Below are 54506 nucleotides of genomic sequence, written 5' to 3'. Positions count from 1 at the left end.
TTCCACTTCACGTCGCTGGTCGCGATCGTCGCCTTCATGGTGTGGGGGTATTCGGCGACGCTGTCGGTGCTCTACGCCATGATACTGGCGGTGCTGCTCTCCTTCATCCGGCCGGAGCAGGCGCTGTGGCCGAAACGGCTGGTCGAGGCTCTGGCCGGCGGCGCGATCCAGGCGGTGGGCATCGCGGCCACCTGTGCGTCGGCCGGCATCATCGTGGGCGTCATCACGCTGACCGGGCTCGGGCTGAAGTTCAGCGACATCGCGATCCAGGCGGCGGGCGGGTCCGTGGTTGTGACCGCGCTCTACACCGCGCTGATCGTCTGGATCGTCGGCCTCGCGGTGCCGGTCACCGCGTCCTACATCATCTGCGCCGTGGTGGCCGCGCCGGCGCTGATGAAGCTCGGCGTGCCGGACTATGCGGCGCATATGTTCGTCTTCTACTACGCGGTGCTGTCGGAGGTGTCCCCGCCCACCGCGCTGTCTCCCTTCGCCGCCGCCGCGATCACCGGCGCGGGGCCCTACCGCACGACGCTGCAGGCCTGGAAATACACCCTGCCCGCCTTCCTGCTGCCCTTCGTCTTTGTCACCGACCCCGAGGGCGTGGGCCTGCTGCTGAATTTCCGCGACGGCATGACCTGGCTCGATGTGTTGTGGCAGTTCGTGCTCGCGGCGGCGGGGCTTGCGGCACTCGCGGCTGCGGCGCAGGGCTACGGGCTGCGCATGATGGCCGCGTGGGAACGCCTGGGCTTCGTGCTGGCCGGGCTGCTGATGATCTTCCCCGCGTTGCTGCAGCATGCGGCGGGGGACCTGGTGCCCTATCCGCACCTGATCGGGATGGCGCTGGCGACCGTGCTGCTGGTGCTGCAGCAGCGGGGCGGTCAGGCGCGCGCGTAGTTCAGCGCGACCACGCCGTTCGGATAGGGCCGCGCCTCGCGCAGCGTGAGTGCGCGGGGCGCCCCGTCCGTGGCGAACAGCCTCAGGCCGGCGCCGAGCAGCAGCGGCATGACGAAGATCTCGATGCTGTCGACCAGCCCGCGCGCCAGGCAGGCCTGCGCCAGCGCCGCGCCGCCGAGCAGCCAGATGTCGCCCGTCGTCTCCCGGCGCAGGCGCGCGATGACACCGGCGAGATCGCCCTGCGCGGCTTCGACGCCATCGGGCGCATCGGCATCAAGCGCGCGATGCGTCATCACCACCACGCGCTTGCCGGCATAGGGCCATTCCCCGAAGCCACGCGCCTGGTCGTAGGTGGTGCGCCCCGTCAGCACCGTGCCGACCTCCGCGAGGAAGGCGTCCATGCCGTAGTCCTCGGCTTCGAAGGGCGCGAGCCAGCCGACCCCACCCTGCGAATCCGCGAGGCAGCCATCGAGCGAGACGGCGGCGTAGAGCCTGACCCGCGCGGTCATGCGCGCCGCCGCCACTGCGCCCGCGCCACGCGCACCCGGCGGACCAGCGCGCCGCCACGCCACGCCAGCCGCGCGCGCAGCGCCTCGACCGCGCCATGCACCGCCGCGATCGCGCGCCGCACCGCCTGCCAGGCCGGCAGCGCATCCAGGACCGCATGCGCACCCGCCACCAGCGCGACGACCCAGTTCCGCGTCCGGGCGAAGGCCGGGATCGTCATCAGCTTCGGTTCCGCCACCACATAGAGCCGCGCCGAGAAGGCGACACCCACGGTCTTGGCCAGCAGCAGCGTGCCGGCGCCGAGCAGCCAATGCCCCGTGCCGAACAGCCACAGCGCCGCGATCTTGACCGGCACCAGGGCCACGATCGGGATGCCGAACAACAGCAGGACGATCCGCGCATCCATCCGCAGGATCAGGCGTTCCAGCACCGAAAACACCGGAATGCGCGCGATCAGCCCGCCCACCGCGCGCGCCCAGCGCCACAGCGTCTCCTCCAGCAGCACCCAGAGGAAGGCGAGCAGCAGCACGGGCGACTTCAGTGCGCCGCGGATCGGGTGACGCCGGTCCATCGCCGGAGCCTATCACGCCGGCACGGGCATTTCCTCCGGCAGCGCGCAGATGCCGCGCGCGCGCAACCAGGCGGAGAAGCCGGGGTCGGCCGTGACCACAGCGAAGGGGATCGCCAGCACCAGCGAGAGCAGCACCGGCGCAGCCAGCAGCAGCGCCAGCGGCGAGGCCGCCGCGAAGATCGCTCCGAACACCACCCCCGCCAGCGTCGGCGCCCAGAACTGCCGCGCCGCATCGCCCCAGGACACGCCGCGATCGGCGCGGTTCTGCGCCGTCCACCCCACCCGCATGCCGAAGGGAAGCGCCAGGAGGAACAGGGACTGCGCCATGAGACGCGCCGGTTCCATCAGCGTGGTGAAGGCGATCTCGGCGGCGGCACTGCGCGCCACCGCGCCACGCCCGCCATGGCGCGCGGCGAGCGCCGGGTTCAGCAGCAGCTCGGCGTATCCCGCGAGCTTGGCGGCGTAGTGGCAGGCCCAGGTCGCGGCCAGCAGCAGCACCAGCAGGCCGGTGGGCGTGGACGCCCCGGCGCCGGTGAGCGCATTCAGCCCGGCCAGTAGCAGGATCGCACACCACAGCGGCGCGCCCAGGAACAGCAGGATCGCCTGCACCAGCTGCCAGCGCGCCATCAGCGTCTGGCCGGGCAGGCGCAGCAGGGCCAAATACTGCATGTTGCCGCCGGCCCAGCGCAGGTCGCGGGTGACGAAATCGCCGAAGGTGGGCGGGTTGCCCTCCGCGCTGCCGGTGTCGTCGGGCAGCACGCGCACCTTCCAGCCGGCAGCATGCAGGCGCGTCGCCTCCACCTGGTCGTGGCTGAGGATGCGCGAGCCGTCCGGCAGAGGGCCGAGCCGGCAGAGCTCGCGGAACGGCGCGATCCGGATCAGCGCGTTGTGGCCCCAGTACGGCCCCTCGTCGCCCTGCCACCAGGCCTGGCCAGTCGCCCAGGCGCGCATGCCATGGCGCATGCCGAACTGGAACACGCGCGGGAAGGCAGCGGTGGCGGGGCGTCCATGGATCAGCTGCTGCAGGATCGCGAGACGATCATCGGCCTCCATGCACGCGACCAGGCGCAGCACGGCGGCGGGCGTCATCTCGGAATCGGCGTCGAGGCACAGGAAATACGCGAGGCCGTCCGCGTGATTGTCCAGGAAGTCCATCACGTTGCCCGCCTTGAAGCCCTCATTCGCCGTACGACGGCGGTAATGGGCGTTGGGGCGCGTCCGCGCGAAGGCGAGGAAGGCGGCTTCCTCGGCGATGGCGGCCTCGCCCGCGGGCGTGTCGGACAACACCCAGAGGTCGAAGCATGCGGCCGGCAGCCCGTCGATCAGCCGGCCAAGCGGCGGCAGGACGGCGGACATGTCCTCGTTGCGGACACAGATGGCGATCGCGGTGCGCCCGCGCGGGGGGCCGGGGCGCGCGGCGCGCAGCGCGGGCAGCACCGCGGCCGGCGGGTCGCGTGCACCCAGCAGGATCACGAGGCCGACCAGCGCATTCGCGGCCGACAGCGCACTCCAGGGCACTGTGCCGAGGTAGCAGGCCAGGATCATCACCTCCCACACCGTCCATCCGCCCGGCGCCAGCACGGCGATGGCAAGGGCGACCAGCCCGGCCGTGATGGCGAGGACCAGCAGCAGGAAGACGGCGCGGCGCAGCAGCGGGGATTCGGTCGGCACGGGAGCCATGTATGCCGCGACCGTGGCGGGATTGCGAAGCGGCTGTCGCCGCGGCAGCCCAGGCCCCTTGCGGGCAGCGCGCTACAGCGCCACCCCTGCGCGCGCCAGCGCGAAGGCGCCGAGCGTCAGCCCGACCCAGCCAGCGGCACCGGCCGCAAGCCACGCCCGCGGCGCCGCCGCGCCCGCCCGCAGCAGCCCCCAGGCCAGCAGCGGCAGCGCCTGCATGGCATGGACGGCGAGGAAATGCGCCACGCGCAGATCGCCACCGCTGCGTGACCAGAAGAAGGGCGGCCAGGCGCCGGCGTCGCTCGCCTCACCCCCCACATACGGCCCGGTCCCACCACCGATCGCGAGGCCGGTGAAGATGCCGAGCAGCCCCGCGCCGACGAAGCCCGCGGCAATCCCGAGCCGCATGACCCGATGCCTCGTCGGATCGCCGCGCCAGGCCACCAGCGCGCCGAAGGCCGCGGCGCAGAGGCAGAGCAGCACGGCCGCAAGACCCATCACGCCGTAGACGGCGGCCCCCAGCGCATCCATGGCGAAGTGGGATGGCAGGCCGACCGCCGCGCGCAGCGCGATCCAACCGACCTCGAAGCCACCGCAGACGATGGTGCCGGCCACGATCACCCGCGCGGCACGCCCCGCCCGCCAGGCGCGACCGAGCGCCGTCCAGGCCCAGGCCATGGTCCAGCACCACACCGCCAGCGACGCCGCGAACTTCGCCGGCTTTACCCAGACGCTGACGCCGCGAATCTCGCGCGCATCGAACGGCATGGCGACCAGGCACAGCACCAGGATCGCCGCCATCGCGAGGCCGGTGCGCGCCAGCGCCGGCTGCCGGAGATGCAGCGCCGCGAAACCCGCGGTCACGACACCACTGCGCCACGGCGGGCCGCGCGCAACGCAAAGAACGCCAGCAGCCCGACCGGCCCGGCCAGGAAGGTCAGCGGCAGCGCCGGGTAGACCTGCCACCAGGCCAGCGCCTCCTGCGTCGCGCGCCGGCACATCCAGGCGCCGATGAACAGATCGAAGGCCAGGTAGTGCACCCAGCCCGCCAGCAGCAGCCCGTCGCGGGCGAACAGGGCACGGACGCCCGCCAGCGTCGAGAAGCCGCCCTCCGCACCCGGCGCATGGGTCGCCAGCAGCACGGCGTACAGCAGCGCGAGTGCCACCGGGATGCCGACCCCCGCGACATGCCAATGCGCCCAACGTCGACGTGGTGCGGCCACCAGCACCAGCCAGCCGGCGAGCGCCAGGGTGTTGGCGGCGGAAAAGAGGGCCTCGGCAGGCATGGGGGCACCTTGATCTGACCGATGGTCAGTTACGGCACGTCTGACCGTTGTCAAGTTTCGCGCCGCGGCGCAGGGTCCGGCCATGCCTGTCGCCCGCAAGCCCGCCGGCCGCCATCACCACGGCACGCTGCGTCGCGCCCTTCTCGATGCCGTCGCCGAGATCCTGCGCGAAGCCGGGCCGGACGCGCTGAGCCTGCGCGCTGCGGCACGCCGCGCGGGTGTCTCGCATTCCGCCGCGGCACCGCATTTCGGCGACCTGGCGGGGCTGCTTACCGCCTTTGCCGCCGAAGGCAGCGAACGCCTGGCCGCCAGCATGCGCCGCTGCATGGCCGAGGATCCGGCCCATCCCCTGCTCGCCGCGGGGCGCGGCTACGTCGGCTTCGCCGCGGCCCACCCGCAGCATTTCCGCCTGATGTTTGGCACCGCCGTGCTGCGGCACGACGACCCCGCCCTGTCCGCCGCGCGCACAGCATCCTTCGCCCCGCTGATCGAGACGATGCGCGCGCTGCACCCCGGCGCCGACGACGCCGCGTTGCGCGACCGGCTCGGCCTGGCCTGGGCGGCGGTGCATGGCTTCGCCGCGCTGCGCGCGGAAGGTGCCGGGGCAAAGCTGTGGCCCGAACCGGACGCCCTGGCGGCAGCCGAGGGCATGCTCCGCCTGCTAGTCGCGGCCTGCGGCGAAACCCCGCCGGCGGTCAGTCGATCTGCGCCCCCGACGCCCGCACCACCGGCGCCCAGGTCGCGACCTCGGCGCGCATGAAGGCATCGTAGGCGGCGGGGCCGAGCGGCCAGGGCTCGGCGCCGTAGTCGCGGATGCGCTGCGCGATCGCCGGATCCTCGAGCGCCGCCACGATCTCGCTGCCCAGCCGGTCGCGCACCGCGGCCGGGACGGCAGCCGGCATCGCGATCCCGTACCAGGACGCGACATCGAAATCGGGCACGCCCTGTTCCTGCAGCGTCGGCACCTCGGGCATGGTGCTGGCCCGCCGCGCGGTCGAAACCCCCAGCGCACGCAGCATCCCCGCCAGCACCTGCTGGCGCGACGCGGGCGCATTGTCGATCGCGAACAGCACCTCCCCGTTCAGCACCGCCGCCATGGACGGCGCGGTGCCGCGATAGGGCACATGCGTGACCTCCACGCCGGTGCGCATCCCGAACAGCAGCCCCGAGAGATGCGACGACGTACCCGACCCGGCCGAGGAGAAATTCGCCCGAGCAGGATTCGCCCGGCAGAAGGCGATCAACTCCGCCACCGTCTTCACCGGCCCGTCGCCCTTCACGATCAGAACGTTCGGCATCGCCGCGATCCGCGCCACCCCCGGCAGGTCCCGCAGCGGGTCGAAGGACAGCCGCCGGTACAGCGTCGGCCCGATCCCGTGCGAGGCGATATGGTTCACGTAGTAGGTGTAGCCATCCGGCGCGGCGCGCGCCGTGACCTCCGCCCCCACCATCCCGCCCGCACCAGGCCGCGGATCGATCACCATCGGCTGCCCCAGCCGCTCGCGCAGCCGGTTCTCCATCATGCGCAGGAAGATGTCGGAGACACCGCCCGCCGCCCCCCCGATCACGAAGCGAATGGGCTTGTCCGGCCAAGAACCCTGCGCCCGGAGACCAGGCGCAGCAAGAACCGCACCAACAACACCGAGACCGGCGCGACGGGTGAACATGACGCATCCTCCTGCACCCACTCATGACGGTGAGCTTCACGACCAGCCTAGCATCGCGGCGCGTGCGGCGGGCAAGCGGGTGGGCGCTGGCGTGGGGGAAGGGCGCTGCCGGGAGGGCTCTGCCCTCCCGGACCCTCCCGCCCGCGCTCACCCCGCCGGCAGCCGCACCACGAAGCGGGCGCCGGTGATGGTGCCCGGGGTGTCGCGGCGGTTCTCGGCGGTGATGGTGCCGCGCAGGCCTTCGACGATCTGTTTGCTGATCGACAGGCCGAGGCCGGAGTGTTGGCCGAAGCGTTCGCCGCGCGGGCGTTCGGAGTAGAAGCGTTCGAAGATGCTCTCCAGCTTCTGTTCCGGGATGCCGGGGCCTTCGTCCTCGATCGCGACCTCGGCCATGGCGCCGACCAGGCGGGCGCGGACCCATACACGGCCGTTGGGCGGGCTGAAGGACAGTGCGTTGCCGAGCAGGTTGCGGAAGACCTGCACGATGCGGCCCTCGACGCCGCGCACCACCATGGGGCCTGGCGGGGCTTCGAGCATGACGTGCGGGTCGTCTTCCTTGCGGGTGGCTTCGTGCAGGTCGGACAGCGCCAGCAGGATGGGGGCGATGTCGACAGGCGCCGAGATCGTGCGCGAGAGTTCCGCATCGACGCGCGAGCTGTCGGAGATGTCGCCGATCAGCCGGTCCATGCGCACGGCATCCTCGGCGATGATCGCCAGCAGACGGTTCCGGCTTTCGGGGTTTTCCACGCGGCGCAGCGTCTCCAGCGCCGAGCGCACGCTCGTCAGCGGATTGCGCAATTCGTGCGCGACATCGGCGGCGAAGCGCTCGTTCGCATCGATGCGCGCCCATAGCGCGCGGGCGGAATTCTGCAGGTCGCGCGCCAGCACACCGATCTCGTCGTTGCGGGCCAGCAGCGGGTCCGGGACCGATTGCTCACGGCCCTCGCCTTCGCGGATGCGCTGCGTGGCGCGCGCGAGGTCGAGCATCGGGGTCGCGATGGTGCGCGCCAGGTAGAAGGACAGCATGACGGTGAGCACCAGTGCCGTGCCGAACAGCAGCAGCACGGAGGCACGGATCTGGAACAGGCGTTCATCCACCTCGCGCGCTTCGCGGGTGAGGAGCACGATGCCGACCGGCTGACCGCCGCGGCGCGCGGGTTCCGCCACGCTGACCAGCAAGCGGCCATCGCCGGTGCGGCGGATATACGGGCGCACGCCGCCTTCAAGCGCCAGGCGCAGTTCCTCGCGCCGATCGGGGCCGAGGTCGGGCTGCCAGTCGAAATCCGGTGCCTCGGGGCCGACATCGACGGCGACGCCGCCGCGGCCCACGCCGCTGCGCAGCCCGGCGGGCAGCACGCCGACCAGGCGGTCGTACACACCGGCGACGGTCGAGGTCAGCGCGCCGCGCGGTTCGGGCGGTGGTAGCGGTTCGGTCACCACCGCGCCACCCGGGCCTTCGCGCACGCGGCTGTCGGCCACCATCAGGCCGGTATTGTCGAACAGCCGCGCCTGGGTGTTGGGCGAGGGTTCGACCAGGCGGCGCAGCAGCGGTCGCGCGGCGTCGGGCACCAGCACGGCGCGGTCGCCTTCGATGCGCACCGCAGCCTCGGCGATGCCGCCGGCGTAGATGCGCGCCTGGGTGCGCAGGCCCTCGACCTCGGCGGCGAGCAGCCCGTTCTGGTACTGGTCGAGATAGAGCAGCGACGCCGCGAGCAGCGCGGGCGGCACCGCATTGACCAGCAGGATGCGGCGTAGCAGCGGCGAGAAGCGGCGCTGGCCGCGCGGCGCGGCGGCAGTGCTGGTGCGCGGTGCGCCGGCGTCGGTGCGCGTGCTGCCGTCAGGCATGGTGCGCCGTCCGCGCCGCAAGCGCGCCAGCCGTCACGCGCCGATCTCGCGCCGGTCTGGCCATCAGGCTTCCTTGTAGCGGTAGCCGATGCCGTAGAGCGTCTCGATCTGGTCGAATTCGCCATCCACCTGGCGGAACTTCTTGCGGATGCGCTTCACGTGGCTGTCGATGGTGCGGTCGTCGACGTAGATGTTCTCGCCATAGGCGGCATCGATCAGCTGGTCGCGGTTCTTGACCATGCCGGGGCGCACCGCCAGCGCCTTGACCAGCAGGAATTCGGTGACGGTCAGCTGCACCTGGCCACCCTTCCAGACGCAGGTGTGCTTGGTCTCGTCCAGCACCAGGTCGCCGCGGGCGATGACACCGCCCGGCGGTGCGCCGGAACCCTCGGCGCGCGAGGCCTCGTTGCGGCGCAGCAGGGCGCGGATGCGTTCCAGCAGCAGCCGCTGGCTGAACGGCTTGGTGATGTAGTCGTCGGCGCCGAGGCGCAGGCCCATCAGCTCGTCGACTTCCTCATCCTTGGACGTGAGGAACACCACCGGCATGTTCGACCGCTGGCGCAGGCGCTGCAGCAGCTCCATCCCGTCCATCCGCGGCATCTTGATGTCGAGCACTGCGAGGTCCGCGGGCTTGGCCATGAGGCCCTGCAGCGCGCTCTCGCCATCGGTGAAGGTGCGCACGGTGTAGCCTTCCTGCTCCAGCGTCATCTGCACGCTGGTGAGGATGTTGCGGTCGTCGTCCACGAGGGCGATGGTCTGCGGCATGGGTCCTGTTCCGGGGCGTGTGCCGCCCGCCGAAGGTTGCGCGGCGCGGGCTGCGGCGCCAGTTTCGCGGGCGATTGTGGCACGAGACGGGCCGGAGGGGCGACATGGCGTCGGAGCAGGGAATTCGCGAGGCCCAGGTGCTGATCCGCGGCGCCGCCTCCGCCACGCTGGCCAGCAGCGCCGGCGGGCAGCCCTTCGCGTCGCTGGTCACGCCGGCACCGGCGCCGGACCTCTCGGCCCTGCTGTGGCTGTCCACCCTGTCGGAACACACGCGCCACCTGGCGGCGGAGCCGCGCTGCGCGCTGCTGTACACCGGCTTGGCGGAGGGGCCGAACCCGCAGACCGCTCCGCGCGTGACCGTCACGGGCCTCGCTGAGCCCGTGCCGGAGACTGAGGTCGCGCCGCTCAAGGCGCGCTGGCTGGCGCGGCACCCCTATGCCGCGCTCTATGCCGACTTCGCGGATTTCGGGCTGTGGCGCGTGCGCATCGGCGGCGCGCTGCATGTCGGTGGCTTCGCGCGCGCGGAACGCATCAAGGCCAGCGAATTGGCCCCCGACGCGGCCGCCCTGGCGGCGGTCGCCGCGGCCGAGGCCGAGATCATCCAGCACGTGAATGATGATCATTCCGATGCCGTGGCGGCGATTGCCGAGGGGCTGCTGGGCGCCGGCCCCGGTCCGTGGCGCCTGGTTGCGGTGGATGTCGATGGCTGCGACCTGTCCGATGGTAACCGGACGGTTCGCCTTGCGTTCTTAGCGCAGGTAAGCGATGCGGATGGCGTACGCGCGGCGTTGATCCGCGCGGCACGCGAGGGACGGGCGCGTTCCGGACAGGCAGGCTGAGGCGCGGCAGGGTTCGCCGCAATTCCGCCGCGGCGGTCTCGGACATGCGGCGGTCACCGCACTGCAACGCGACGTCCAGGAGAGTTGTTCAACAATGTCTTCCCCCGAGTCTGCGCTCGCCGGCACCGGTGTGCTCGCGCGCGGCGATGTCCACGCGAACCTTGCCGCCCCTGCCTTGGTGCAGCAGGCGCTGCGCCGCGGTGAGGGCCGGCTGTCCGCCGATGGCGCCTTCATCGCCGTGACCGGCGCGCATACCGGCCGGTCGGTCCAGGACAAGTTCGTGGTGGACGAGCCCGAGACACGCGATGCGGTGTGGTGGGGCAAGATCAATCAGCCCTTGCCGGCCGAGAAGTTCACGGCCCTGGCGGCCAAGGTGCGCGCCTATCTGTCGCAGAAGCCCGAGCTTTTCACCCAGGACCTGCATGCCGGCGCCGACCCGGCGCACCGCATTCGCGTGCGGCTGGTGACGCCCAGCGCCTGGCACGCGCTGTTCGCGCGCAACATTTTCATCCGCCCGGCGAAGGATGCGCTGGCCGGCTTCGCGCCCGACTGGACCATCATTCACGCCCCGGACTTCGAGGCCGACCCCGCCACCGATGGCTGCCGGAGCACGACGGTGATTGCGCTGTCGCTGGCCACGCGCACGATCCTGATCGCAGGCACGTCGTATGCCGGCGAGATCAAGAAAAGCATCTTCACCGTGATGAACTGGCTGCTGCCCGAACGCGGCGTGCTGCCGATGCATTGCTCGGCGAATGTCGGTGCCAAGGGCGATGTCGCGCTGTTCTTCGGCCTGTCGGGCACTGGTAAGACCACGCTTTCGTCCGACCCTGAGCGCGCGCTGATCGGCGATGACGAACACGGCTGGTCCGACGCCGGCGTCTTCAACTTCGAAGGCGGCTGCTACGCCAAGGTCATCCGCCTGTCGCGCGAGGCCGAGCCGCAGATCTGGGACGCCTCCCACCGCTTCGGCGCCGTGCTCGAGAACGTGGTGGCGGATGAAGATGGGCGCCTGGATCTCGACGACGGCACGCTGACCGAGAACACCCGGTCCTGCTACCCGATCGACTACATCCCGAACGTGGTGTCGTCGGGCACCGCCGGCCTGCCGAAGAACGTGGTGATGCTGACCGCCGATGCCTTCGGCGTGCTGCCGCCGATCAGCAAGCTCTCGGCCGCGCAGGCGATGTACCATTTCTTGTCCGGCTACACCGCGCGCGTCGCGGGCACCGAGAAGGGCATGGGCAAGGAACCGCAGGCGACCTTCTCCACCTGCTTCGGCGCGCCCTTCCTGCCGCGGCATCCGGAAGTGTACGGGCGCATGCTGTCGGACCTGATCTCGAAGCACGGTGCGGATTGCTGGCTGGTCAACACCGGCTGGACGGGCGGCGCCTATGGCACCGGCAAGCGCATGTCGATCCAGGTGACGCGGGCGCTGCTGCGCGCCGCGCTGGATGGTTCACTGGCGCAGGCGGAATTCACGCCCGACCCGTTCTTCGGGCTGATGATGCCCAAGGCCGTGCCGGGCATCCCGTCCAACGTGCTGAACCCGCGCGAGGGCTGGGCGGACAAGGCGGCCTACGACCGCACGGCGCAGAACCTGGTCGGGCTGTTCGAGAAGAACTTCCAGGGCTTCTCCGGCGGCGTCAGCGAGGATGTGCTGGCCGCGGCCATCCGCGCGGCAGCCTAGCCGCGCAGGAAGTCCAGCAGCAGCGCCACGGTCTCGGCCGGGCGTTCCTGCTGGACCCAGTGGCCGGCCCCCGGCACCAGGTGGGTGCCGCGCCAGTCGGCGGTGGCCTCGGCTTCCATCTTCGCCAGCGCGCCGGGCGCCTGCTGCACGCCCCAGTCGCGCGCGCCACCGATGAAGGTGGCCGGCACGTCGATCCGCTTGCCGGCAAAGGCCTCCATCTCGGCATTCGTGCCGGTGAAGCGCGTGCGGTACCAGTTCAGCCCGCCTTGGAAGCCGGTGCGCCCGTATTCCATTGCGTAGACCGCGAGCTCCGCCTCGGTCAGCCATTCGCAGGCGGCGACTTGCTCCGCGGATGGCATCTCGTGCGCGACGGTCTGCGGCATCGTCTCCTGCGCATCCATCACGTAGTAGGTCGGCAGCTTCGCCAGTTCGCTCGCCGTCCAGCCCGCCAGCGGATGCACGTCGTTGCCGGCCCAGTCGCCCGACTTGTGGTGGTAGTAGGCACGGATGAAGTCTGGCAGGCCCTGCGGCGAGGCCATGAGGTCGCCATTGGCCGGGCGCGTCGCGTAGTACCAGTGGTAGTGCTTGCGCGGCCGCGGAAGCGCGGCGAGGTCGGCCGCGATGTCCCGCGCCGGCGCGCGCAGCGCGGTCCCGAGCGCGGGCGGCCCGGCGAAGGGCGCGCTCATCAGCGCGACGCGGCGGAACACGTCCGGGCGCACCAGCGCGCAATGCGCCGCGACCGGCGACCCGAAGTCATGCCCGATCACCGCATGCACCTTTGCAATGCCCAGCGCCTTCAGCAACGACAGCTGGTCGCGGATCAGCGTGAACAGCGAGAAGTCCCGCAGGTCGGTGTCGTAGGCATCCGACCAGCCCGTGGTGCGGCCATAGCCGCGCTGGTCAGGCGCGATCACGTGGTAGCCGGCCTCGGCCAGCGGCAGCATCACGCGCCGCCAGGAATAGGCGAGCTCGGGAAAGCCGTGCAGCAGCAGCAGGACCGGCCGCCCGGCCTCGCCGGCCTCCAGCATGTGCATCGTCAGGCCGTTGATGCCCTCGATCCGACGGGCGCGAATGCCCGCGGGCAGGGTGGCGTGCGAAAGCGGGTCCATGGCGTTCCTCCGGGTCGTGCCGGCAGGCACGCGGTGCAGTTGGCGCCATCCGGCACCCGAATGGCACCCGGATCAAGCCACCGGCCGATCGGGCCAATAGGGCGCCGCGCCGCCCTGACCCCGATCCGCGATTCCGCCCGCCCCGAACGTGGTCTATAGGCCGTGCATGGCCCGTGGCCCTTCCCATCGCGTCGTCCTGAACCTCGCGCTCGACAGCCTGCTGGCACTGGCCGCCCTGCCGGCCGCGGTCTGGGCGGCGGCGCCCGGCGCCTGGCCGCCCGCGGCATGGTGGGCAGGGGCGCTGCCGGGGGCGGTGCTGGCGCTGGCTCTGGCCGGTGCGCCGCTGCGCCTGCCGCTGCAATACTGGCGCTTCGCCGGGCTACGGGACCTGTTGGCGGTGGCCGGCGCGGCCGTGCTGGCTGCGGCGCTGTTCGCCGCCGGGCTGCACCTGGTGGGCGCCTGGCGGCCGCCCAACCCGGCCTTCCCGGTGCTGCACGCCGCGGCGCTGGCCGTGCTGCTGGTGGGCGGGCGGGTCGCCGCACTGCTGCAGGCCGCGCGCCATGCCAGCGACGCCGCACCGGATGCGCAGAACGTGCTGCTGGTTGGCGCGGCAGAAGGCACCGACGTGTTCATGCGCGCCCTGGCGCATGACCGGCGCGCGCCCTATCGCGTGACGGGCATCCTGTCGCTGCGGGCGCGCCAGGCCGGGCGGCGGATGCAAGGCACGCCCATCCTCGGCACGGTCGAGGACACCGAGGCCGTGCTGGATTCACTGCGCGCCGAGGGGCGCCTGCCATCGGTCATCGTTCTCGCCTCGGGCCTGTCCGGGCCGGCGCTGGAGGGCGTGCTGGACGCCGCCGACCGCCATGGCGTGCCGGTGCGCCGCGCCCCCGCGCCGACCACGCTTGCACCCGCCGGCGAGGATTCGCAGCGCGTCGAATTGCGCCCGGTGTCGATCGAGGACCTGCTCGACCGCCCGCAGGTGCCGCTCGACCGCGAGGGCATGGCGCGGCTGGTGCAGGGCCGCCGCGTGCTGGTCACCGGTGCCGGCGGGACCATCGGCGGCGAATTGGCGCGGCAGGTCGCCGCCCTTGGCCCGGCCAGCCTGACCCTGCTCGATCACGGCGAATACGTGCTCTATGAGATCGACCTGGAACTGCGGGAAAAGCACCCCGAGGTCGCCCGCCGCGCCGTGCTGGCCGATGTCCGCGACGAGGCCCGCATCCGCCGCCTGTTCGAGGAGATCCGCCCCGAACTCGTGTTCCATGCCGCAGCGCTCAAGCACGTCCCGATGGTCGAGAACGACCCGCTGGAAGGGCTGCTGACCAATGCGCTCGGCACGCGCATCGTGGCGGATGCGGCGCGCGCGGTGGGCACCACGGCGATGGTCTTCATCTCGACCGACAAGGCGGTGAACCCGACCAGTGTGATGGGCGCGTCGAAGCGGCTGGCAGAGATGTACTGCCAGGCGCTTGATGTCGAAGCCAGGGCCGCGCGTGGCGGCATGCGCTGCATCACCGTGCGGTTCGGCAACGTGCTCGGGTCCACCGGCTCCGTCGTGCCGCTGTTCCGCCGGCAACTCGAACGCGGCGGGCCGCTCACGGTCACGCACCCCGACATGCGTCGCTACTTCATGACCGTGCGCGAGGCAGTCGGCCTGGTGCTGCAGGCCAGCGTGGTCGGCACCACCGACCCCGACAACATGCCCCCCGAATTGGCCGAGGGCGCCATCTTCGTGCTCGACATGGGGGAGGCGGTGAAGATCGTCGACCTGGCGCGCCGCATGATCCGCCTTGCGGGGCTGCGCCCGGACGATGATGTCGAAATCCGGTTCACCGGCCTGCGCCCCGGCGAGCGCCTGTTCGAGGAATTGTTCCACGGCCAGGAACCCCCGCGCCCCACGGCCTTCCCCGGCCTGATGGTGGCAACCCCGCGCACCGCCGACCCTGCCCTGGTCGGCCGTGCCATCGGGGAGATTGCCGCAGCGGGCCGCGCCGGCAATCCGCGCGCGGCGCTCCAGCAGCTCTCGCGCCTTGTGCCGGAATTCGCGCATGCCCCGGATGGGACGGCGGCGGCCGGCCCCACCGGGACCCGCGAGCGCCTTCAGTAGCCGTAGGGGTCGCGCTGGCGATAGCCGCGGCGCCGGTCGTCGCGCCGTGGCTGCTGCGACTGGTCGTAGACATACCCGCCCACGCCGCCGAGCCCGGCGCCGATCAGCGCCCCCAGCCCGGCATTGCCGCTGAACGACCCGACCACGCCGCCAAGCGCGCCCCCGCCCAGCGCGCCGATCCCGATATTTTGCTGCGTGGGCGTCAGCCCACCCTCGGCGCAGCCCGCGAGCGCGAGCCCGCCGGCCAGGACCAGCATGTGGCGATATCGGCGCATGGCTCGTTTCTCCCTCGGGTTCAGCGCGGGCACGGGTAGGTCGCGCGGGCCCAGCGCAGCAGGCCCTGGAGCGCGGGTTCGTCCGCATGTTGCGGGTTGGCGCGCGCCCAGGCGGCATAAGCGACACCGGACTGGGCGATGGTCGGCCCCGGCGTCGGCAGGCAGAAGAAGGGCGGCGCCCCGCGCGGGTGCAGCAGCGCGTGGTACTGACCGAAACTGGTCAGGAAGCCCTGGCAATAGGCGATGGCTTCGAGCCGCGGCACGCCGCCCCAGGCCGGATCGCAGACGGCGCCCAGCGCGCCGGCGGTCTGCGCGTCGCCGATCGGCGCCACGTTCTGCGCGGCGGCAGGCTGCCAGGCCAGGGCGGCGCAGGTGAACAGGGCAGCGGCGATGCGGGTCATGTCCGGCGTCTCCTCGCGGCGGGCCGATCGTGCCCGTGCGGGGTCAACGCGGCCGGAGCGCGAAAGTTCCCTGCGCCCCGCCCGTTGCACGCCGACAAGAAGGGTGATTTCGCGCGACGCGACCGGGGGGATTAGACCGTGCGGCAGATGCGCCACCGTCGTCCGCCCGATTCCAGCCCGCAGCAATCTGCCCTATGGGACGCACCGCGCGTGCCCGCGACACCACGAAGGCTCAGCCCCGCATGACCGACCGACCCATCGCCCTGTTCGACGTGAAGGCGCAGCAGGCGCTGATCCGCCCCGAGCTCGACCGCCGGATCGCCGCCGTGCTGGACAGCGGCCGCTTCATCAACGGCCCCGAGGTGGCGGAACTGGAAGCGACGCTCGCGCGCTTCGCGGGGGTGGCGCATGCGGTCGGCGTGTCCTCCGGCACCGATGCGCTGCAGATCGCGATGATGGCGGAAGGGGTCGGCCCCGGCGACGCGGTCTTCTTGCCGGCCTTCACCTATACCGCCACCGCCGAGGTGCCCCTGGTGCTGGGCGCCACGCCGGTCTTCGTGGATGTCGAGGCCGAGACCTTCAACATCGACATCGCCGACCTCGCACGCCGCATCGCGCTGGTGAAGCGCGAGGGCCGGCTGCGCCCGCGCGCGGTGGTGGGCGTGGACCTGTTCGGCCTGCCGGCCGACTGGCGCGCGATCGAGGCGATCTGCGCGGCCGAGCAGATGTTCGCGCTGGACGACGCCGCACAGGCCTTCGGCGCATCGCTGCACGGCCAGCGCCTGGGCCGCTGGGGCCATGCCGCGGCGCTGTCCTTCTATCCGACCAAGACGCTGGGTGCTTATGGCGATGCTGGCGCGCTGCTGACCGACGATGCCGACCGCGCCGAGCAGTACCGGATGCTGCGCACCCATGGAGAAGGCAAGACGCGCTACGAGGTCGAGCGCACCGGCATGAATGGCCGGCTCGACACGCTCCAGGCCACCATCCTCTGCGCCAAGATGACGCTGCTGGAGGATGAACTGGCGCAGCGCCGGCGCCTCGGCGCGGCCTATGACGATGCGCTCGCCGGCAGTGTCGGCATCCAGGTGGCGCGCGAGGGCGCCGAGAACGCCTATGGCCTCTATACCATCCGCCTGCCGGATGCGGCGGCGCGCGCGCGGGTGCAGGCGGCGCTGGGCGCGGCGCAGGTCGGCAGCGGCATCTATTATCCGAAGCCGCTGCACCACCAGCCGGCCTATGCCGCGGCCCATGCCGGGTCGATCGGCGGCAACGGCCCGCCGCCACTGCCAGTGAGCGAGGCGCTCAGCCAGCAGGTGCTGTCCCTGCCGATGCATCCCTACATGACCGAGGATGATGCGCGCCGCGCGGCGGGCGTGGTTCTCACCAACCTGTAATCGCTGCACGGAACAGTTGAATTCCGGCGCGGCAGCGCGCCAGCATGAGGCCCCGCAGCAACGGAGCCCTCGATGCGTCGCAGGACCCTTCTGGCCGCCGCCGGAGTCGCGGCAGGCCTGCGTTCCGCCCGGGCGGAGGATGCGGTCGACGTCTCGCTCGTGCTGGCGGTGGACGTCTCGCGGTCGATCGACGAGGACGAAGCCCGGCTGCAGCGCGAGGGCTATCGCGTCGCGGTGTCTGACCCCGTGGTGGTGGCCGCGGTCCGCGGCGGCATGATCGGCGCGGTCGGCATCGCCTATGTCGAATGGGCCGGCATCGAATACCAGCGCACCGTCATCCCCTGGCGGCGCATCGCGGCCCAGGCCGATGCCGATGCCTGGGCGGAGGAACTGGCCGCGGCGCCGCGCGCCTCGCTGTCCTGGACGTCCATTTCCGGCGCCATCCGCCATTCCCGCCAGGTCATGGCGGAGTGCCCCTGGGAAGCGACGCGCAAAGTGATCGACGTCTCGGGCGACGGGGTGAACAATTCCGGCCCGCCGGCCGACCAGCAGCGCGACGCCGCGCTGGCCGAAGGCATCACCATCAACGGCCTGCCCATCATCAACGACCGGCCCACCTTCGGCCGCCTGCCCCCGGTGCCGCTCGATGACTACTACCGCGAGAACGTGATCGGCGGGCCCGGCCACTTCATGATCGTGGCGGAGGACTTCGAAAGCTTCGGCATGGCGGTGAAGCGCAAGCTGATCCGCGAGATCGCCGGGCTGCCCGGGCCTATTCGCGCCTGACGGCGCCGTCCTGTACCAGCCGCAGGCAGCCCTGCACCACCGGCGCGCAGGCGGCATTCTGCGACAGCGGCAAGTCCGACGCCGCGGCATAGCCCACGCGCGTGACGCGCTGGTCGACCAGCTGGAAGGTGACGCGGCAGGTCGACCCGGCCGAGACACTGAGCGACCCGCCGATCACCGGCACCGGCGCGGAGACGCCCGAAGCGGGCGGCGACCGGTCATACGTCCAGAAATCCCCGCCCGCCGATTGCGCGGTCAGGTTCGGTACGCCGGCGCACAGGCGCAAATCGTCGGCGCGCAGGCCGACCAGTTGCTCGCGACCGTCCTCCGCACGCTGCGAATCGCGCGCGGAACAGCCCAGCAGCGCCAAGAGGACAAGGACGGGGGCTGCCCTCACGACCCGTCCGCATCCTCGAGCGACAGGCCAAGTTCCGCGAGACCTTCCTCGAGCATGTCGCCCAGCATGTCGATGCCGAGCAGGTATTCGGCCGGGTCGCGGATGTTGCGTTCCTTCGCCAGCGTGCGCGCTTCCTCGAAATCTGGCCCGGCATAGTCGCCACGGCCGACCCAGGCGAGGGCGATCAGCGAGGCCTGCTCGTCCTCGTTCAACTCGGCGATGAACGCGCGCAGCGCGTCCTCGTCCATGTTCTCGTCATCCTCGGCCTCGAGGCCCTCCTCGTCCTCCTCGTCGCGCGCGACGGCGCCGCTTTCCTCGCCTTCCTGCACGGCGCGGGCGGCATCGACGATCGCGGCCACGGATTCGAGGCTGATGCCGAGGTCGAATTCCTCGTCGTCGTCGCGTTCGGCCATGGTCATCGCTCCAGCATCTGAACGGGCGCAATCAAGCATGGGCGGCCGGGGGCCTGCCACCCCCGGCCCCGGTCAGGCGGCCCAGTCCGGCGCGAAGTCCGGATTCACCAGGCGGCGATCCTTGGGCAAGGCTGCTATGGCGGCGAGGTCGGCGGCATCGAGCCGCAGCGCGGCGGCGGCCAGGTTGTCGCGCTGGCCCTCGGGCCGGCCCGATTTCGGGATCGCGACCAGATTCTCCTGCGCCAGCAGCCAGGCCAGCGCGACCTGCACGGGTGTGGCGCCATGCTTCGCGGCGATGCCCTGCAGCACCGGGTCGTCGTTGACCCGCGCCTTCGCGATCGGCGAATAGGCGGTCAGTGCCAGGCCATGCTGCCGGCACAGCGCCGCCAGCTGTTCCTGCCACAGGTAGACATGGCATTCGACCTGAAGGGCCGCGATCGGGGCGATGCCCAGATCGAGCGCGCGCTTGAGCAGCCCCGGCGGGAAATTCGAGACCCCCACGGCGCGCGCCAGCCCATCCGCCTGCAGCATGGCCAGCGCGCCGAGCGACGCCGCAAGGTCCATGCCCTTGGACGGCCAATGGATCAGCACCAGGTCGGCATAGGGCGTGCCCAGCCGCTTCAGCGACGCCTCGGCCGAGGCGCGCAGCGCGTCCGGCGCGAGCTCCGTCCACCAGACCTTGGTGGTCAGGAAGATTTCGCTGCGCGGCAGGCCGCAGGCGGCGATGCCCGCGCCCACCGCGTCCTCGTTGCCGTACATCGCCGCCGTGTCGATGTGGCGGTAGCTGAGCCCGATAGCGGATTCGACCGCGCGCTGCGCCTCGGCCCCGCGCAGCGCCCAGGTACCCAGGCCAATGCGCGGGATGCGCAGGCGGGGGGTGGTCAGGATCGGTGCGGTCATCGTTTCGTCAAATCCACCACGCCGGCGAAGCCGGCTTCCGTTCCGAAGGCGAGCAGCCCGCCCACATCGTCCCAGGCCAGCGCCGAGACCGCCGAACCGCGCGGCGCCGCCACCGGCACCACGCGGCCCGAGGCGACATCGGCGATCAGCACCAGCCCGTCGCCGAAACCGGCCGCCACCACCTCCTGCGTGGGATGGCACGCGACCACGGTGCAGAGCACGCCATCGCCGCCGGCGAGTTCGGTCGGCGCCTTGCCCATCGGTCCGCCGCCGAAGAAGGGCCACAGCACCACGCAATCCGCCCCCGCCGTGGCCAACCAGCGCCCCTTCGCAGTGAAGCCGAAGGACTTGGTCTTGGACGGGTAGCCCGCCATGCGCATGTGCTGTCCGTCCGCGAGCCGCCAGCCATGCAGCGTGTTCTCCTGCATGGACGTCACCACATGCGTCCCGTCCGGGCTGACCAGCACGCCGGTGTGGCTGCCCTTCCATTCAAGCAGCCGCGGCTTGTCCTCCTTCGCCGCGACGAACCACAGCGACGCTCCGTTGTAGTGCGAGGCCGCGACGCGCTTGCCCTTGGCGTCGAAGGCGATGCCGGTGACGGTGGACGGGTGCGCGAGCGACTTCAACGCCGCGCCCTTGCCATCGAGCAGGTGAACCGCCTTGCCCACCGCGGCGGCGCGCAGGCCCGATTCGTGCGCGGCCACGTGATCAACCCACTTGCTGCCATAGCTCGCGATCTGCGTCGCGGTACCGTCCGGCGCGGTGCGCATCAGCCGGCCGTCGTCGCCGCCGGTGATGACGCCGTCCTTCGCATCGGGCGCGATCGACAGGCAGGCACCGTCATGTGCGGCGACGCTGCGCCAGCCATCGTCCAGGCGCACCGTGCCGTCGCCCAGCGCGAAGGCGGCGCGCCCGTCGCGGCCGAAGGCGGCGCCCACCACCCAGGCGCCGAGATCCTGCGCACGGCCGCGGGAGTCGAGCAGGAAATCGGCCGTGGTGCTGCTCATGCCATGCTCCTCGTCATGCGCCCTGTATGGCGCGATGGGGCCGCGAGGGCCATGGGCGCGCGTGCCACATCACGCCTCCCCGCCAGGCACCGCGACGGCGTCGCGATACGCGGCCTGCGCATCGGTCAGCCCGGCATGCACGTCGTCCGCCGCCAGGGTCAGGCATTCGCGCGAGAACAACGTGCGGAGCTGTGCCTCGTTCCATTCGCGCGGATGGCCGCGCTTGGCCAGCGCATGCACCAGCGCGCGCCCCACGCGCATCACGGTGAAGCGTTCCGCGACCATCAGCGCCGCCGGGGCGACCGGTTCGCCGTCCTGCGCACCTGCCAGCATCCGCGCCAGCGTCGTCACCGCCGGGTAGGCCAGGTTCACATGCAGCTGATGGCTTTCCGGGTAGTAGCAGGCGGCACGGTGCGTCAGCCCGCCATCGGCGATCTCGGCCGGCTCGCGCAGCAGGAAGATCTCGGGCGCCGTCTCGAACAGCAGCTGGGGCGGCGCGGCAGGGTCGTCCTCGGTCTTCGCCGGGGGCGGTGCGGCGTCGGGCGCGGCCGCAGCGGTCTCGGCGGCCGGCTTCGGCGCGGCGGGGTCCGCCGCGGACGCGACGATGCGCGCGCGGCGCTGGCGGGTCACGCCAAGCTGGCGCAGCAGCTCCTCCATGGCGAAACGCGCATCGACCACCAGGCTGGCGGAGGGCGAGTTCCGGTCCAGGATGTCCTTTAGCCAGGACGGCAGGTGCTCGGCGGCCAGGGCGGCGAAGTCAAGCAGCCGGAGCTGGCGCTGCAGGTCCGCGCGATAGCGCAGGAACTCGCGATAGCCCTCGAGCTGCACCGGATGGTTCGCCGGCAGCTCGATGACCACCGAGACGTGCCGCGCACCGGTCGGGATGCCGAAGCTCGGCGCCTCGCGCCGCCAGAAAGCCCCGCGCAGCAGGTTGTAGATCTCGCCGCGGAAGACGATGGCGGCCATCCCCTCGGTGGACCGGGCCGCGCCCTGCCGCCCCGGATTCTGTCCCGCGCCCTCGGTCGCGTGCGGATCGTAGGCATAGTGGATCGCGATGCCGCCGGGCACCGCGACGCGTTCGTGGTGCTCCAGGGCCGCGAGGCGCCGTTCGGTGCCGCGCAGGGTCCGTGCGGCGGCCTGGCCCGGGCGAGCGCCCGGCAGCAGCGTCACCTGGATGCCGGCCGGAAAGCGGAAGAACCGGCTGGCAATGGTGTCAGCCAGCCAATTCGGCGCACTGCGGGGCTGCCCGCCATAGGGGTCGGCGACCGTGTCCTGGTCGGGGCGGTTGCCGAGCAGCACCACCTCGGTCCAGTCCTGGCCGGTCTCGCGGCCCTCGGCGCGAGCTGCGGCGGTCGCCTCGATGATCTCGGTCGGCGTGCCGCGCGGCCCAGGCTGGTGGACCCGGCCATAGACCCCGTCGCGCTTGCCGAGGATCACCTCGTGCACCGACCCGTCGCGGCAGGACCGGTAGCGCAGCCCGTGCCGGTTCGACGGCAGGGCGGCCACCTTGGCGCCCATGCCGAAATTCGCGTCGAGCCCCGTCTCCTTGTTGATCGACGCGGCGATGTCGCACATCCGGTACAGTTCGTCCGGCGTCAGGCCGCGGCCGGTGTTCCAGATCGCGAGCTTGCGCGCGCCGTCGACGCTGACCGCCGAGAACTCCACCCGACGGTCGCCCTGCGGCGCCGTGGCCGCGGCCTCGAGCGCGTTCTGCAGCAGCTCCCGGATCATCATGGATTTCGGGCAGCGTTCGATCGTCGCGGCGACGAGGAAGGCCTCGTCGCCGACGCGCAGGCGGGTGATCGCGGTCATGCCGGAGAGCGCCTCAGCCAGCCGGGACGTTCCAGCGGGCGATCTCGGCCTCGATCTTCGCCTGGTCCTCGCCGGCCTGGCAGGCCTCGAAGCCGCGGCGCAGCCATGGGCGGTTCAGGTCGCGCCCGATGAAGACGATCTTCGACCGGCGCGGGTCGGACTCCTTCGCCTCGCCGATGAAGTCGCCATCGGCGATCATGTGCACCGCCTGGAAGGCGAAGCGCCGGCTGTCGCCGTCGTAGTGCAGGATGCCCTTGGTGCGCAGCAGGTCCTGGCCCTTGGCGGCCAGCACCTGGGTGATCCAGGCGTTGAAGCGTTCCGCGTCGATCGGGCGGTCCACTTCGAACGAGACGCTGTTCACCGCGCTGTCGTGCTCGTGGTCGTCCTCGCCCGACAGGAATTCGGGTTCGCGTTCCAGGATGCGCGCCAGGTTGAAGGCGTCGCGCCCGATCACCGCGTCGATCGGCACGTCGGACTTCGTGGCGCGGCGGATCTCGGCATAGGGGTTGATGGCGCGGATGCGGCGTTCGACCTCCTCAGCTTCCGCCGTGCTGACCAGGTCCATCTTGTTCAGCACGACGATGTCGGCGAAGGCGATCTGCTCCTGCGCCTCGGAGCTGTCGGCCAGGCGCGCGGGCAGGTGCTTCGCGTCCACCACCGTCACGATCGCATCCAGCTTCGTGGCGCGCTTCACGTCCTCGTCGACGAAGAAGGTCTGCGCCACCGGGGCGGGATCGGCCAGGCCCGTGGTCTCGACGATGATGCCGTCGAAGCGGTCGCGCCGGCGCATCAGGCCCGACAGGATGCGGATCAGGTCGCCGCGCACGGTGCAGCAGATGCACCCGTTGTTCATCTCGAAGACTTCCTCGTCGGCATCGACCACCAGGTCGTTGTCGACGCCGAGCTCGCCGAACTCGTTGATCACAACAGCAAACTTGCGGCCGTGGTTCTCGGTGAGGATGCGGTTCAGCAGCGTGGTCTTGCCGGCACCGAGATAGCCGGTCAGGACGGTCACGGGCACGGGGGCGCGCGCGGATGTCTCGCTCACGGGGATTCTCCAGGGGGTGTGTCGCTTGCCCCCCATATGGGGTCTTCGCGGGCCGCGGTCATCCTGTCGGTGCGCAGGGCCACGCGCGCGGCGACCACGGCGGACATCAGCGGATAGACCAGGCGCCTGCCCTGCTCCGGCGCCTCGGCCAGGCGGCGCGCGGCCGCTTCTGCGGCGATGGCGCCGACATCGGCCATCGCACTCGCGATCGCCTCGCCCGCCGCCACGTATTCCGCGGCGGTCGCGCCGTTCGAATAGATCGGCACCAGCAGGCCCGCGGGCACCGCCATTGCGGCGTCGTCGGCGGCGGCAAGTGCGGCCGGCCCCATGGCCGCGCGCATCGCCGCGCGTCGCGCGGGGTCGAGCTTGGGAGGCGGGGTCCGGTCGTGCGCCGCCTGGCGCAGCGCCTCGGCCAGTTCCGCATCCTCGAAGGGGCGCACGAGCAGCACGTCGAACCCGGCGTCCAGCGCGTCGTCCTCCTCGCCGCGCCGCAGGCCGGTGGTGTAGCCAACCAGCGGCAGGTCGCCCTGCGGGGGCAGCCTGTCGCGCAGCCGGCCGGCAGCCTCGAAGGCGGCGCTTCCGTCGTCGACCAGCGCCATCACCACCGCCTGCACGTCGGTGCGCAGCAGCAGGTCCTCCGCGGACCCCCAGTCGGAAACGGGCAGCACCTCGTGCCCGGCATCCTCCAGCATGACCTGCACGGTCACGCGGGTGCCCGGCATCGGGTCGACCAGCAGGATGCAGAGCGGCGCGGAATCGTCCGTCATTGCCAGGTCTCAGGCCGCCTCGGCCCGGATCGCATCTTCGAGCGTGCCGACCAGGCGGTCCACATGCGGCTTCTCGATGATCAGCGGCGGCGAGAGCGCCACGATATCGCCCGTCACGCGCACCAGCACGCCGGCATCGAAGCAGCGGCGGAACACCGCCATGGCGCGCTGGCCCGGCTTGCCGGCCCGCGGCGCCAGTTCGATGCCGCCGATCAGGCCGATGTCGCGGATGTCGATGACGTTGGGCGCATCCTTCAGGCTGTGCACCGCATCCTGCCAATAGGGTTCGATGGCGCGGGCACGGCCGGGCAGGTCCTCGGTCTTGTGCAATTCGAGCGTCGCGATCGCGGCCGCGGCGGCCAGCGGATGGCCCGAATAGGTATAGCCGTGGAAGAACTCGATCCCCGCCGAGGTGCCCTGCACGATCCCGTCATAGATGCCGTTCTTCACCGCCACCGCACCCATCGGCACCGCGGCGTTGGTCAGGCCCTTGGCCATGGTCATGATGTCGGGCACGACACCCAGGCGCTCGGCGCCGAAATCCGTGCCGAGGCGCCCGAAGCCTGTGATCACCTCGTCGTAGATCAGCAGGATGCCGTGCCGGTCGCAGATCTCGCGCAGGCGCTTGAGGTAGCCCACGGGTGGTACCAGCACGCCGGTGGACCCCGCGACGGGTTCGACCATGACCGCCGCGATGGTCTCGGCGCCGTGAAGCGCGACCAGGTTCTCGAGCACGTCGGCCAGTTCGGCGCCGTGCGGCGGCTCGCCGCGGCTGAAGGCGTTCTTTGCCGGCAGGTGGGTATGCGGCAGGTGGTCCACATAGGGCAGCAGAGCGCCGAACTGCTTGCGGTTCGGCCCGATCCCGCCGACCGACATGCCGCCGAAACCGACGCCGTGATAGCCGCGCTCGCGGCCAATGAGGCGCACCCGCGAGGAGTCGCCGCGTGCCTTGTGGTAGGCGAGCGCGATCTTGAGCGCGGTGTCCGCGCTTTCGCTGCCGGAATTGGTGAAGAACACGCGATCCAGCCCCTCGGGCGTCATGTCCGCCACGCGGGAGGCGGCCTCGAAGGCGATCGGGTGGCCGAGTTGGAAGGTCGGCGCGAAATCCAGGATCGCGGCCTGCTTCTGGATGGCCTCGGTGATCTCGCGCCGGCCATGGCCGGCATTGCAGCACCACAGTCCGGCGGTGCCGTCCAGGATCTCACGACCTTCCGGCGTGAAATAGGACATGCCCTCTGCGCGGGCGAGCATGCGCGAGGTGTCGCCCTTGAAATACTTGTTGTCCGAGAAGGGCATCCAGTAGGCGTCCAGCGAATTGGGACGCGGCACGCTGAGTTCGTTCATGGGGCGGCTCCGATCGGCAGGCGGTGAAACAACACCCTGGCGGGCATATGGGCAAGCGGGCTCACCGCCGGGCGGGGCAGGCGGGCTTCGCCACGGCACGCGCCCATGGCATGGTCCGCCCGCGCCGGGAGGAGGGCGCGGGCATGGCTGACGGTCGCCTGGTCATCGGCAACAAGCGGTATTCGTCCTGGTCGCTGCGGGGCTGGCTGGCGGTGCGCCTGGCCGGGCTGGATGTCGAGGAGGCGGTCATCCCCCTGGCCGGCGGCACGACGCCCGCGATCCAGCAGGCGACGCCGGCGGGGCTGGTGCCCTACCTCGAGCACAAGGGCGCGCGGGTCTGGGAAAGCCTCGCGATCTGCGAATACTGCGCCGAACACGCCCCAGCGCTCTGGCCGGCCGACCGCGCCGCGCGCGCCCATGCGCGCGCCATCGCCGCCGAGATGCATGCCGGCTTCCGCGGCCTGCGCATGGCGATGCCCATGAATATCGGCCGGACCTTCCCCGGCCAGCGCCGCACGCCCGAGGCGCTGGCCGACATCGCGCGCATCGAGGCGATCTGGGCCGAGGCGCTGGGCGCGCATGGCGGCCCCTTCCTGTTCGGCAGTGCCTTCGGCGCGGCGGATGCGATGTATGCGCCGGTGGTGACGCGCTTCATCACCTGGGGGCCGGACCTGTCGGCGACGTCGCGCGGCTATGTCGCGGCGGTGCGGGCGCATCCGCTGGTGGAACGCTGGTACGCGGATGCCGCGGCCGAGCCCGCAGCCTGGCTGCTCGACAAATACGAGAATCCCGCATGAACACCGCCGTCGCCCTCGATCATGTCGGCATCGCCGCGCGCGACCTCGCGCCGATGTGCGCAGCCTATGAACGGCTCGGCTTCGCGCTCAGCCCCGTCGCGCAGCAATCCGGACGGCGCAAGCCCGACCTGCCGGTGGAGAAGTTCGGTTCGGGCAACCGCTGCGCCTTCCTCAGGCACGGCTATATCGAGCTCATTGCGATCCTCGACCCCGCGCTGTTCGACAACACGCTGAACCGCTTCCTCGGACGCTATCCGGGCATGCACATCCTCGCCCTGGCCATGACGGACGAGGACGCGAACCTTGCGCGCATGCGTGCCGCGGGCATCGACATCCCGGGCGTGGCCTGGCTGGAACGCCCGGTGGAGGCCGGCGGGCCGATCGCCAAATTCGCCCGCCTGCCCTTCCCCGACCCGCCGGAAGGGCGCGTGCAGTTGATCCGGCATTTGACGCCCGAACTGGTCTGGCAGGAACGCTGGATGGACCACGCGAACAATGCGGTGGCGCTGGAGGAAGCCATCCTGTGCGCCGCCGAACCGGCGGAGACCGCCGCGCGCCTGTCGCGCGTGTCGGGCCTGCCGGTCGAACCCGACCCCGCCGGCGGCTTCCTGCTGCGCCTGCCGGGTGCAGCGCGCGCCGCCGGCCCCTTCGCCGAGGTGATGGAAACCCGCGTGCGCGTGCTGCCCGAAGCGGCGCTGCCCGAGGTGCTGCCGGGCGTTCGCGCCCCGGTCTCGCCCTACATGGCCGGGATCGTGGTGCGCACCTCGGATGGCGGCGCCGCGGTGCGCCGGGTGCTGGACGGCATCCCGACGGTGACGGCGCCGGGCGGGATCATGGTGCCGCCCGAATTCGCCGCCGGCGCGGCGGTGGTCTTCGCGTGAACGGGGCGCACGACGCCAGCACCTGGCACGCCACCCGCCCCGGCGAGGTCGAGGGCGGCGACGCCTCGCGTGCCGATGCCACGATCGCCTTCATCGGGCTTATCCGCACGCCCTTCGCGACGCGCGCCGAATGCCCGCGCCGGGGCGCACCGGACGGGCCCGAATGCCGCATCGAGATCGAGGGACCTTGGCGCGCCGCGCTACGCGGCATCAGCGCCGGGGATCGGCTGGAAGTGCTGTACTGGATGCACCTCGCGCGGCGCGACCTGCTGGTGCAGGCCCCGAAGGAGCGCGCGCCGTCCGGCACCTTCGCGCTGCGGTCGCCCAACCGGCCGAACCCGATCGCGAGTTCGGTGGTGGATGTGGTGGCGGTGGACGCGGATGGCGTGACGGTACGCGGGCTCGACTGCGTGGATGGCACGCCGCTGGTCGACCTCAAGCCGGCGCGCGCCGCATGACCGGCTACGCCCGTGCGGTCGGTGCCTCGCTGCGCACCTACTATGCTCCGGGGCGCGCCGCGGTGCTCGATGCGTTCTATGCGCGCTTCCTCGGCGCCGGCGACCTCGCCTTCGATGTCGGCACGCATGTCGGCGACCGGAGCGCGTCGTTCCGGAGGCTCGGCGCGCGGGTGGTGGCGCTGGAGCCGCAACCGCGGCTGGCGCGCGCACTGCGCCTACTGTTCCGCGGCGATGCGGGCTTCACGCTGGTGCCGGCGCTGTGCGGCGCGCAGCCGGGTGAGGCCGTGCTGCGGCTCAACACCGCGAACCCGACCGTCGCGACCGCCAGCGAGGCCTTCATCGCCGCCGCCGACGGCGCGGCCGGCTGGGAGGGCCAGCGCTGGGATGCCGAGATCGCGCGACCCGTCACCACGCTCGATGCGCTGGCCCTCCAGCACGGGCTGCCCGCCTTCGTGAAGGTCGACGTGGAAGGATTCGAAACCGCCGTGCTGCGTGGCCTGACGCGGCCGCCGCGCGCGCTGTCCTTCGAATTCACCACCATCCAGCGCGGCGTGGCGGCGGAATGCCTGGTGCTGCTGGATGCGCTCGGCTATCGCGCCTTCAATGCGTGCCTCGGCGAGGGCATGGAGTTCGCGCATGCGGCGCCCATCGGCGCGCAGGCCATGGCCGCCTGGATCGCCGCGCTGCCGCATGAGGCGAACAGCGGCGACGTCTATGCCGCGCTGGCGCCGGAACGCCTGCGGCCATGACGGATGCGCGCCGCGAAGCCCCGGCCGTCGCGCGCAACCGCGACGCCATCCTGGAGGTTCTGCGCGGCATCCTGCCGGCGCGCGGGCTGCTGCTGGAAGTCGCCAGCGGCAGCGGCGAGCACGCGCTGCATTTCGCGCCTGGATTCCCTGACCTCGCGTTCCAGCCCAGCGACCCCGATCCCGACGCGCGCGCCAGCATCGATGCCTGGTGCGCCGGCGTGGCGAATATCCGCCCGGCGCTGGCGATCGATGCCGCCGCAGCGGACTGGCCGCTGGCGCAGGCCGATGCGGTGCTGTGCATCAACATGATCCACATCGCGCCCTGGGTCGCCTGCGAAGGCCTGGTGAGCGGTGCCGCGCGCATCCTGCCGGCCGGTGCGCCCCTGGTCCTGTACGGCCCCTTCAAGCACGGCGGCGCGCATACCGCGTCCTCCAACGCCGAGTTCGACGAGAGCCTGCGCGCGCGCGACCCGGCCTGGGGCGTGCGCGACCTGGAGGCCGTGGTGGCGGCAGCGGCGGACGCCGGCTTCGGCCCGCCCGCCATCACCGCCATGCCCGCCAACAACCTGACCGTGGCCTTCCGCCGCAGCCGAGAAGGATCCCCGCCATGAGCGACCTGCCGCGCAGCGTGCGCATCACCGAGGAAGGCCCGCGCGAGGGCTTCCAGATCGCCACCCAGCCCGTGCCCACCGCCGACAAGATAGCGCTGATCGATGCGCTATCGGCCACCGGCGCGCCGCGCATCCAGGTGGCATCCTTCGTCAGTCCGAAGCGTGTGCCCGGCTGGGCGGATGCCGATGCCGTGGTGGCCGGATTCACGCCGCGGGCGAGGGTGTCCTACACGGCGTTGTGGTTCAACCCACAGGGGCTGGTTCGCGCGCTGGGGTTCAAGGACCGGCTGTCGCTGTACGGCTCCATCACCGTCGCGGCGTCCGAGGCGTTTTCGCTGAAGAACCTCAACCGCGACCGTACCGGGCAGATCGCGGCGCAGCGCGAGACAATCGCCGCGCATCAGTCCGCCGGCGTGGCGGTCACGCGCGCCTCGGTGCAGGCGGCCTTCGGCTGCAACTTCGCCGGCGAGGTCACGCCCGCCGAGGCCATTGCCGCCGTGGCCGATGCGATGGCGCTGGCGGAGGAGACAGGCTGCGCGATCGAGCGCATCTCGCTGGCTGACACCATGGGCTGGGCGAACCCGCTGCTGATCGAACGCGTGGTCGGCGCCGTGCGGGCGCGGTGGCCGGCGCAGAAGGTCTCGCTGCACCTGCATGACACGCGCGGGCTTGGCATCCCGAACGCCTTCGCCGCGCTGCGAATGGGCGTGGATGAATTCGATGCCGCGGTGGGCGGGGCTGGCGGCTGCCCCTTCGCTGGACACCCTGGCGCGCCGGGCAATATCGCGACGGAGGAGCTGGTGCTGCTCTGCGAGGAAATGGGCATCGCCACCGGCATCGATATCGATGCGATGATCGCGGCGGGGCACCTGGCGGAGCGCGTGCTCGGCCGCACCCTGCCCTCGGCGTTGCTGCGCGGCGGATCGCTGACGGCGTTCCGGGCGAAGGCACGCGCGGCATGAGCGCGCCCGAGGGCCACGACCCTGAAGGGTGCGCAGAGCCCGCCCGCGCGCCTCTGCCCCTGGCCGGCATCCGCGTCGTCGAATTCTCCCACATGGTGATGGGCCCGACCTGCGGCCTGGTGCTGGCCGACCTCGGCGCCGAGGTCATCAAGGTCGAACCCCCCGGCAAGGGCGACCGCACGCGCTACCTGGTCTCCTCCGGCACCGGCTTCTTCCCGGCCTTCAGCCGCAACAAGAAATCCGTGCAGCTCGACACCGAAAGCGCGGAGGACATCGAGACGCTGAAGCGCCTGATCGACACCGCCGACGTGGTGCTGGAGAATTTCCGCCCCGGCGGGCTGGAGTCAAAGGGCCTCGGCTACGCAGCGCTGTCGGCGCGCAACCCGCGGCTGATCTACCTGAGTCTCAAGGGCTACCTGCCCGGCCCCTACGAGAACCGCACCGCGCTGGACGAGGTGGTGCAGATGCAGTCGGGCCTCGCCTACATGACCGGCCCGCCCGGCCGCCCGCTGCGCGCCGGTGCGCCGGTGAACGACATGATGGGCGGCATGTTCGGCGCCATCGCCATCATGGGCGCGCTGCGCCAGCGCGATGCGACAGGACGCGGCCAGCACCTGCAAAGCGGGCTGTTCGAGAACGCCGCCTTCCTGGTCTCCACCGCCATGCTGCAGCAGGCGATGACCGGGCAGGACCCCACCCCCATGCCCGCCGGCCGCCGCGCCTGGGGCGTCTATGACGTGTTCGAGACCGGCGACGGCCAGCAGATTTTTGTCGGTGTGGTGACCGACCGGCAGTGGGAGATCTTTCGCCGGGAGTTGGCCGAACCGGTGCTGGACGACCCCGCCTATGCCACCAACACCGAGCGTGCCAGGGCGCGCGACACGCTGATCCCGCTGGTGCAATCCCTGCTGAAGAAGCACGACGTGGCGGCGCTGGAGGCGATGTGCGAACGCGCCGGCCTGCCCTTCTCGCGCATCGCGCGGCCGTGGGACCTGCTGGACGACCCGCACCTGAAGGCGAGCGGCGGGCTGCTGCCCATCACCCTCCCCGATGGCCGGCCCGGCGCCGTCCCGGCATTGCCGCTGACCTTCGCCGGCGAACGCCTCGGCGTGCGGCTCGGCCTGCCCAAGGTGGGCGAGCATGACGAGGAGATCCTGGGGCCGCTGCGCGGCGCGCAGGCCGCCACGGAATAGCCCCGGCGCGGCGCGGGATTCGCGAGGCTGCGCCCCAGGCGCAGGTCTTGCTAGGCTCCGCCCATGGCCGACCGGATCCGCTTCACTCTCAACGGGCAGGACACGACCCTGCCCGCCGACACTTCGCCCACCATGACGCTGCTCGACTGGCTGCGCGGGCCCGGCGCCCTGCCCGGCACCAAGGAAGGCTGCGCCGAAGGCGATTGCGGCGCCTGCACCGTGGTGATCGAGGATGCGGACGGATCCCGCAGCCCGGCCAATGCCTGCCTGATGCTGCTCGGCCAAGTGGCGGGGCGCGCGATCCGCACGGTGGAGGGGCTGGGTGCGGCGCATCCGGTCCCGTGCGCGCTGGCCGAACACGACGGCACGCAATGCGGGTTCTGCACGCCAGGCATCGTCATGTCAGCCTGGGCCTGGACGCGCGAGGGCGGCGATGCGCATGAGGCGCTGGCCGGCAACCTGTGCCGCTGCACGGGGTATCGCCCGATCCTCGATGCCATGGCGACGATGGCGGATGACGGCACGCCACCGCCGCCGGCGCAGGACCCGCCGCGCGCCATCGCCACCGCGACGCAACGCTTCCTCCTGCCGGCTACGGTCGACGAAGCGGTCGCGCTCCGCGCCGCGCATCCCGATGCCTGGCTGCTGGCCGGCGGCACCGATCTCGGCCTGCGCGTCTCGGACCATCGCGAGGCGCCGCCGCTCGTGATCTGCCTGCTCAACGTGCCGCACCTGCGGCGGATCGAGGTGACGGCGCAGGGCATCCATGCGGGCGCCGCGGCGCCCTATGCGCGGCTGATCGAGGCCTGCGCGCGGGACGCGGATTTCGCGCCGGTCGCGGGGCTGCTGCGCCGGCTCGGGTCACGGCAGATCCGCGCGCTGGGCACCCTGGGGGGCAATCTCGGGACCGCCAGCCCGATCGGCGATGCGCTGCCGCCGCTGATCGCGCTTGGCGCGACGGTGTCGCTGGCCTCCCCGCGCGGCGAACGCGTGCTGCCGGTCGAGGAGTTCCTCACCGGCTACCGCCAGAATGCGCTGGCGCAGGACGAGATCATCGCGCACATCGACATCCCGCGGCCCGCGCCTGGCAGTCTCCTCTCCTGCGAGAAGCTGTCCAAGCGCCACGACCAGGACATCGCGACGGTCGGGCTGTCGGTGCTGCTGGAAGTCCGCGACGGGGTAGTGGCCGCCGCGCGCATCGCCCATGGTGGCTGCGGGCCGCGGGCCGCGCGCGCAGGAGGCGCCGAGGCCGCGCTGGCGGGCGCGCCCTTCGATGCCGCCGCCGCGGACCGCGCGGCGCAGGCACTGGAAGCGGAGGTCGCGCCGCTGTCCGACCTGCGCGGCAGCGCCGACTACCGCCGCATCGCGCTGGGCAACCTGCTGCGGCGGATGGCGCTGCGCACGCCGGGCCTGGCGGGCGAAGTGACCGCCCTGGCCGCACCGCATGCACCGAGGTTCCTGGCATGACCGCCGGCGCCGCGATCCCGCACGACAGCGCCCTCAGCCACGCGACCGGCGCCGCGCGCTTCGCCGACGACATCGCCGAACCGCCCGGCCTGCTGCATGCCGCGCTGGTGCTCAGCCCCGTCGCGCGGGGCACCCTGCACCGCATCGCGGCACCGCCCGGCGTCATGCTGCTGACCGCCGCCGACATCCCCGCCGCGAACGACATCTCGCCCTCCGGCCGCGGCAACGAGCCGCTCTTCGCCGATGGCGAGATCCGTCACCACGGCCAGCCGCTGGCAATGGTGCTCGCCCCGACGCGCGACGAGGCGCTGCGCGCGGCCGCCGCCACCAGGCCGGACATCACGCCGCTGCCCGCGCAGATCGACCCCGAGGAAGCGCTGGCGCGGCAGGATTACCTCATGCCGCCACAGGTGATCGCGCGCGGCGACGCCGCCGCCGCCATCGACGCTGCGCCGCTCAACGCCGAGGGCCGGTTCCGCGCCGGCGGGCAGGAGCATTTCTACCTCGAATCCCAGATTGCGCTGGCCGTGCCGGGGGAGGATGGCGAGATCGCCATCACCTCCTCCACGCAACATCCGACCGAGGTGCAGCACATCGTCGGCCGCGTGCTCGGGATGGACTACAATCGCGTGCCGGTGACCTGCCGGCGCATGGGCGGCGCGTTTGGCGGGAAGGAGAGCAACGCCTCCTGGGTCGCTGCCGCCGCCGCGCTCGGCGCGCACGTCACGGGGCGGCCGGTGAAGCTGCGCCTGCCGCGCAAGTCAGACATGGCGGCGACCGGCAAGCGCCACCCCTTCCTGTATCGCTGGCGTGCGGGCTTCGATGCGTCCGGTCGTATCCTGGCGCTGGACGCGACGCTGGCGGCGGATGGCGGGCATAGCCTCGACCTCACGCCCGGCGTGGTGTTCCGCGCGGCGACACATGCGCTCAACTGCTACGACGTGCCGGATGTGCGCATCACCGCGCTGGCCCTGCGCACCGACACCGTCTCGCACACCGCCTTCCGCGGCTTCGGCGGGCCACAGGGCGTGCTGCTGATGGAGGATGTGATCCGCGCCGTCGCGCGCGGTACCGGACTGGCGCCGGAAGACGTGCGGGAACGCAACTTCGCCGGCGGCGCGAACGATGCCATGGCCCCCTATGGCCAGGCGCTGGAAGGCGACCTGATCCGCCGCGTCTGGGCGGAATGTCGCGCGGATGCGGATTGGGACGCGCGTCGGAAGGAGATCGCCGCCTTCAACGCCGCGCATCCCTTCCTGCGGCGGGGCCTCGGGTCCTTCGCGCTGGCCTTCGGCATCTCCTTCGGCATCCGGCATCTCAACCAGGCGGGCGCGCTGGTGCATGTCTACACGGATGGATCGATCCGCCTGAACCATGGCGGGACCGAGATGGGCCAGGGCCTCAACGTCAAGATCGCGCAGGTGGTGGCGGAGGTGTTCGGCGTGCCGCTCGCACGCGTACGGATCACCGCGACCAGCACGGCCGAGGTGCCGAACACGGCCCCGACCGCGGCCTCCACGGGGTCGGACCTGAATGGCTGGGCCGCGCACAATGCCGCGGTCGCGATCCGCACGCGCATGGCCGAGGTTGCCGCCGCGCTGTGGGAGGTGCCGCCGGACAGCATCGTCTTCGCCCAGGACCGCGTGCAGGTCGCGCGGCCCGGCGACAATCGCGCGATGGGGTTCGGTGACCTAGCGCATCGCTGCTGGATCGAGCGCGTGTCGCTATCGGCGACCGGCTTCTACCGCACGCCGGACATCCACTGGGATCCGGCGGCGATGCGTGGCGAGCCGTTCTTCTACTTCTCCTACGGCGCATCGGTGGCGGAGGTGGTGGTCGATACGCTGACCGGCGAGCATCGGGTGCTGCGTGCCGACCTGGTGCAGGATTGCGGTCGGTCGCTGAACCCCGCGATCGATCGTGGCCAGATCGAGGGCGCCTTCGTGCAGGGCCAGGGCTGGCTGACTTGCGAGGAACTGTTCTGGGATGCCGAGGGCCGGCAGCGCACGCTGGGCCCGTCCACCTACAAGATCCCCGGTTCGCGGGATGCGCCGCCGGATTTCCGCGTGCGCCTGCTGGCGGCCGCGCCGGCGCGGCAGGCAACGATCTTCCGTTCGAAGGCGGTGGGCGAACCGCCATTGATGCTGGCAACTGCCGTATGGAATGCGCTGGTCGATGCCATCGGCGTCGATGGATTGGACCTCCCTGCCACGCCCGAGCGCATCCTGATGGCGTTGCACGGAACGTGATGGCGGGGTCCGGGGTGACACTGTCACCCCGGCGGAGCGCGAGGCAGAGCCTCGCCGCTACCTCAGCGGAATGGTGAACCCCGGCACTGCGACGCCGAGCGACCTGCCCAGCGCCGCCTTCGCCTGTACCCCCACCACCACGAAAGCGCCTGTGTCGTCGCGCGCGATCAGCGGCGCGCCGCTGCTGCCCATGGTGCCCGCGCAATTGTGCCCCACCAGCATCCCCTGCGCGCCGAAGGTGCCCATCACCAGGACGCGGCACCGCAGGTCCGCCACGAGTTCACCGGGCCGGTCGTGCTGCCAGCCCGGCAGCACCAGGGGCGTGCCTTCGCGCGGAGGTTCGCGCGCCAGGCGCAGGGCGCGCCCGTCGCCCAGCGGCGTGTCGAGCGTGAGCAGGGCCCAATCCGACCGCCAGGGTTGTTCCGTCGCCAGGTCGAAGCCCCGGCCGGCCTGGATCGCGACGACGCGCGCCGTGCGTCCACCCAGGCGGAAGGTCGCCTCATTGGGCCGGACCAGGGCGCGGCCGGAGGAATCAATAAGGCAATGCTGCGCGGTGGCGACGACGCGCGCGCCGGTCAGCACGCCGGTGCAGCGGTTCCCGGCGGCCTCGACCTCGCCGACGGCGTTCCAGGGCGCGCGGCTGGCAGGCACCACCTGGCGGGTATCCGTCGCGCCCAGGCCCGGAACCTCCTGCGCCGCGGCCGGCAGGGCCATGCACGACAGCAGCGCCGCCGCCCATGCGGCGCGGCGCGGTCGCGCGATCACGTAGGGTTCAGGTGGTGGGCGGCGCAGGCGAGCAGGATCGCGGCGGCCGCGGAACGGGGGTCGAGGGCGGCGGTGCCGGCGTCTCGATCGTCTGCGCCTGCGCCGCGCCGGTCGGCAGGCCGGCCGGCAGGAACGGCAGGGCAGCGGCGAGGGCCAGCATCGTCAGGAGGCGGCGCATCGAGGTCTCCGTGCAACGGCTGATAAAGCGTAGGCGAGATTCCGCACCGATGGAATCATACGATCAGGTGACGAGGCCGAATCCCAGGGGCGGCGCGGCGAACGAACGCGGCTCGGGACGAACGCTGCAGCACGCGGACCAGCGCTGCCCCCGCGCCGCGATGGCGCGTGGCCGGCCGATCCGCGCGGTCTGCGCACTCGACCCGATGCCTGCCGGCGCGGCATCCTCGCGCCATGCTGCGCATGCTGTTCCTGTTGATCGGCTTCGGGGTGGTCGGCGCCGGTGCCTGGTTCGTCCTGGCGCAGCCGCCCCCGCCGCCCCTGCCGCGCGCGTCGGCCGGAACCGGGCAGGCGCCGCGCCCGGCCACCTTCAGCGCGCCGGCCGGCTCCGGCCTGCAGACCCCCTTCGGCGACGCGATGTTCCGCTGGCGCTGCACCACCGGCCTGCGGGAGGCGCTGGGCGAAAGGCCTGACTGGCCGACGCGCCGAGTCGCCGGGTTCTGCCTGTGCGTCGCCGACCGCATGCGCGAGGACGGTCTGCGCGACGTCCCGCGCTTCGCCGGCGATGGCCTTGCGGCGGCGCTGGAGACGGCCGAGGCACAACTCTGCCGCCGGCCGTGAGCCTTCAGCCGACCGTCGCCGCGCGCAGCACCCCCGGCGCCGCGTCGGCCTGCCAGGTCGCGGCGGCCGCGCGCAGTGCCGACAGGCGCGCCGCGAAGGGTTCCGACCGGCGCCCGCGCAGCAATCCCGCAAGGCGCGGCAGTGTCGGGCCGCGGTTCAGCCACAGCATGACACTGCCGGCCAGCCCTGCATCCTGCCGCCGCACCAGGCCCTCCCCGGCATCGACGTCATAGGGGTGGCAATAGGACCACAGGTGCCCGTCGCCGCTCTCGGCCACCCAGGATCGGACCAGGGTGCGCAGGCGCCAGGGCGGCAGCCAGCGCAGGTACATCCCGCCCAGGAAGGGCAGCGACAGCGGGCCGAAGCGCCCGACCGGCACCGGCAGTTCCAGCACGCCGCCGGGCCAGGCGAAGGGGCGCCGGGGGGCACCCGGCCAGCCCGCCATGGGGTTCCAGGCTGGCAGGACCGAGGAGGAATAGGCGAAGCCGCATTCCGCCAGCACCGCCGGGGCCCAGGCCGCCGCCGGGGTCAGCGAGAAATACGGCGCCCGGTAGCCCTGCGGCGGCGCGCCCAGCAGGTCGGCCAGCCGGTCCCGGGCCACGACCAGCCCGGCGCGGAAGCTGACCGGCGTGTGCTGGGCCAGGTGCCGGTGGTCATGGCCATGGGACGCGACCTCGTGGCCGCGGCGCGCCAGCTCGGCCACCAGGGCGGGGTCGTCGCGCACCACGGTGTCCAGCACGAAGAAGGTGCCGCGCGCATCGGCGGCGTCCAGCAGGTCGAGCAACCGGCGAGTCGCCGCGGCGGCGCGGCCGGGCGCGCCATGGTCCTCAACATCCACCGTGAAGGTGAATTCTCCGGGAAGCGGGGCGAAGCGGCGGGCGGCGCGGTCGCTCGCCCTTGTTCGGCCGCTTTCCCCTTGATACTTTTGGGTTCCGGGTGCGGATGACATCGCCGCTCAGGTCGCTGGTCGACCCCGTTCCGTCAAGGGCGGGCGGCGGGCAGCCCCGGGGCGGATGCGCGAAGCGCGGCAGGAGACGATTGTTGACGACGACCCTGTCCTTGGAAGCGGAGCTGGCCCGTCTGATCGTCGAGGCCCTGCACCTCGAGATCGCGCCGGAGGAGATCGACCCGGAGGCCCCGCTGTTCGGCGAGGGGCTTGGCCTCGATTCGATCGATGCGCTCGAGATCGCGCTGGCGGTGTCCAAGCGCTACGGCTTCCAGCTGCGGTCGGACGACGAACGCAACCACCGCATCTTCCGCTCGCTCCGCGCGCTGGCCGCGCATATCGAGACGAACCGGACGGGCTGACGCGCATGGCGCTGCCCCGCCTGGCTCCGCGGCTGGCGATCTCGCTGCCGCTGTCGGGGTTGTTCCTGGCGGCCAAGGTGGCGGGGCTCGACACCGCTGCGGCGGTGCTGGCGATCGCCGCGATTGCCGCGATGGCGGCGCCCACGACGCGCGCGGCAGGGATCGCCGCCATGGCGCTGCTGGCCGGCGCCGCGGCGGCGCTGTGGATCGGGCGGCCGGGCGGCGCAGGATTGCTGCTCGGCGCCATGCCGCTGGCGGGGAACCTGCTGCTGGCCTGGCATTTCGGCGCCACGCTGCGGCCGGGGCACGAACCGCTGATCACCCGCTACACCCGCGCCGAACAGGGGCTGCTACCGCCGGAACTGGCCGGCTATACGCGGCGGCTGACCTGGCTCTGGACCTTATTCTTCCTGGCCTTCGCCGCGGCGAACCTGCTGACGCTGGCAGGCCTGGGGCCAGCGCCGGGGCCCTCGGCGGTAGCGAACATCGTGCTCTCGGCGCTGTTCTTCCTGGGCGAGCATCCGGTGCGGCGCGCCCTGTTCCCGGGCCTCGGCCCAGCGACGCCGCTCAGCACGCTGCGCGCAATCTGGCGCGCGGATGCCATGCCCGATGCACGCTGACGCCCGCCACCCGCTGACGTCGCGCGCGCCGCAGGAGGTGATCTTCCATCGCGGGCGGATGCCGGTGACGGTGGAGCGCTTCCTGGCGGAGGTCGCCACCCTCGCCGCGCGCCTGCCGCCCGAAGGGCCGGTGCTGAACTTCTGTACCGACCGGTACCTCGCGCTCGCGGGCTTCGCCGCGGCGCTGTCGCGCGGGCAGGCCACGCTGCTGTCGGCCGACCGCACGCCGCAACGCCTGGCTGAGATCGCCCGGCAGCACGGCGCGCGCTATGCGCTGGCCGATGGCGAAGTGGACCTGCCGCTGCCCGTGCTGCAGCCGGAAGCCGCGCCCGGCGCCGCCGCCCCCAATCCGCTGCTGCCGGCCGAGGCGATCGCGGCGATTGCCTTCACCTCGGGCAGCACCGGTGAATCCCGGCCGCATCCGAAGCCCTGGGGCGCGCTGGTGGCGGGCGCGCGCGCCGCGGCGGCGCGCTTCGCGGTCCCCGCCGGTGCGAGCATCGTCGGCACCATTCCCGCGCAGCACATGTATGGCTTCGAGACCACGCTGATGCTGCCGCTGCACGGCGCCGGCGCGGGGCATGCGGGCGCGGTCTTCTATCCGTCCGACATCGCCGAGGCCCTGGCCGATGTGCCCGCGCCGCGGCTGCTGGTGACTACGCCGCTGCAGATGCGCGCGGTGCTCGGCACCGGTATCGCGCTGCCGGCGCTGGCGGGCGTGATCTCTGCCACCGCGCCGCTCGCGGTCTCGCTCGCCGCCGAGGCCGAGGCCGCCTGGGGCGCGCCGCTGCACGAGATCTATGGCGCGACCGAGGCCGGATCCGTCGCATCGCGGCGCACCGTCGCCGACGAAGGTTGGCAGCCCTATGCCGGCATGCACTTCGCCATTGGTCCGGACGGCGCGGCGGTGACCGTGCCCGGCCTGCCGGCGCCCGTGCCGCTGGCCGACGACCTCGAATGGGTGGCCGAGGACCGCTTCCGCCTGCTCGGCCGGCGCGGGGACATGGTGAAGCTGGCGGGCAAGCGCGCCTCGCTGGCCGGGCTGAACAGCCTGCTGACCGCGATCGAGGGCGTGCAGGACGGCGTGTTCGTGGCGCCGCGCGACCTAGACCGCAATCCGCGCGCGCGCCTGGCGGCCGTGGTGGTGGCGCCGGGCCTGACGCCCGAGGGCGTGGTGGCCGCGCTGCGGATGTGCGTCGAACCGGCCTTCCTGCCGCGCCCGGTGGTGATGGCCGAGGCGCTGCCCCGCGATGCGGTCGGCAAGCTGCGGCGCGAGGACCTCGACCGCCTTGCATGGTCGCGATGACGGCGCCGGACAGCGCCGCCGTCTTCGTCGTGCCGGCGGACCACCCCTGCCTGCCCGGCCACTTCCCCGGCGCGCCGGTGGTGCCGGGGGTGGTACTGCTGGACCATGTCGCGACCGCCGCGCGCGCAACCTACGGGCTCGGCCCGCTGCAGGGGCTGCCGCGAGCGAAATTCGCCGCTCCGGTGCTGCCGGGCCAGGCGGTGCGCATCGCCTTCGCGCCGCGGGACGTGCAGCGCGTGGGGTTCTCCTGCTTCGTGGAGGATCGGCTGGTCGCCACCGGGGAGATGGCCTTCGCGCCATGACCAGCGCGCCCGAGGCGCCACCGGTCTGGAGCGCGACACCCGAGCGCGGCAGCGGCGGCGCGCTGCGGCTGATGGTGCGCATCGCGCTCGGCCTTGGCTGGCGCACCGCGCATGTCGTGCTGCATCCGGTCACGCTGTTCTACCTGCTGACATCGCCGCGTGCGCAGAAGCGCGCGGCGCGGCAGTACCTGGCGCGCGCGCTGGGCCGCGCGGCGACCTGGCGCGACCTGTGGCGGCTGTATTTCTGCTTCGCCTCGACCATGCTCGACCGTGTCTTCCTGCTGACCGGGCGGAGCGCGCGCTACCAGGTCGAGGTCACTGGGCTCGAGACGCTGCGCGCGGCCGCGGCGCGGGGCCAGGGGCTGGTGCTGCTTGGGGCTCACATGGGATCCTTCGAGGCGCTGCGCGCGGTCGGCGGCGCCGGCGCGCCGGTCGAGGTGCGGATGCTGATGCACACGGCCAATGCCGGCGCGGCGGATGCGCTGTTCGACAGTCTGGACCCGACGCGCCGCGCGGCGGTGATCGCGCTCGGCCGGCCCGAGGCCATGCTGGAAGCGCGCGAGGTGCTGGACCGTGCCGGCGTGGTCGGGCTGCTGGCCGATCGCGCTGTGCGCGGGGACCGGATGGTGCAGGTGGATTTCCTCGGCCACCGGGCACCCTTCCCGGGCGGGCCGATGACGCTGGCGGCGATCCTGCGCGCGCCTGTGGTTCTGGGCTTCGGGCTCTGGGTCGGCCCGCGCCGCTACGTCCTGCGGTTCGAGGATTTCGCTCCGGCCATCGACCTGCCGCGCGCCGAGCGCGAAGCGGCGCTGCACGGCTGGATCGCGCGCTATGCCGACCGGCTGTCGGCGGTATGCCGCGCGCATCCCTACAACTGGTTCAACTTCTACCCCTTCTGGGGGGATGGCGCATGAGGCAGGCCGGCCGGGACGGGCCGCGCTGGTCGCGCCGTGCGCTGCTCGCGCTGCCGCTGGCCGCGCAGGCGCCCGATCCGCTGGCGGCGGTGATGGCATCGCTGCGCGCGGTGCCGGCATCGCGCGCGACCTTCGTCGAGGAGAAGCAGGTGCCCGAACTCGACCGGCCGATCGTCTCGCGCGGGACGCTCGCCTGGCGCGCGCCCGACCGGCTGGAAAAACGCACGCTGGAACCTGCACCCGAGACGTTCCTGGTGGAGGGCGACCGCCTGGTGCTCGAACGCCCGCAGCGCGGCCTGCGCGAGACCATCGCGCTGGATGCCGCACCCGAGATCCGCCCCCTGGTCGAAGCCCTGCGCGCCACGCTGGCCGGGGATATCGCGACCCTGCGGCAGCATCACGAGGTGAGTTTCAGCGGCGAAGTCGCCCAATGGCGCATCACCCTGGTGCCGCGGTCGCTGCGCCTGCGCGGCGCGGTGCAGCGCATCACGCTGGAGGGGCGCGGCGGCGTCCTCGCGGTGGTCGAGACGCAGGGCAATGACGGCCGCACCAGGCTGATGGCGACCCCCGCGCCGTGATGCGCTTCTGGCGCGTCTTCGCCGCCATCGCGCTGCTGGCGGCCGCCTTCCCGCTGCTGCTGCGCCATGTCGAACTGCGCAGCGACATCACCGACTTTCTGCCCGCCGCGACCACCGACGAAGCCGCCTTCCTGCTGCAGGAACTGCGCATGGGCGCGGCGACGCGACTGCTGATCGCGGGGATCGAAGGTGCCGCGCCGGAGGACCTCGCGCGCATATCCCGCAGCATGGCGCAACGCCTGGTGGACGACCCACGCTTCGCACTGGTGTCAAATGGCAGCGCCATGGTGGGCGACGACGAAGCGGCGCTGCTGTTCGCGCATCGCTACGCCCTGTCACCGGCGGCGATGCCGGAGGCCTTCACCGAACCGGCGTTGCGCGCAGCGCTGGAGGGCGTGCTGGACGGGCTGCAATCCTCGGCGGCGCCGCTGGTCCGTCGCTTCGCCTTCGCCGACCCGACCGGCGCCTTCCTGGCCATGCTGCGCGGCTGGGCTGGCGAGGGCCGCATCGCGACGGAGAACGGCGTATGGATGGCGCCCGGGCCGCGCGCGCTGGTGTTGGCGCAGACCCGCGCGGCGGGGATGGACACCGCGGCGCAGCAGCAGGCCGTCGCCGCGATCCGCGACGCCTTCGTGCAGGCGGCGCCCACGCAGGGCGCGCGGCTGCTGCTGTCGGGCCCGGGAATCTTCGCAGCCGAGGCAGCGGCGACGGTGCGCGCGGATGTACAACTCGTGTCGATGCTGTCCTTCGTGCTGGTCGGCGGCTTCCTGTTCTGGCGCTACCGCAGCCCGATGATGCTGGCGGTGGTGGCGGTGCCGCTGGCCGCCGGCACGCTGGCCGGGCTCGCGGTGGTGGGCACGGTGTTCGGCCATGTGCATGGCGCGGCGCTTGGCTTCGGCATGACGATGCTGGGCGTGGTGGACGACTACCCGATCCTGCTCGTGACCAACCGCGCGCCGGGGGAACCGCTGCGCGACACGGCGCGGCGCATCTGGCCGACGCTGCGGCTTGCCGTGGCGGCGGCGGTGGCGGGGCTGGCGCCGATGCTGGCCTCGGGCTTTCCGGGTCTTGTGCAACTCGGACTGTTCGCGGCCAGCGGGCTGGTCGCGGCGGCGCTGACCACGCGGTTCCTGCTGCCCGCGCTGCTGCCGCCGGAGGGCCTGCCGGTGCGCCCGCTGCCGGAGCGCATGGCGCATGCGCTGCTACGCCTGCCGGCGCGGCGCGGCGCTGTCCTGATGCTGCTGGCGCTGGTCGCCGTGGGCCTGGCCGCGACGGGCGGGCCGCGGCTGGAGCGCGACCTGGCGGCGCTCAGCCCGGTGCCGGAGCCGGTGCGCGCGCTGGATGGCGCCTTGCGCGCGCAGGTCGGCGCGCCGGATGTGCGCGTGGTGCTCGCGTTGCGCGCGGACAGCGCGGAGGCGGCGCTGCAGGGCGCGGAACGGGTCGCGGCGGCGCTCGCCGGCCACGCCACGATCGACCACGCCGCGCGCTACCTGCCCAGCGCGGCGACGCAGCGCGCGCGCCTCGCCGCGCTGCCCGAGGACGCGGCGATCGCCGCGCGGATCGCGGCCGCGCGCGAGGGGCTGCCCTTTCGCGCCACGGCCTTCGATCCCTTCCTGGCGGACATCGCGACGGCCCGCGGGCAGCCGCCGCTGACCCCGGCCGACCTGGCAGCCGCGCCGCTGCTCGCCGCGCGCATTGCGCCGTTGCTGCGCCCGGAGGGAGCGGCCTGGCGCGCCCTGCTGCTGCCCACCGAGATCCGCGACATGGCGGCGTTACGGGCCGCGGCCACCGGCAGTCCTGGCCTGCTGCTGGTGGACATCAAGGGCGAGACGGAGGCGCTGCTGGCGGCAAACACGACCGCGGCGGTGCGCTGGGCCGGAATAGGCGCGCTGGCGGTGCTGCTGCTGCTGGCGGGCGGGCGGGGCCTGGTGGGCGGCGCACGCATCGCGCTGGCGCTTGGCGGCGCGTTGCTGCTGACTTTCGCCGCATTGGCCGCGCTGGGCGAGGCGATCACCATCTTTCACCTCACCGCCGCGCTCTTGCTGGCGGGCGTGGGCATGGACTATGCGCTGTTCATGTCTCGTTCCGGCGACCAGGATGATGAGGAGGCGGCGCGTGCGCTCGGCGCCGTCATCACCTGCATGGTGACCACGCTGCTGACGTTCGGGCTGCTGGCGCTATGCCGCACGCCGGTACTGCACGCGACCGGGCTGACGGTGACGATCGGCGTGGCGTGCGCGTTCATGCTCGCCTGCGCGCTGGCGCCGCGGCGCGGCGACACCACCTCATCCGCATGACCGCGCTGCGCATCACCGCCATCACCGCGACCAGCGCCATGGGCGTCGGGCTGGCGGCGATGCGCGCGGCGCTGCATGGGCGGCACGGCGGCCTGACGCCCTGCGACCTGCCGGGCATGCCGCCGGGCATCTGGATTGGCCGCGTGCGAGAGGCGGAGGGGCTGGAACCGCCCGCGCCGCTGGCTGCCTTCGCCTGCCGCAACACGCGGCTGGTGGAACTCGCGCTACGACAGGACGGGTTCGCCGATGCCGTCGCCGCAGCGGTGGCGAGGCACGGCGCCGATCGCGTCGCGGTGGTGCTGGGCACCTCGACATCAGGCATCGAGGAAACCGAGCAGGCGTGGGCGCGCCGCGGCGCCGACGGCGTATTGTCGGGCTACGACTATGCGCGCACGCACGACCTGCATGCGCTGCCGCGCTACGTGCGCGCGCGGCTCGGTCTGCGGGGCGCCTGCGTGTCGATCTCGACCGCCTGCACCTCGGGCGCGCGGGCGTTTCTCGATGCCGGCATGCTGATCGCGGCGGGGCTCGCGGATGCGGCGGTGGTGGGCGGGGCGGATACGCTGTGCCGCCTCACGCTGCACGGCTTCGGGTCGCTTGAATTGCTGGCCCGGGGCCCGACGCGCCCCTGCGCCGAGGATCGCGACGGGATCAGCATCGGCGAGGCCGCGGCCTTCGCGCTGCTGGAACGTGCGGGGCCGGATGATGCCGGCAGGCTTGGCCTGCTCGGCGCCGGCGCGTCGTCGGACGGGCACCACATGTCCTCGCCGCATCCGGAGGGGCACGGCGCGGTCACGGCGATGCGCGCGGCGCTCGACAGCGCGGGCCTCGCACCGCACGACATCGGCTACGTCAACATGCACGGCACCGGCACGCGCGCGAACGACGCGATGGAGGACCGGGCCATCACGCGCATCTTCGGCGATACCGTGCCGTGTTCGTCGACCAAGGGCTGGACGGGGCATACGCTCGGTGCGTCGGGTGCGCTCGAGGCCGCTGTCGCGGCCATCGCCGTCGAGGACGGGTTGGTGCCGGGATGCCTCGGCGTCGATCGGCCGGACCCGTCCTTCGCCTCGCGCATCGCGGTGACGAATACCCCGGCGCGCATCGATCGCGTGCTGTCCAATTCCTTCGGCTTCGGCGGCAGCAACTGCGCGCTGGTCATCGGGCGGCTGGCGTGACGCTCGCGGTTGGCATCGCGGGCATCGGGCTTCTTGGGCCGGGATTGTCAGGGTGGCCGCAGGCGGCGCAGATCCTTGCGGGCATCGTGCCCTATGTCGCCGCACCGCTGACCCCGCCCGCACCCACGCTGCTGCCGCCGACCGAACGCCGCCGCACCGGACCCTCGGTGCGCCTGGCGCTCGCCGTCGCGGCGGAGGCCGTGCAGGACAGCGGCCTGCCGCCGGAGGAACTCGACACGGTCTTCGCGAGTTCGAACGGCGAGGGCGTGGTCATCACCGGCATCCTCGACGCGCTGCACACCGAGGGCGGGGCCATCTCGCCCACGCAGTTCCACAACTCCGTGCACAATGCGGCGGCGGGCTATTGGGGCATCGCGGTCGGCTCGTCGCGACCCTCGGTGAGCCTCGGCGGGCATGACGGCGTGGTGGCGACAGGCTTGCTGCATGCCGCGGCGCAGGTGGTCGCGCTGCGTGCGCCGGTTCTGCTGGTGGCGCATGACGTGCCGCTGCCAGCGCCGCTGGATGCGATGCGCCCGACCACGGACGCCTTCGCGCTGGCCTTCGTGCTGGTACCCGGCAAGGGCGCGCGCGGTACGCTGCGCCTGGCACAGCAATCCGGCCCCGCTGACGCCCCCGCGCTGCCCGCGGGCGTGGCCGCGTTGCACGATGCGAACCCGGTGGCCCGCGCGCTGCCGCTGCTGGCGGCATTGGCCGGCGGCGGCGGGATGGTCCTGCACCTGCCGCTGCTCGAGGATGCGCGACTGCACATCGAGGTCACGGCATGAACCTGCCCGAGACGCGCGCCGAGATCGCCCGCCTCGTACCCCACCAGGGCGGGATGTGCCTGCTGGAGGCCGTACACCGCTGCGATGCGGAAGCGATCGGCTGCACCACCGGGACGCATCGCGACCCTGCGAACCCACTGCGCCGAGACGGCACGCTGCCGGCCGTCTGCGGCGTGGAATACGGGCTTCAGGCCATGGCGCTACACGGCGCGTTGACCGCGGGCGCGGCGCAGCCGGCCGGCTTCGTCGCGGCGCTGGCGGGCGTGGAGTTCACGGTGACGCGGCTCGATGACCTGCCGGGGGTTCTCGATATCACCGCCACGGCGCTGTCACGCGAGTCGCGCGGCTTCATCTATGCCTTCGCTGTTGCCGGCGGCGGGCGCGTGCTGGTCGCGGGGCGCGCGACCGTGGTGCTGCCGTGATCCGCGCCCTGGTGACCGGCGGCACCAGCCCGATCGGCGAGGCGATCTGCCGCACCCTGGCGCGCGAGGGGCATCAGGTTCTGGTGCATGCCCATACCAGCGCCGCGCGCGCGGCGGCGCTGGCAGAGGAACTCGGCGGCGCCGCCGCCACCTTCGACATCACCGACCACGACGCCACGCGCGATGCCTGCGAGGCCCTGCTGGCCGACGGCCCGATCCAGGTCCTGGTGCACAATGCCGGCGCGCACGACGACGTGCCGATGGCGGCGATGACGCACACGCAGTGGCAACGCGCCATCGCCGTGTCGCTCGATGGCTTCTTCCACGTCGCGCGGCCCCTGCTGCTGCCGATGATGGGTACGCGCTTCGGGCGGATCGTGGCGATGTCCTCGGTCACCGCCATCATGGGCAATCGCGGCCAGGCGAATTATGCCGCGGCAAAGGCCGGGCTGATCGGGGCGGTGCGCGCGCTGTCGCTGGAATGTGCGCCGCGTGGCGTGACGGTGAACGCGGTCGCGCCCGGGCTGATCGACAGCCCCGCCATCGCCGCCGCCGTGCCGGTCGAGGAGGTCAGGCGCATGGTCCCCGCGCGCCGGCTCGGCCGCCCGGAGGAAGTGGCGGAGCTGGTGGCGTTCCTGTGCTCGGCACGCGCCGGCTACATCACCGGGCAGACGGTGTCGATCAATGGCGGGATGGCGTGATCACTCGGGGCTGACCACGGGGCCGGAGACCGGCACGGCATCGGCGCCGCCGCGCGTCCCGCCGCCCGAGACCGGAAGCCCCGCGCCGCTGCCCTGCAGGATGGCGCGCTCCAGGGCCTGCACGCGCGCATTGTAGGCCGAATGGATCTGCGCGCCGTCGTAGTCCAGGTTGACGCTGTTCACGTAGCGGATGGTGAAGCTGCGGATGTCGAAGGAGATGTCGACCGTCATCTGGTGGCTGCGCCAGGTGTTGGTGGCGCGAAGCAGGCCCGGGCGCATCGACTGCACCGACCAGCCACCCTGCGATGCGGCGGCGCGGCGGATCAGCGCCTCGCGCTCGCTCAGGCTACCGCGGCCCTGGAACTGGCCGTTGGTGCTCTCGTAGATCGGCTGGCCGCGGCACGCGCCGAGGCCGATGCCCGCACCGACGGCGATGAATACCGGCGCGAGGCTGCGCAGCGTGGAACGGCGATCGATCACGGCTTCGTCTCCTTCTCCGTCGGGCGGCTGGGGGCAAGGCTGCGGACCAGGCCGGCCGGGTCCATGCCGCGTGCCAGCAGCTTGCCCGCCACCATCATCACGATGCCGGCGATATCCGCAACGGGCCTGAAATGGCTCGGCCGCCGCAGCGTGCCGGCATACAGCGCGGGAATATCGGCCGCGACGGTGGTGATGCCGGCCCGCGCGGCATCGATCAGGATCTCGCTTTCGAAGGAGAAGCGCCGCGCGCGGCCTTCGTAGCGGCCGAGATCGCCGAGTGCGGCGCGCGGATAGATCCGCAGGCCCGACTGGCTGTCCGCGACGTGATGCCCCGCCGCCCAGGAAATCCAGAAATCCGCCACGCGGTTGGCGCGCCGCCGCGCCGCGGGCTGGCCCTGCGCGTTGCGGCGCGACCCGATCACGATGCGGTCGGCCCGCGCCAGCGCGGCCAGGCGCGGCAGGTCCTCGGGCTGGTGCTGCCCGTCGCCGTCCAGCGTGGCCACGAAGCCCGCACCACGGTCGAGCGCGGCACGCATGCCGCGGCGCAGGGCCGCGCCCTTGCCCTCGTTGGCGGGTGAGGCGATCAGGTCCGCGCCCGCGGCGGCGGCGATGGCGCCGGTCCCGTCGGTCGAACCGTCGTCGACCACGAGCGGCACGATGCCCGGCAAGGCGGCGCGCAGGCGTGCGACCAGCGCGGCGATGGTCGCCGCTTCCTGGAAGGCGGGCACCACCACGGCGAGGCCCGGCGGCAGGGATGGGTCCGGGGCGGTTGCGTCTGTCACGGCTTGTCGTGTGATATGGCGCCACGACCCTACAACCGAAGCGCACCGGAACCCAGGGCCATGCCGCTCGACGCCTCACCCGACCTGCCGCTCGGCGAAACCACCTGCGACGTGCTGGTCATCGGCGGCGGGCCGGCCGGGGCCACCGCGGCCACGCTGCTGGCCGAAAAGGGCCGGCACGTCGTGTTGCTGGAAAAGGACCACCACCCGCGCTTCCATATCGGCGAGAGCCTGCTGCCGCTGAACCTGCGCATCTTCGAGCGCCTGGGCGTTGCGGAGGAGATCGCGGCGATCGGCGTCCACAAGCCCGGCGCGCGCTTCGTGTCGGACGAGCACGGCAAGCACACCGCCTTCTCCTTCGCGGCTGGGTTGAACCAGGACTACACCTATTCCTACCAGGTGCGGCGCAGCAGCTTTGACGACGTGCTGTTCCGCCGGGCACAGCGCGCCGGCGCGGATGCGCGCGAAGGGATGCGGGTGCTGGATGTGGCGTTGGATGCGCGCGGCGGGCATCGCGTGACGGCGCGCGACGAGGCCGGCACGGTGCACGCCTTCCGCCCGCGCTTCGTGATGGATTGTTCGGGGCGCGACACCGTGCTCGCCACCGCGATGGGAAGCAAGGCACGCAACCCGCACAACAACACCGCGGCGATGTACGGGCATTTCAGCGGAGTCGCGCCGTTCGGGGAGGCCGAGGACGGCAACATCACCATCCACCTGTTCGATGAAGGGTGGTTCTGGATGATCCCGCTGCCCGAAGGCGTGATGAGCATCGGCGTCGTCTCCAACCCCGCCTTCTTCAAGCGCCGACGCGGCGAGGTGCGTGACTTCTTCCTCGAGACACTGCGCGCCGTGCCGTCGGTCGCGCGGCGCATCGCGCAGGCCGACCTGGTGAGCGAGGTCACCACCACCGGCAACTACTCCTATGCGTCGAAGGTGATGCACGGCGATGGGTGGCTGATGGCGGGCGACGCCTATGCCTTCATCGACCCGGTGTTTTCCTCCGGCGTACTGCTGGCGATGGCGAGCGCCGAGATGGGCTCCGACGTTGCCGATGCCTGGCTGGAGGACCCGGTGCGCGCCGGCGCGATGGCGCGCGCCTTCGAGGCCAAGGTGAAGCGCGCGATCGGGTCGCTGTCCTGGCTGATCTACCGGATCAACACGCCGGTGCTGCGCGACATGTTCATGGAACCGCGCAACCGCTTCCGCATGCGCGAAGGGCTGGTCAGCCTGCTGGCGGGTGATGTGCATGCCAATGCCAACCGGCAGCTCCCGGTGCTCGCCTTCAAGGGCGCCTTCTACGCTCTCTCCTTCGCCTATCGCTTCGGCTACAGGCTCGGGCCGCAGGGGCTGAAGAAGGCCGCGCCGCGTACGCTGGCGCCGGCGGAATAGTCAGGCGCCGCCGATCCGCTGCAGCCAGGCGCGCCGGCGCAGCAGGCGCGACAACCAGCGCCCGGTCACGTACCAATGCACCATAAAGCCCTCGGCCACGAGGCCGAGGCGCGTCGCGACGGGCGTGTCCTCCGCCGCCACAGCCATCGGCGCCAAGCCCAGGCCGCGCGCCATCAGCACGGCCCGGTGCAGGTGCGCGCGGCTGGTCACCAGCGCCTCATGCGCGCCGCCGCCGCCACCATCGCGATGATGCGCGAGGTTCTCGAGCGTATGGCGTGACCGGGTCTCGGTCCCGATCCGCGCAGGATCGAGACCGCGCGCGACCAGCCAGTCGCGCCCGACCTCGGCCTCGCTTGGCGCGCCGGGGCTGGTCTGCCCGCCCAGCACCAGCACCTGTGCGTCGGGTGCGGCCCGCGCCAGCGTCAGCGCGCGGCCCAGCCGCGCGGCGAAGACCGCCGAGACCTCACCGGCCTCCAGCCGATGCCCCAGCACCAGGATACGTGCCGGCACCATCGCGGGGCGGAGCGGCGCCTGCCGCGCGGTGCGTGCCACCGCGCGCGTCGCGACGAAGGGCGCGAGGCCGAGTGTCAGCCCCGCCACTGCCAGCGCCGTGAGCAGGGTGATCGCGCCATCATGCCCGAGAAACGGCGGCGGGCGCCCCGTCACGCCCTCGGTCGCGCGGCTCACGCCGCGAGCCAGGCCCGCGCCGCCGCCTCGGCCCCCGAGGGCAGCGCCGCGCGCCGGTCGGCCGCCCAGGCGGTGACGTCACGCGCCACGCGCTCGCCTTGCGTGTCACGCAGCAGCATGTGGTAGCCATTGTCGTAGAAGCCGACGCGCTGCGGCGCGCCATCGGGCAGCGCGGCCAGCAAGCGGCGCGTCGGCCCGGCCGGCACCAGCCGGTCCCGCCCGCCATACAACAGCAGCGCCGGCGCGCGGAAACTGGGCGCCGCCGCCACTGCCGCATCCATCAGGTCCACCAGCCCGGCGAGCGCATCGACCCGGGTGTGGCGGATCAGCAGCGGGTCGCGCGACCAGCGCTGCCAGGCGGCGATGTTGTCGGTCGGCTGGAAGCCCGGCGCCGAATTGGCGAAGCCCATCATCGGCACGATCGTCACCAGCGCGTCGAGCATGCCGCGCGCCAGCCAACCCAGGCTGGCCCGGCCGACCACCGCCGGGGCCAGCAGCACGTAGCCATCGACCGGCGGCGGGGTGGCCGAGGCGCCGGCCACCAGGAGCACGGCACCGCCCATGCTCTCGCCCATCATCATCAACGGCACGCCGGGGTGGCGCGCACGGACCAGGCGCGCGGCCTGCGCGGCATCGGCGGCCATGGTCTCGTGCCCGGCCCAGATGCCGCGGTTGGGCGAGGCGCCGAAGCCGCGCTGGTCATAGGCATAGAGCGCGACACCATCCTCGGTGAACCAAGGCGCGGCATCCTCGGCGAAGGCGCGGGCGTGCTCGTTCATGCCGTGCAGGCCGACCACCACGGCGCGCGGCGGGCTGGGCGGCATCCAGGCGTGCAGCGGCAGGCGCACCCCGTCGGGCATGACCAGCGCGTCGTCGGCGATGCTCGGGCTCGTGACGGGCGGGCCCATCGGGGCGCGCGCCGGCGTGCAGGCAGGCAGCGCCAGGGCGGCCAGCAGGGCGCGCCGCGGCATGCGCAGCGGCAGAGGCGCGGGTGACGCCGGGCGCGGCGCCACCCCGCCCCCGGCCGTCGCCGGTGGGTCGGAACGATCCATCACGGGGAGCACCCTAGCGCGTTCCACGTCCGGGCCGCACGCGCTTGTCCGGGCCTGCCGCGCGCGACCGGCCAACGACCGCCGCCGGCACGCCCCGCAGCCACGAGGCTGGCCCGCCGCGCCCGCCCCGACTATGGTGCGCCCCCTGTGACGAGGCCCATGATGCGCGACCCCCTGATGACCGGCTACGGACCGAAATTCGTCGAGGGCCTGACCCCCGACCAGCGGGTCGAGGTGCAGTCCCGCAAGGTCGCCTGCGACGGCGAGGCTGCCGGCGCCTTGGGTCATCCGCGGATCTGGCTGCACATCGACGACCACGAGGTCACTTGCCCCTATTGTTCGATCACCTACGTCCTCGCCGAGGGCGCAGGCGAGGATCATGGCCACTGACGAGAACCGCGCCCCCGAGGCCGGCCGGCCAAGGGGTACCGCCATGAGCGACGCCGCCGCCGCATCCGAGGCGCTGCCCCCGGTCGCGCCCGGCGAGCGCCACCTGATCCTGGTCGATGGCTCCGGCTACATCTTCCGCGCCTATCACGCGCTGCCGCCCATGACGAACCCGCAGGGCGTGCCGGTGAATGCCGTCTATGGCTTCACGACCATGCTCTCGCAGTTCCTCACGCGCCATGCGGGCACGCATATCGCCGTGGTGTTCGACGCCGCGCGCATCAACTTCCGCAACGAGATCTACGCCGATTACAAGGCGCATCGCCCGGACCCGCCGGACGACCTGATCCCGCAATTCGACCTGATCCGGGAGGCGACCGATGCGCTGGGCGTCTGCCGCGCGCAGCTCGAGGGCTTCGAGGCGGACGACCTGATCGCGGCCTATGCCAAGGCGTATCTCGAGGAAGGCCCGGGCCAGGTCACCATCGTCTCCTCCGACAAGGACCTGATGCAACTGGTCCGCCCGGGCGTGCAGCTGCTCGATCCGATCAAGCAGAAGCCGATCCGCGAGCCGGAGGTCTTCGAGAAATTCGGTGTCACGCCCGACAAGGTGGTCGAGGTGCAGGCGCTGGCCGGCGATTCCACCGACAACGTGCCGGGCGTGCCGGGCATCGGGATCAAGACCGCGGCACAGCTCATCAGCGAATACGGCGACCTCGAATCCCTGCTGGCCCGCGCCACCGAGATCAAGCAGCCCAAACGGCGCGAGGCCTTGGTCGAGAACGCCGAGAAGGCGCGCATCTCCCGCCGCCTGGTGCTGCTGGACGAGAACGCGCCGCTGCCCTGCCCGATATCGGAGATGGTCGCGAAGCCGCCGCCCGATGGCAGGCTGGAATCCTTCCTGCGCGCCATGGGCTTCCGCTCGCTGCTCGCGCGCATGGGCAAGCTCGGCGAGGGCAATGACCCGCCGCGCCGCGGCGCGCCGCCCGCGGCACTTCGCCACGCGCCCGCGCCTGGCCCGGTCGCGCCCGATCTCGCCGTGCCCTTTGGCCCGTACGAAGCGGTGACGACCGAGGACGCGCTCGCGCGCTGGGTGGCGGAGGCCACCGCCGCCGGCGTGGTGGCGATGGACACCGAGACCGACAGCCTCGATGCGCGGCGCGCGAAGATGGTCGGCTTCTCGCTGGCCGTGGCCCCCGGGCGCGCCTGCTACGTGCCACTGCGCCATGGCGATGCCTCCGACATGCTGGCGCAGCCCGCCCCGGCGCAGGTAGCGCCCGACCGCGCCTTCGCGCTGCTGCGCCCGCTGCTGGAAGACGCTTCGGTGCTGAAGGTGTTCCAGCACGCGAAATACGACCTCGATGTGCTGGCGCGCGGCGAGAATGGCGGCTTCGACGCCATCGCGCCGATCGACGACACGATGATGATCTCCTACGCCATGGAAGCCGGGAAGCACGGCCATGGCATGGACGAATTGTCCGTGCTGCACTTCAACCACCAGCCGATCAAGTTCGACGAGGTGACCGGCACCGGCCGCGCGCGCATCCCCTTCAGCCAGGTGCCGCTCGACCGCGCCACCGCCTATGCCGCCGAGGATGCCGACGTGACGCTGCGGCTATGGCTGCTGCTGCGCCCGCGCCTGCGCGAGGACGGCGCACTGGCCACCTACGAACAGGTGGAACGGCGCATGGTCGGCGTGCTGCGCGCGATGGAAGGCGCGGGCATCAAGGTGGACGGCGCCGAGCTCGCGCGGATCGGCGAGGATTTTTCCGCCCGTCTCGCGGTGCTCGAGAAGCAGATCCACGCGCTCGCAGGGCGCGAGTTCAACGTCGGTTCTCCGAAGCAGCTCGGCGAAATCCTGTTCGACGAAATGAAGCTGTCGGGCGGGCGCAAGGGCAAGACCGGCGCCTATTCCACCGATGCGGCGGTGCTCGAGGACCTCTCCGCGCAGGGCGTGGAACTCGCCTCACGCGTGCTGGAATGGCGCCAGCTCGCGAAGCTGAAATCCACCTATGTCGAAGCGCTGGCGGCCGAGATCGACCCGATCGACCGCCGCGTGCACACCTCCTACGGCATGGCGGGCACCAGCACCGGGCGCCTGTCGTCCAACGACCCGAACCTGCAGAACATCCCGATCCGCTCCGAGGAAGGCATGCGCATCCGCCGCGCCTTCGTGGCCGAGCCCGGACACGTGCTGCTGGCCGCCGACTACAGCCAGATCGAATTGCGACTGCTGGCCCACCTGGCCGAGGTGCCCACGCTGCGCGAGGCCTTCGAGAAGGGCGAGGACATCCATTCGCGCACCGCGGCCGAGATCTTCCACCTCGGCCCCGGCAGCGTCGACAAGGAAGCCCGCCGCCGCGCCAAGATGATCAACTTCGGCATCATCTACGGCATGTCCGCCTTCGGCCTGGCCCAGCGCCTGGGTATCCCGCCGGCCGAGGGACGGTCCATCATCGACGCCTATTTCGCGCAATACCCCGGCATCCGGCAGGAAATGGAACGCTGCAAGGAGGAAGCCCGCATCCACGGCTTCGTCCGCACGCCCTTCGGCCGCAAGCTCTGGATCCCGGACATCGCCACCAAGGACCCGGTGCGCCGCGCCGGGGCCGAGCGCGCCGCCATCAACGCCCCCTTCCAGGGCGGCGCGGCCGAGATCATCAAGCGCGCCATGGTTCGCCTGCCGCGCGCCCTGCGCGATGCCGGCCTCAACGCGCGCATGCTGCTGCAGGTGCATGACGAACTGGTCTTCGAGGTGCCCGAGGCCGAGGTCGTACCCACCGCCGCGCTGGTGAAGTCCATCATGGAATCTGTCGCCACCCTGCGCGTGCCGCTCTCGGTCGAGGTCGGCACCGGGCATTCCTGGGCGGAGGCCCAC

The 54506-nt window shown here is 72.3% G+C and carries 57 protein-coding genes (2 of these 57 cut by a window edge); 31 read left to right on the top strand and 26 right to left on the bottom strand.

What is annotated here, in order from left to right; translation table 11 throughout:
• A protein-coding gene (locus tag MWM08_RS02710) for a TRAP transporter permease (RefSeq protein ID WP_244457938.1) crosses the window boundary here: on the top strand, positions 1-894 show its end. It extends 1122 nt beyond the left edge of the window; only the last 894 of its 2016 coding nucleotides appear in the window; its start codon lies beyond the left edge, outside the window; the stop codon is at positions 892-894.
• Here MWM08_RS02710 and MWM08_RS02705 read toward each other — a convergent pair.
• The 5 genes from MWM08_RS02705 to MWM08_RS02685 form a co-directional block, all read right to left on the bottom strand.
• The gene (locus MWM08_RS02705; protein WP_244457937.1) at positions 879-1403 is read right to left on the bottom strand and encodes a dihydrofolate reductase family protein; all 525 of its coding nucleotides are present in this window, start codon (positions 1401-1403) and stop codon (positions 879-881) included. The two genes, MWM08_RS02710 and MWM08_RS02705, sit on opposite strands and share 16 nt — an antisense overlap.
• A complete protein-coding gene (locus MWM08_RS02700; RefSeq protein WP_244457936.1) occupies positions 1400-1972 on the bottom strand; it encodes a hypothetical protein in 573 nt (190 codons plus the stop codon). The genes MWM08_RS02705 and MWM08_RS02700 overlap by 4 nt, the downstream gene beginning before the upstream one ends.
• A 12-nt stretch (positions 1973-1984) precedes the next feature.
• The gene (mdoH, locus tag MWM08_RS02695; protein WP_244457935.1) at positions 1985-3643 is read right to left on the bottom strand and encodes a glucans biosynthesis glucosyltransferase MdoH; all 1659 of its coding nucleotides are present in this window, start codon (positions 3641-3643) and stop codon (positions 1985-1987) included.
• An 81-nt stretch (positions 3644-3724) separates the two neighbouring features.
• On the bottom strand, positions 3725-4513 hold the full coding sequence (locus tag MWM08_RS02690; protein ID WP_244457934.1) for a hypothetical protein: 789 nt from the start codon (positions 4511-4513) through the stop codon (positions 3725-3727).
• On the bottom strand, positions 4510-4935 hold the full coding sequence (locus MWM08_RS02685; RefSeq protein WP_244457933.1) for an ABA4-like family protein: 426 nt from the start codon (positions 4933-4935) through the stop codon (positions 4510-4512). Before MWM08_RS02685 ends, MWM08_RS02690 begins: the two co-directional genes overlap by 4 nt.
• Positions 4936-5017: 82 nt before the next feature.
• Here MWM08_RS02685 and MWM08_RS02680 point away from each other — a divergent pair, with 82 nt between their 5' ends.
• Entirely contained in the window at positions 5018-5695 is a 678-nt protein-coding gene (locus tag MWM08_RS02680; protein ID WP_244457932.1) for a TetR/AcrR family transcriptional regulator, read from the top strand.
• On the opposite strand, the gene MWM08_RS02675 is transcribed toward MWM08_RS02680, so the two are convergent.
• The 3 genes from MWM08_RS02675 to MWM08_RS02665 form a co-directional block, all read right to left on the bottom strand.
• Positions 5631-6602, bottom strand: coding sequence for a Bug family tripartite tricarboxylate transporter substrate binding protein (locus MWM08_RS02675; RefSeq protein WP_244457931.1), 972 nt, complete (start codon positions 6600-6602; stop codon positions 5631-5633). The two genes, MWM08_RS02680 and MWM08_RS02675, sit on opposite strands and share 65 nt — an antisense overlap.
• 147 nt (positions 6603-6749) lie before the next feature.
• Entirely contained in the window at positions 6750-8447 is a 1698-nt protein-coding gene (locus MWM08_RS02670; protein WP_244457930.1) for a stimulus-sensing domain-containing protein, read from the bottom strand.
• A 63-nt stretch (positions 8448-8510) separates the two neighbouring features.
• Positions 8511-9212: a response regulator transcription factor gene (locus tag MWM08_RS02665; protein WP_244457929.1), complete on the bottom strand. Its 702-nt coding sequence runs from the start codon at positions 9210-9212 to the stop codon at positions 8511-8513.
• A 104-nt stretch (positions 9213-9316) separates the two neighbouring features.
• Between MWM08_RS02665 and MWM08_RS02660 the strand changes: the two genes are divergently transcribed.
• Together MWM08_RS02660 and MWM08_RS02655 are read left to right on the top strand one after the other, a co-directional pair.
• Positions 9317-10051, top strand: a complete 735-nt coding sequence (locus MWM08_RS02660; protein ID WP_244457928.1) for a HugZ family pyridoxamine 5'-phosphate oxidase — start codon at positions 9317-9319, stop codon at positions 10049-10051.
• 94 nt (positions 10052-10145) lie between these two features.
• Positions 10146-11741 (top strand): phosphoenolpyruvate carboxykinase, encoded by a 1596-nt coding sequence (locus MWM08_RS02655; protein WP_244457927.1) that lies wholly within the window; start codon positions 10146-10148, stop codon positions 11739-11741.
• Here MWM08_RS02655 and MWM08_RS02650 read toward each other — a convergent pair.
• Positions 11738-12850, bottom strand: a complete 1113-nt coding sequence (locus tag MWM08_RS02650; RefSeq protein WP_279323227.1) for an alpha/beta fold hydrolase — start codon at positions 12848-12850, stop codon at positions 11738-11740. The two genes, MWM08_RS02655 and MWM08_RS02650, sit on opposite strands and share 4 nt — an antisense overlap.
• 166 nt (positions 12851-13016) lie before the next feature.
• Between MWM08_RS02650 and MWM08_RS02645 the strand changes: the two genes are divergently transcribed.
• Positions 13017-14960, top strand: coding sequence for a polysaccharide biosynthesis protein (locus MWM08_RS02645; RefSeq protein WP_244457926.1), 1944 nt, complete (start codon positions 13017-13019; stop codon positions 14958-14960).
• Here the strand turns inward: MWM08_RS02645 and MWM08_RS02640 are convergent.
• Both MWM08_RS02640 and MWM08_RS02635 read right to left on the bottom strand, forming a co-directional pair.
• Complete coding sequence (locus MWM08_RS02640) at positions 14954-15235, bottom strand: glycine zipper domain-containing protein (protein WP_244457925.1); 282 nt, start codon at positions 15233-15235, stop codon at positions 14954-14956. The two genes, MWM08_RS02645 and MWM08_RS02640, sit on opposite strands and share 7 nt — an antisense overlap.
• A gap of 20 nt (positions 15236-15255) precedes the next feature.
• Positions 15256-15636, bottom strand: coding sequence for a Rap1a/Tai family immunity protein (locus MWM08_RS02635; RefSeq protein ID WP_244457924.1), 381 nt, complete (start codon positions 15634-15636; stop codon positions 15256-15258).
• 242 nt (positions 15637-15878) lie between these two features.
• Between MWM08_RS02635 and MWM08_RS02630 the strand changes: the two genes are divergently transcribed.
• Positions 15879-17033 (top strand): DegT/DnrJ/EryC1/StrS family aminotransferase, encoded by a 1155-nt coding sequence (locus MWM08_RS02630; protein ID WP_244457923.1) that lies wholly within the window; start codon positions 15879-15881, stop codon positions 17031-17033.
• Positions 17034-17105: 72 nt separating this feature from the next.
• A complete protein-coding gene (locus tag MWM08_RS02625) occupies positions 17106-17819 on the top strand; it encodes a DUF1194 domain-containing protein (protein WP_244457922.1) in 714 nt (237 codons plus the stop codon).
• Here MWM08_RS02625 and MWM08_RS02620 read toward each other — a convergent pair.
• The 8 genes from MWM08_RS02620 to aptA form a co-directional block, all read right to left on the bottom strand.
• Complete coding sequence (locus MWM08_RS02620; protein WP_244457921.1) at positions 17806-18216, bottom strand: hypothetical protein; 411 nt, start codon at positions 18214-18216, stop codon at positions 17806-17808. The genes MWM08_RS02625 and MWM08_RS02620 overlap by 14 nt on opposite strands.
• On the bottom strand, positions 18213-18635 hold the full coding sequence (locus MWM08_RS02615; protein WP_244457920.1) for a DUF3775 domain-containing protein: 423 nt from the start codon (positions 18633-18635) through the stop codon (positions 18213-18215). The genes MWM08_RS02620 and MWM08_RS02615 overlap by 4 nt, the downstream gene beginning before the upstream one ends.
• 66 nt (positions 18636-18701) lie before the next feature.
• Complete coding sequence (locus MWM08_RS02610) at positions 18702-19529, bottom strand: aldo/keto reductase (RefSeq protein ID WP_244457919.1); 828 nt, start codon at positions 19527-19529, stop codon at positions 18702-18704.
• Positions 19526-20536: a WD40 repeat domain-containing protein gene (locus MWM08_RS02605; protein WP_244457918.1), complete on the bottom strand. Its 1011-nt coding sequence runs from the start codon at positions 20534-20536 to the stop codon at positions 19526-19528. The genes MWM08_RS02610 and MWM08_RS02605 overlap by 4 nt, the downstream gene beginning before the upstream one ends.
• 69 nt (positions 20537-20605) lie before the next feature.
• Positions 20606-22348: an ATP-binding protein gene (locus MWM08_RS02600; RefSeq protein ID WP_244457917.1), complete on the bottom strand. Its 1743-nt coding sequence runs from the start codon at positions 22346-22348 to the stop codon at positions 20606-20608.
• Positions 22349-22361: 13 nt separating this feature from the next.
• Positions 22362-23432 (bottom strand): CobW family GTP-binding protein, encoded by a 1071-nt coding sequence (locus MWM08_RS02595; protein WP_423816008.1) that lies wholly within the window; start codon positions 23430-23432, stop codon positions 22362-22364.
• Positions 23393-24163 (bottom strand): response regulator, encoded by a 771-nt coding sequence (locus MWM08_RS02590; RefSeq protein ID WP_244457915.1) that lies wholly within the window; start codon positions 24161-24163, stop codon positions 23393-23395. The genes MWM08_RS02595 and MWM08_RS02590 overlap by 40 nt, the downstream gene beginning before the upstream one ends.
• A gap of 9 nt (positions 24164-24172) precedes the next feature.
• Positions 24173-25507, bottom strand: coding sequence for an omega-aminotransferase AptA (aptA, locus tag MWM08_RS02585; protein ID WP_244457914.1), 1335 nt, complete (start codon positions 25505-25507; stop codon positions 24173-24175).
• Between the two features lie 143 nt (positions 25508-25650).
• Between aptA and MWM08_RS02580 the strand changes: the two genes are divergently transcribed.
• The 9 genes from MWM08_RS02580 to xdhB all read left to right on the top strand — a co-directional run bounded on the left by MWM08_RS02580 (position 25651) and on the right by xdhB (position 34874).
• Complete coding sequence (locus MWM08_RS02580) at positions 25651-26304, top strand: glutathione S-transferase family protein (protein WP_244457913.1); 654 nt, start codon at positions 25651-25653, stop codon at positions 26302-26304.
• Positions 26301-27185, top strand: a complete 885-nt coding sequence (locus MWM08_RS02575) for a VOC family protein (RefSeq protein ID WP_244457912.1) — start codon at positions 26301-26303, stop codon at positions 27183-27185. The genes MWM08_RS02580 and MWM08_RS02575 overlap by 4 nt, the downstream gene beginning before the upstream one ends.
• Positions 27182-27643, top strand: coding sequence for a tRNA (N6-threonylcarbamoyladenosine(37)-N6)-methyltransferase TrmO (gene tsaA, locus MWM08_RS02570; protein WP_244457911.1), 462 nt, complete (start codon positions 27182-27184; stop codon positions 27641-27643). The genes MWM08_RS02575 and tsaA overlap by 4 nt, the downstream gene beginning before the upstream one ends.
• A complete protein-coding gene (locus tag MWM08_RS02565; protein WP_244457910.1) occupies positions 27640-28392 on the top strand; it encodes an FkbM family methyltransferase in 753 nt (250 codons plus the stop codon). Before tsaA ends, MWM08_RS02565 begins: the two co-directional genes overlap by 4 nt.
• The gene (locus tag MWM08_RS02560; protein WP_244457909.1) at positions 28389-29003 is read left to right on the top strand and encodes a DUF938 domain-containing protein; all 615 of its coding nucleotides are present in this window, start codon (positions 28389-28391) and stop codon (positions 29001-29003) included. The genes MWM08_RS02565 and MWM08_RS02560 overlap by 4 nt, the downstream gene beginning before the upstream one ends.
• On the top strand, positions 29000-29965 hold the full coding sequence (locus MWM08_RS02555; RefSeq protein WP_244457908.1) for a hydroxymethylglutaryl-CoA lyase: 966 nt from the start codon (positions 29000-29002) through the stop codon (positions 29963-29965). The genes MWM08_RS02560 and MWM08_RS02555 overlap by 4 nt, the downstream gene beginning before the upstream one ends.
• The gene (locus MWM08_RS02550) at positions 29962-31158 is read left to right on the top strand and encodes a CaiB/BaiF CoA transferase family protein (protein ID WP_244457907.1); all 1197 of its coding nucleotides are present in this window, start codon (positions 29962-29964) and stop codon (positions 31156-31158) included. The genes MWM08_RS02555 and MWM08_RS02550 overlap by 4 nt, the downstream gene beginning before the upstream one ends.
• Positions 31159-31221: 63 nt before the next feature.
• Positions 31222-32625 carry an FAD binding domain-containing protein gene (locus tag MWM08_RS02545; RefSeq protein ID WP_244457906.1) on the top strand — a complete coding sequence of 468 codons (1404 nt, stop codon included), beginning with the start codon at positions 31222-31224 and terminating at the stop codon, positions 32623-32625.
• A complete protein-coding gene (gene xdhB, locus MWM08_RS02540) occupies positions 32622-34874 on the top strand; it encodes a xanthine dehydrogenase molybdopterin binding subunit (RefSeq protein WP_244457905.1) in 2253 nt (750 codons plus the stop codon). The genes MWM08_RS02545 and xdhB overlap by 4 nt, the downstream gene beginning before the upstream one ends.
• 57 nt (positions 34875-34931) lie before the next feature.
• On the opposite strand, the gene MWM08_RS02535 is transcribed toward xdhB, so the two are convergent.
• Entirely contained in the window at positions 34932-35639 is a 708-nt protein-coding gene (locus tag MWM08_RS02535; RefSeq protein ID WP_244457904.1) for a trypsin-like serine peptidase, read from the bottom strand.
• Positions 35640-35646: 7 nt separating this feature from the next.
• Complete coding sequence (locus MWM08_RS02530) at positions 35647-35817, bottom strand: hypothetical protein (protein ID WP_244457903.1); 171 nt, start codon at positions 35815-35817, stop codon at positions 35647-35649.
• Positions 35818-36050: 233 nt separating this feature from the next.
• On the opposite strand from MWM08_RS02530, the gene MWM08_RS02525 reads away from it, so the two are divergent.
• Complete coding sequence (locus MWM08_RS02525; protein ID WP_244457902.1) at positions 36051-36437, top strand: hypothetical protein; 387 nt, start codon at positions 36051-36053, stop codon at positions 36435-36437.
• Positions 36438-36441: 4 nt separating this feature from the next.
• On the opposite strand, the gene MWM08_RS02520 is transcribed toward MWM08_RS02525, so the two are convergent.
• Entirely contained in the window at positions 36442-37275 is an 834-nt protein-coding gene (locus MWM08_RS02520) for a DUF3473 domain-containing protein (RefSeq protein WP_244457901.1), read from the bottom strand.
• 203 nt (positions 37276-37478) lie between these two features.
• Here MWM08_RS02520 and MWM08_RS02515 point away from each other — a divergent pair, with 203 nt between their 5' ends.
• From MWM08_RS02515 to fabG, 11 genes are read left to right on the top strand one after another with little or no spacing between them, the layout of a single operon-like run.
• Positions 37479-37745, top strand: coding sequence for a phosphopantetheine-binding protein (locus MWM08_RS02515; protein WP_244457900.1), 267 nt, complete (start codon positions 37479-37481; stop codon positions 37743-37745).
• Between the two features lie 5 nt (positions 37746-37750).
• On the top strand, positions 37751-38365 hold the full coding sequence (locus MWM08_RS02510) for a COG4648 family protein (RefSeq protein ID WP_244457899.1): 615 nt from the start codon (positions 37751-37753) through the stop codon (positions 38363-38365).
• Positions 38355-39668 (top strand): AMP-binding protein, encoded by a 1314-nt coding sequence (locus MWM08_RS02505; protein WP_244457898.1) that lies wholly within the window; start codon positions 38355-38357, stop codon positions 39666-39668. The genes MWM08_RS02510 and MWM08_RS02505 overlap by 11 nt, the downstream gene beginning before the upstream one ends.
• Positions 39665-39970 (top strand): ApeI family dehydratase, encoded by a 306-nt coding sequence (locus MWM08_RS02500; protein ID WP_244457897.1) that lies wholly within the window; start codon positions 39665-39667, stop codon positions 39968-39970. The genes MWM08_RS02505 and MWM08_RS02500 overlap by 4 nt, the downstream gene beginning before the upstream one ends.
• Positions 39967-40884: an LpxL/LpxP family acyltransferase gene (locus tag MWM08_RS02495; RefSeq protein WP_244457896.1), complete on the top strand. Its 918-nt coding sequence runs from the start codon at positions 39967-39969 to the stop codon at positions 40882-40884. Before MWM08_RS02500 ends, MWM08_RS02495 begins: the two co-directional genes overlap by 4 nt.
• Positions 40881-41462, top strand: coding sequence for a LolA-related protein (locus MWM08_RS02490; protein ID WP_244457895.1), 582 nt, complete (start codon positions 40881-40883; stop codon positions 41460-41462). The genes MWM08_RS02495 and MWM08_RS02490 overlap by 4 nt, the downstream gene beginning before the upstream one ends.
• Positions 41462-43759 (top strand): MMPL family transporter, encoded by a 2298-nt coding sequence (locus MWM08_RS02485; protein ID WP_244460047.1) that lies wholly within the window; start codon positions 41462-41464, stop codon positions 43757-43759. Before MWM08_RS02490 ends, MWM08_RS02485 begins: the two co-directional genes overlap by 1 nt.
• Positions 43756-44940 (top strand): beta-ketoacyl-ACP synthase, encoded by a 1185-nt coding sequence (locus tag MWM08_RS02480; protein WP_244457894.1) that lies wholly within the window; start codon positions 43756-43758, stop codon positions 44938-44940. The genes MWM08_RS02485 and MWM08_RS02480 overlap by 4 nt, the downstream gene beginning before the upstream one ends.
• Positions 44937-45725 (top strand): beta-ketoacyl synthase chain length factor, encoded by a 789-nt coding sequence (locus MWM08_RS02475; protein ID WP_244457893.1) that lies wholly within the window; start codon positions 44937-44939, stop codon positions 45723-45725. The genes MWM08_RS02480 and MWM08_RS02475 overlap by 4 nt, the downstream gene beginning before the upstream one ends.
• A complete protein-coding gene (locus tag MWM08_RS02470) occupies positions 45722-46147 on the top strand; it encodes a hotdog family protein (RefSeq protein WP_244457892.1) in 426 nt (141 codons plus the stop codon). Before MWM08_RS02475 ends, MWM08_RS02470 begins: the two co-directional genes overlap by 4 nt.
• Positions 46144-46848 carry a 3-oxoacyl-ACP reductase FabG gene (gene fabG, locus MWM08_RS02465; RefSeq protein ID WP_244457891.1) on the top strand — a complete coding sequence of 235 codons (705 nt, stop codon included), beginning with the start codon at positions 46144-46146 and terminating at the stop codon, positions 46846-46848. The genes MWM08_RS02470 and fabG overlap by 4 nt, the downstream gene beginning before the upstream one ends.
• On the opposite strand, the gene MWM08_RS02460 is transcribed toward fabG, so the two are convergent.
• Entirely contained in the window at positions 46849-47328 is a 480-nt protein-coding gene (locus tag MWM08_RS02460; RefSeq protein ID WP_244457890.1) for a hypothetical protein, read from the bottom strand.
• Positions 47325-48110: a glycosyltransferase family 2 protein gene (locus MWM08_RS02455; protein WP_244457889.1), complete on the bottom strand. Its 786-nt coding sequence runs from the start codon at positions 48108-48110 to the stop codon at positions 47325-47327. Before MWM08_RS02455 ends, MWM08_RS02460 begins: the two co-directional genes overlap by 4 nt.
• Before the next feature lie 60 nt (positions 48111-48170).
• On the opposite strand from MWM08_RS02455, the gene MWM08_RS02450 reads away from it, so the two are divergent.
• Positions 48171-49502: an NAD(P)/FAD-dependent oxidoreductase gene (locus MWM08_RS02450; RefSeq protein ID WP_244457888.1), complete on the top strand. Its 1332-nt coding sequence runs from the start codon at positions 48171-48173 to the stop codon at positions 49500-49502.
• Here MWM08_RS02450 and MWM08_RS02445 read toward each other — a convergent pair whose 3' ends face one another.
• Both MWM08_RS02445 and MWM08_RS02440 read right to left on the bottom strand, forming a co-directional pair.
• Complete coding sequence (locus MWM08_RS02445) at positions 49503-50189, bottom strand: YdcF family protein (protein WP_244457887.1); 687 nt, start codon at positions 50187-50189, stop codon at positions 49503-49505. It lies immediately after the preceding gene.
• Positions 50186-51160, bottom strand: coding sequence for an alpha/beta fold hydrolase (locus tag MWM08_RS02440; protein WP_244457886.1), 975 nt, complete (start codon positions 51158-51160; stop codon positions 50186-50188). The genes MWM08_RS02445 and MWM08_RS02440 overlap by 4 nt, the downstream gene beginning before the upstream one ends.
• Before the next feature lie 240 nt (positions 51161-51400).
• On the opposite strand from MWM08_RS02440, the gene MWM08_RS02435 reads away from it, so the two are divergent.
• On the top strand, positions 51401-51631 hold the full coding sequence (locus MWM08_RS02435) for a zinc-finger domain-containing protein (RefSeq protein ID WP_423816007.1): 231 nt from the start codon (positions 51401-51403) through the stop codon (positions 51629-51631).
• A gap of 43 nt (positions 51632-51674) precedes the next feature.
• A protein-coding gene (gene polA / locus MWM08_RS02430; protein ID WP_244457885.1) for a DNA polymerase I crosses the window boundary here: on the top strand, positions 51675-54506 show its 5' portion. It continues 3 nt past the right edge of the window; the window shows 2832 of its 2835 coding nt (coding positions 1-2832); its start codon is at positions 51675-51677; its stop codon lies off the right edge, out of view.

Source organism: Roseomonas fluvialis (assembly GCF_022846615.1).
Lineage (GTDB): Bacteria > Pseudomonadota > Alphaproteobacteria > Acetobacterales > Acetobacteraceae > Neoroseomonas > Neoroseomonas fluvialis.
The sequence above is the reverse complement of the archived record's forward strand: the minus strand, read 5'-3'. Positions and strand labels throughout refer to the sequence as shown.

What these genes read in the sequence shown, in the direction of transcription:
- MWM08_RS02705 (WP_244457937.1), bottom strand. Translation starts at nt 1,403, where the DNA reads ATGACCGCGCGGGTCAGGCTCTACGCCGCCGTCTCGCTCGATGGCTGC.
- MWM08_RS02700 (WP_244457936.1), bottom strand. Translation starts at nt 1,972, where the DNA reads ATGGACCGGCGTCACCCGATCCGCGGCGCACTGAAGTCGCCCGTGCTG.
- MWM08_RS02685 (WP_244457933.1), bottom strand. Translation starts at nt 4,935, where the DNA reads ATGCCTGCCGAGGCCCTCTTTTCCGCCGCCAACACCCTGGCGCTCGCC.
- MWM08_RS02680 (WP_244457932.1), top strand. Translation starts at nt 5,018, where the DNA reads ATGCCTGTCGCCCGCAAGCCCGCCGGCCGCCATCACCACGGCACGCTG.
- MWM08_RS02675 (WP_244457931.1), bottom strand. Translation starts at nt 6,602, where the DNA reads ATGTTCACCCGTCGCGCCGGTCTCGGTGTTGTTGGTGCGGTTCTTGCT.
- MWM08_RS02670 (WP_244457930.1), bottom strand. Translation starts at nt 8,447, where the DNA reads ATGCCTGACGGCAGCACGCGCACCGACGCCGGCGCACCGCGCACCAGC.
- MWM08_RS02665 (WP_244457929.1), bottom strand. Translation starts at nt 9,212, where the DNA reads ATGCCGCAGACCATCGCCCTCGTGGACGACGACCGCAACATCCTCACC.
- MWM08_RS02660 (WP_244457928.1), top strand. Translation starts at nt 9,317, where the DNA reads ATGGCGTCGGAGCAGGGAATTCGCGAGGCCCAGGTGCTGATCCGCGGC.
- MWM08_RS02655 (WP_244457927.1), top strand. Translation starts at nt 10,146, where the DNA reads ATGTCTTCCCCCGAGTCTGCGCTCGCCGGCACCGGTGTGCTCGCGCGC.
- MWM08_RS02650 (WP_279323227.1), bottom strand. Translation starts at nt 12,850, where the DNA reads ATGGACCCGCTTTCGCACGCCACCCTGCCCGCGGGCATTCGCGCCCGT.
- MWM08_RS02645 (WP_244457926.1), top strand. Translation starts at nt 13,017, where the DNA reads ATGGCCCGTGGCCCTTCCCATCGCGTCGTCCTGAACCTCGCGCTCGAC.
- MWM08_RS02640 (WP_244457925.1), bottom strand. Translation starts at nt 15,235, where the DNA reads ATGCGCCGATATCGCCACATGCTGGTCCTGGCCGGCGGGCTCGCGCTC.
- MWM08_RS02635 (WP_244457924.1), bottom strand. Translation starts at nt 15,636, where the DNA reads ATGACCCGCATCGCCGCTGCCCTGTTCACCTGCGCCGCCCTGGCCTGG.
- MWM08_RS02630 (WP_244457923.1), top strand. Translation starts at nt 15,879, where the DNA reads ATGACCGACCGACCCATCGCCCTGTTCGACGTGAAGGCGCAGCAGGCG.
- MWM08_RS02625 (WP_244457922.1), top strand. Translation starts at nt 17,106, where the DNA reads ATGCGTCGCAGGACCCTTCTGGCCGCCGCCGGAGTCGCGGCAGGCCTG.
- MWM08_RS02615 (WP_244457920.1), bottom strand. Translation starts at nt 18,635, where the DNA reads ATGACCATGGCCGAACGCGACGACGACGAGGAATTCGACCTCGGCATC.
- MWM08_RS02610 (WP_244457919.1), bottom strand. Translation starts at nt 19,529, where the DNA reads ATGACCGCACCGATCCTGACCACCCCCCGCCTGCGCATCCCGCGCATT.
- MWM08_RS02605 (WP_244457918.1), bottom strand. Translation starts at nt 20,536, where the DNA reads ATGAGCAGCACCACGGCCGATTTCCTGCTCGACTCCCGCGGCCGTGCG.
- MWM08_RS02600 (WP_244457917.1), bottom strand. Translation starts at nt 22,348, where the DNA reads ATGACCGCGATCACCCGCCTGCGCGTCGGCGACGAGGCCTTCCTCGTC.
- MWM08_RS02595 (WP_423816008.1), bottom strand. Translation starts at nt 23,432, where the DNA reads ATGGGGGGCAAGCGACACACCCCCTGGAGAATCCCCGTGAGCGAGACA.
- MWM08_RS02590 (WP_244457915.1), bottom strand. Translation starts at nt 24,163, where the DNA reads ATGACGGACGATTCCGCGCCGCTCTGCATCCTGCTGGTCGACCCGATG.
- aptA (WP_244457914.1), bottom strand. Translation starts at nt 25,507, where the DNA reads ATGAACGAACTCAGCGTGCCGCGTCCCAATTCGCTGGACGCCTACTGG.
- MWM08_RS02580 (WP_244457913.1), top strand. Translation starts at nt 25,651, where the DNA reads ATGGCTGACGGTCGCCTGGTCATCGGCAACAAGCGGTATTCGTCCTGG.
- MWM08_RS02575 (WP_244457912.1), top strand. Translation starts at nt 26,301, where the DNA reads ATGAACACCGCCGTCGCCCTCGATCATGTCGGCATCGCCGCGCGCGAC.
- MWM08_RS02565 (WP_244457910.1), top strand. Translation starts at nt 27,640, where the DNA reads ATGACCGGCTACGCCCGTGCGGTCGGTGCCTCGCTGCGCACCTACTAT.
- MWM08_RS02560 (WP_244457909.1), top strand. Translation starts at nt 28,389, where the DNA reads ATGACGGATGCGCGCCGCGAAGCCCCGGCCGTCGCGCGCAACCGCGAC.
- MWM08_RS02555 (WP_244457908.1), top strand. Translation starts at nt 29,000, where the DNA reads ATGAGCGACCTGCCGCGCAGCGTGCGCATCACCGAGGAAGGCCCGCGC.
- MWM08_RS02550 (WP_244457907.1), top strand. Translation starts at nt 29,962, where the DNA reads ATGAGCGCGCCCGAGGGCCACGACCCTGAAGGGTGCGCAGAGCCCGCC.
- MWM08_RS02545 (WP_244457906.1), top strand. Translation starts at nt 31,222, where the DNA reads ATGGCCGACCGGATCCGCTTCACTCTCAACGGGCAGGACACGACCCTG.
- xdhB (WP_244457905.1), top strand. Translation starts at nt 32,622, where the DNA reads ATGACCGCCGGCGCCGCGATCCCGCACGACAGCGCCCTCAGCCACGCG.
- MWM08_RS02530 (WP_244457903.1), bottom strand. Translation starts at nt 35,817, where the DNA reads ATGCGCCGCCTCCTGACGATGCTGGCCCTCGCCGCTGCCCTGCCGTTC.
- MWM08_RS02525 (WP_244457902.1), top strand. Translation starts at nt 36,051, where the DNA reads ATGCTGCGCATGCTGTTCCTGTTGATCGGCTTCGGGGTGGTCGGCGCC.
- MWM08_RS02510 (WP_244457899.1), top strand. Translation starts at nt 37,751, where the DNA reads ATGGCGCTGCCCCGCCTGGCTCCGCGGCTGGCGATCTCGCTGCCGCTG.
- MWM08_RS02505 (WP_244457898.1), top strand. Translation starts at nt 38,355, where the DNA reads ATGCACGCTGACGCCCGCCACCCGCTGACGTCGCGCGCGCCGCAGGAG.
- MWM08_RS02500 (WP_244457897.1), top strand. Translation starts at nt 39,665, where the DNA reads ATGACGGCGCCGGACAGCGCCGCCGTCTTCGTCGTGCCGGCGGACCAC.
- MWM08_RS02495 (WP_244457896.1), top strand. Translation starts at nt 39,967, where the DNA reads ATGACCAGCGCGCCCGAGGCGCCACCGGTCTGGAGCGCGACACCCGAG.
- MWM08_RS02490 (WP_244457895.1), top strand. Translation starts at nt 40,881, where the DNA reads ATGAGGCAGGCCGGCCGGGACGGGCCGCGCTGGTCGCGCCGTGCGCTG.
- MWM08_RS02485 (WP_244460047.1), top strand. Translation starts at nt 41,462, where the DNA reads ATGCGCTTCTGGCGCGTCTTCGCCGCCATCGCGCTGCTGGCGGCCGCC.
- MWM08_RS02480 (WP_244457894.1), top strand. Translation starts at nt 43,756, where the DNA reads ATGACCGCGCTGCGCATCACCGCCATCACCGCGACCAGCGCCATGGGC.
- MWM08_RS02470 (WP_244457892.1), top strand. Translation starts at nt 45,722, where the DNA reads ATGAACCTGCCCGAGACGCGCGCCGAGATCGCCCGCCTCGTACCCCAC.
- MWM08_RS02450 (WP_244457888.1), top strand. Translation starts at nt 48,171, where the DNA reads ATGCCGCTCGACGCCTCACCCGACCTGCCGCTCGGCGAAACCACCTGC.
- MWM08_RS02440 (WP_244457886.1), bottom strand. Translation starts at nt 51,160, where the DNA reads ATGCCGCGGCGCGCCCTGCTGGCCGCCCTGGCGCTGCCTGCCTGCACG.
- MWM08_RS02435 (WP_423816007.1), top strand. Translation starts at nt 51,401, where the DNA reads ATGATGCGCGACCCCCTGATGACCGGCTACGGACCGAAATTCGTCGAG.